Annotated in this window: 51 protein-coding genes and 1 riboswitch (1 of these 52 only partly in view); of the genes, 23 read left to right on the top strand and 28 right to left on the bottom strand. The window is 37.9% G+C overall.

Annotated elements, in window-relative coordinates:
* Window positions 1–336 precede the first annotated feature (336 nt).
* The gene (locus BM141_RS01280) at window positions 337–3318 is read left to right on the top strand and encodes a SusC/RagA family TonB-linked outer membrane protein (protein ID WP_091538676.1); all 2982 of its coding nucleotides are present in this window, start codon (window positions 337–339) and stop codon (window positions 3316–3318) included.
* A gap of 45 nt (window positions 3319–3363) precedes the next feature.
* Window positions 3364–4749 (top strand): RagB/SusD family nutrient uptake outer membrane protein, encoded by a 1386-nt coding sequence (locus BM141_RS01285; protein ID WP_091538680.1) that lies wholly within the window; start codon window positions 3364–3366, stop codon window positions 4747–4749.
* 114 nt (window positions 4750–4863) lie between these two features.
* On the opposite strand, the gene BM141_RS01290 is transcribed toward BM141_RS01285, so the two are convergent.
* Window positions 4864–6297 (bottom strand): aldehyde dehydrogenase family protein, encoded by a 1434-nt coding sequence (locus BM141_RS01290; RefSeq protein ID WP_091538683.1) that lies wholly within the window; start codon window positions 6295–6297, stop codon window positions 4864–4866.
* Between the two features lie 160 nt (window positions 6298–6457).
* On the opposite strand from BM141_RS01290, the gene recQ reads away from it, so the two are divergent.
* Both recQ and BM141_RS01300 read left to right on the top strand, forming a co-directional pair.
* Window positions 6458–8605, top strand: a complete 2148-nt coding sequence (recQ, locus tag BM141_RS01295; protein ID WP_091538687.1) for a DNA helicase RecQ — start codon at window positions 6458–6460, stop codon at window positions 8603–8605.
* Between the two features lie 41 nt (window positions 8606–8646).
* The gene (locus BM141_RS01300; RefSeq protein ID WP_091538690.1) at window positions 8647–9297 is read left to right on the top strand and encodes an acetoacetate decarboxylase family protein; all 651 of its coding nucleotides are present in this window, start codon (window positions 8647–8649) and stop codon (window positions 9295–9297) included.
* On the opposite strand, the gene BM141_RS01305 is transcribed toward BM141_RS01300, so the two are convergent.
* From BM141_RS01305 to BM141_RS01315, 3 genes are all read right to left on the bottom strand, one after another.
* Complete coding sequence (locus BM141_RS01305) at window positions 9282–9743, bottom strand: type I restriction enzyme HsdR N-terminal domain-containing protein (protein ID WP_091538694.1); 462 nt, start codon at window positions 9741–9743, stop codon at window positions 9282–9284. The genes BM141_RS01300 and BM141_RS01305 overlap by 16 nt on opposite strands.
* Window positions 9744–9777: 34 nt before the next feature.
* Window positions 9778–10944 (bottom strand): hypothetical protein, encoded by a 1167-nt coding sequence (locus BM141_RS01310; RefSeq protein WP_091538698.1) that lies wholly within the window; start codon window positions 10942–10944, stop codon window positions 9778–9780.
* 82 nt (window positions 10945–11026) lie between these two features.
* Window positions 11027–14812 carry a two-component regulator propeller domain-containing protein gene (locus BM141_RS01315; protein ID WP_221407612.1) on the bottom strand — a complete coding sequence of 1262 codons (3786 nt, stop codon included), beginning with the start codon at window positions 14810–14812 and terminating at the stop codon, window positions 11027–11029.
* Window positions 14813–15214: 402 nt separating this feature from the next.
* A riboswitch (TPP riboswitch) is annotated at window positions 15215–15314 on the top strand.
* Between the two features lie 137 nt (window positions 15315–15451).
* Between BM141_RS01315 and BM141_RS01320 the strand changes: the two genes are divergently transcribed.
* Both BM141_RS01320 and BM141_RS01325 read left to right on the top strand, forming a co-directional pair.
* A complete protein-coding gene (locus BM141_RS01320; RefSeq protein ID WP_245763956.1) occupies window positions 15452–18094 on the top strand; it encodes a TonB-dependent receptor in 2643 nt (880 codons plus the stop codon).
* Window positions 18095–18233: 139 nt separating this feature from the next.
* Complete coding sequence (locus BM141_RS01325; RefSeq protein WP_091538704.1) at window positions 18234–19139, top strand: DUF58 domain-containing protein; 906 nt, start codon at window positions 18234–18236, stop codon at window positions 19137–19139.
* Between the two features lie 23 nt (window positions 19140–19162).
* Here the strand turns inward: BM141_RS01325 and fahA are convergent, their stop codons facing one another.
* On the bottom strand, window positions 19163–20449 hold the full coding sequence (fahA, locus tag BM141_RS01330; RefSeq protein WP_091538708.1) for a fumarylacetoacetase: 1287 nt from the start codon (window positions 20447–20449) through the stop codon (window positions 19163–19165).
* Between the two features lie 346 nt (window positions 20450–20795).
* On the opposite strand from fahA, the gene BM141_RS22740 reads away from it, so the two are divergent.
* Together BM141_RS22740 and map are read left to right on the top strand one after the other, a co-directional pair.
* Entirely contained in the window at window positions 20796–20963 is a 168-nt protein-coding gene (locus BM141_RS22740; protein WP_177217226.1) for a hypothetical protein, read from the top strand.
* Between the two features lie 113 nt (window positions 20964–21076).
* Window positions 21077–21910, top strand: a complete 834-nt coding sequence (gene map, locus BM141_RS01335) for a type I methionyl aminopeptidase (RefSeq protein ID WP_091538711.1) — start codon at window positions 21077–21079, stop codon at window positions 21908–21910.
* Between the two features lie 27 nt (window positions 21911–21937).
* Here map and BM141_RS01340 read toward each other — a convergent pair whose 3' ends face one another.
* On the bottom strand, window positions 21938–22852 hold the full coding sequence (locus BM141_RS01340) for a helix-turn-helix domain-containing protein (protein WP_091538715.1): 915 nt from the start codon (window positions 22850–22852) through the stop codon (window positions 21938–21940).
* Between the two features lie 208 nt (window positions 22853–23060).
* Window positions 23061–23609: a hypothetical protein gene (locus BM141_RS01345; protein WP_143090744.1), complete on the bottom strand. Its 549-nt coding sequence runs from the start codon at window positions 23607–23609 to the stop codon at window positions 23061–23063.
* Window positions 23610–23701: 92 nt separating this feature from the next.
* Here BM141_RS01345 and BM141_RS01350 point away from each other — a divergent pair, with 92 nt between their 5' ends.
* The 4 genes from BM141_RS01350 to BM141_RS01370 all read left to right on the top strand — a co-directional run bounded on the left by BM141_RS01350 (window position 23702) and on the right by BM141_RS01370 (window position 27777).
* Entirely contained in the window at window positions 23702–24736 is a 1035-nt protein-coding gene (locus tag BM141_RS01350) for a LuxE/PaaK family acyltransferase (protein WP_245763957.1), read from the top strand.
* A 351-nt stretch (window positions 24737–25087) separates the two neighbouring features.
* The gene (locus BM141_RS01355) at window positions 25088–25807 is read left to right on the top strand and encodes a DUF3667 domain-containing protein (RefSeq protein WP_221407613.1); all 720 of its coding nucleotides are present in this window, start codon (window positions 25088–25090) and stop codon (window positions 25805–25807) included.
* Window positions 25808–26184: 377 nt separating this feature from the next.
* A complete protein-coding gene (locus tag BM141_RS01365) occupies window positions 26185–27108 on the top strand; it encodes a ribose-phosphate pyrophosphokinase (RefSeq protein ID WP_091538726.1) in 924 nt (307 codons plus the stop codon).
* A 99-nt stretch (window positions 27109–27207) separates the two neighbouring features.
* Window positions 27208–27777: a 50S ribosomal protein L25/general stress protein Ctc gene (locus BM141_RS01370; RefSeq protein WP_091538730.1), complete on the top strand. Its 570-nt coding sequence runs from the start codon at window positions 27208–27210 to the stop codon at window positions 27775–27777.
* 120 nt (window positions 27778–27897) lie between these two features.
* Here BM141_RS01370 and trpD read toward each other — a convergent pair whose 3' ends face one another.
* From trpD to BM141_RS01385, 3 genes are all read right to left on the bottom strand, one after another.
* Window positions 27898–28887 (bottom strand): anthranilate phosphoribosyltransferase, encoded by a 990-nt coding sequence (gene trpD / locus BM141_RS01375; protein WP_091538734.1) that lies wholly within the window; start codon window positions 28885–28887, stop codon window positions 27898–27900.
* 4 nt (window positions 28888–28891) lie between these two features.
* A complete protein-coding gene (locus BM141_RS01380) occupies window positions 28892–29458 on the bottom strand; it encodes an anthranilate synthase component II (protein ID WP_091538737.1) in 567 nt (188 codons plus the stop codon).
* 235 nt (window positions 29459–29693) lie between these two features.
* On the bottom strand, window positions 29694–31088 hold the full coding sequence (locus BM141_RS01385) for a TolC family protein (RefSeq protein WP_091538740.1): 1395 nt from the start codon (window positions 31086–31088) through the stop codon (window positions 29694–29696).
* Between the two features lie 378 nt (window positions 31089–31466).
* Here BM141_RS01385 and BM141_RS01390 point away from each other — a divergent pair, with 378 nt between their 5' ends.
* From BM141_RS01390 to BM141_RS01405, 4 genes are read left to right on the top strand one after another with little or no spacing between them, the layout of a single operon-like run.
* The gene (locus BM141_RS01390) at window positions 31467–32024 is read left to right on the top strand and encodes a hypothetical protein (RefSeq protein ID WP_143090745.1); all 558 of its coding nucleotides are present in this window, start codon (window positions 31467–31469) and stop codon (window positions 32022–32024) included.
* 23 nt (window positions 32025–32047) lie between these two features.
* Window positions 32048–32860 carry a hypothetical protein gene (locus BM141_RS01395; RefSeq protein WP_091538745.1) on the top strand — a complete coding sequence of 271 codons (813 nt, stop codon included), beginning with the start codon at window positions 32048–32050 and terminating at the stop codon, window positions 32858–32860.
* Complete coding sequence (locus BM141_RS23385; RefSeq protein ID WP_091538748.1) at window positions 32844–33458, top strand: trypsin-like serine peptidase; 615 nt, start codon at window positions 32844–32846, stop codon at window positions 33456–33458. The genes BM141_RS01395 and BM141_RS23385 overlap by 17 nt, the downstream gene beginning before the upstream one ends.
* Window positions 33434–33799, top strand: coding sequence for a T9SS type A sorting domain-containing protein (locus BM141_RS01405; protein WP_091538751.1), 366 nt, complete (start codon window positions 33434–33436; stop codon window positions 33797–33799). The genes BM141_RS23385 and BM141_RS01405 overlap by 25 nt, the downstream gene beginning before the upstream one ends.
* A gap of 172 nt (window positions 33800–33971) precedes the next feature.
* Here BM141_RS01405 and BM141_RS22495 read toward each other — a convergent pair whose 3' ends face one another.
* A complete protein-coding gene (locus BM141_RS22495) occupies window positions 33972–34124 on the bottom strand; it encodes a hypothetical protein (protein WP_143090747.1) in 153 nt (50 codons plus the stop codon).
* Between the two features lie 163 nt (window positions 34125–34287).
* Here BM141_RS22495 and BM141_RS01410 point away from each other — a divergent pair, with 163 nt between their 5' ends.
* The 4 genes from BM141_RS01410 to BM141_RS01425 all read left to right on the top strand — a co-directional run bounded on the left by BM141_RS01410 (window position 34288) and on the right by BM141_RS01425 (window position 39107).
* Window positions 34288–35409, top strand: coding sequence for a TolB family protein (locus BM141_RS01410; RefSeq protein ID WP_245763958.1), 1122 nt, complete (start codon window positions 34288–34290; stop codon window positions 35407–35409).
* A gap of 318 nt (window positions 35410–35727) precedes the next feature.
* A complete protein-coding gene (locus BM141_RS01415) occupies window positions 35728–36627 on the top strand; it encodes a glycerophosphodiester phosphodiesterase (RefSeq protein WP_091538755.1) in 900 nt (299 codons plus the stop codon).
* A gap of 186 nt (window positions 36628–36813) precedes the next feature.
* Window positions 36814–37944 (top strand): lipase family protein, encoded by a 1131-nt coding sequence (locus tag BM141_RS01420; protein ID WP_221407614.1) that lies wholly within the window; start codon window positions 36814–36816, stop codon window positions 37942–37944.
* A gap of 5 nt (window positions 37945–37949) precedes the next feature.
* A complete protein-coding gene (locus BM141_RS01425; RefSeq protein WP_091538763.1) occupies window positions 37950–39107 on the top strand; it encodes an App1 family protein in 1158 nt (385 codons plus the stop codon).
* Here the strand turns inward: BM141_RS01425 and BM141_RS01430 are convergent.
* Entirely contained in the window at window positions 39102–39374 is a 273-nt protein-coding gene (locus tag BM141_RS01430) for a hypothetical protein (protein ID WP_091538766.1), read from the bottom strand. The genes BM141_RS01425 and BM141_RS01430 overlap by 6 nt on opposite strands.
* Before the next feature lie 300 nt (window positions 39375–39674).
* Here BM141_RS01430 and BM141_RS01435 point away from each other — a divergent pair, with 300 nt between their 5' ends.
* Entirely contained in the window at window positions 39675–41543 is a 1869-nt protein-coding gene (locus BM141_RS01435; protein WP_091538769.1) for a T9SS type B sorting domain-containing protein, read from the top strand.
* Between the two features lie 20 nt (window positions 41544–41563).
* On the opposite strand, the gene BM141_RS01440 is transcribed toward BM141_RS01435, so the two are convergent.
* The 3 genes from BM141_RS01440 to BM141_RS01450 are packed head-to-tail and all read right to left on the bottom strand — an operon-like array spanning window position 41564 to window position 45912.
* Window positions 41564–42076: a hypothetical protein gene (locus tag BM141_RS01440; RefSeq protein WP_143090748.1), complete on the bottom strand. Its 513-nt coding sequence runs from the start codon at window positions 42074–42076 to the stop codon at window positions 41564–41566.
* Between the two features lie 40 nt (window positions 42077–42116).
* Window positions 42117–43571: a phospholipase D-like domain-containing protein gene (locus BM141_RS01445; RefSeq protein WP_177217227.1), complete on the bottom strand. Its 1455-nt coding sequence runs from the start codon at window positions 43569–43571 to the stop codon at window positions 42117–42119.
* Between the two features lie 10 nt (window positions 43572–43581).
* The gene (locus BM141_RS01450) at window positions 43582–45912 is read right to left on the bottom strand and encodes a TonB-dependent receptor plug domain-containing protein (RefSeq protein WP_091538780.1); all 2331 of its coding nucleotides are present in this window, start codon (window positions 45910–45912) and stop codon (window positions 43582–43584) included.
* Window positions 45913–46044: 132 nt separating this feature from the next.
* Between BM141_RS01450 and BM141_RS22745 the strand changes: the two genes are divergently transcribed.
* Window positions 46045–46188 (top strand): hypothetical protein, encoded by a 144-nt coding sequence (locus BM141_RS22745; protein ID WP_177217228.1) that lies wholly within the window; start codon window positions 46045–46047, stop codon window positions 46186–46188.
* 91 nt (window positions 46189–46279) lie between these two features.
* A complete protein-coding gene (gene pssA / locus BM141_RS01455; RefSeq protein ID WP_091538783.1) occupies window positions 46280–46960 on the top strand; it encodes a CDP-diacylglycerol--serine O-phosphatidyltransferase in 681 nt (226 codons plus the stop codon).
* Between the two features lie 58 nt (window positions 46961–47018).
* On the opposite strand, the gene BM141_RS22750 is transcribed toward pssA, so the two are convergent.
* The 13 genes from BM141_RS22750 to BM141_RS01520 all read right to left on the bottom strand — a co-directional run.
* A complete protein-coding gene (locus tag BM141_RS22750) occupies window positions 47019–47267 on the bottom strand; it encodes a hypothetical protein (protein ID WP_177217229.1) in 249 nt (82 codons plus the stop codon).
* Window positions 47260–47883 (bottom strand): HoxN/HupN/NixA family nickel/cobalt transporter, encoded by a 624-nt coding sequence (locus BM141_RS01465; RefSeq protein WP_091538789.1) that lies wholly within the window; start codon window positions 47881–47883, stop codon window positions 47260–47262. Before BM141_RS01465 ends, BM141_RS22750 begins: the two co-directional genes overlap by 8 nt.
* 53 nt (window positions 47884–47936) lie before the next feature.
* Window positions 47937–49013, bottom strand: coding sequence for an NHL repeat-containing protein (locus tag BM141_RS01470; protein WP_091538792.1), 1077 nt, complete (start codon window positions 49011–49013; stop codon window positions 47937–47939).
* A gap of 77 nt (window positions 49014–49090) precedes the next feature.
* Window positions 49091–49783 carry a DUF2911 domain-containing protein gene (locus BM141_RS01475; protein ID WP_091538794.1) on the bottom strand — a complete coding sequence of 231 codons (693 nt, stop codon included), beginning with the start codon at window positions 49781–49783 and terminating at the stop codon, window positions 49091–49093.
* 46 nt (window positions 49784–49829) lie between these two features.
* Window positions 49830–50297, bottom strand: a complete 468-nt coding sequence (locus BM141_RS01480) for a nuclear transport factor 2 family protein (protein WP_091538797.1) — start codon at window positions 50295–50297, stop codon at window positions 49830–49832.
* A 2-nt stretch (window positions 50298–50299) separates the two neighbouring features.
* Complete coding sequence (gene hypE / locus BM141_RS01485; RefSeq protein WP_091539157.1) at window positions 50300–51319, bottom strand: hydrogenase expression/formation protein HypE; 1020 nt, start codon at window positions 51317–51319, stop codon at window positions 50300–50302.
* A gap of 35 nt (window positions 51320–51354) precedes the next feature.
* Window positions 51355–52449, bottom strand: coding sequence for a hydrogenase formation protein HypD (gene hypD, locus BM141_RS01490; protein WP_091538800.1), 1095 nt, complete (start codon window positions 52447–52449; stop codon window positions 51355–51357).
* 103 nt (window positions 52450–52552) lie between these two features.
* Window positions 52553–52810, bottom strand: a complete 258-nt coding sequence (locus BM141_RS01495) for a HypC/HybG/HupF family hydrogenase formation chaperone (protein WP_091538802.1) — start codon at window positions 52808–52810, stop codon at window positions 52553–52555.
* 12 nt (window positions 52811–52822) lie between these two features.
* On the bottom strand, window positions 52823–55084 hold the full coding sequence (gene hypF / locus BM141_RS01500) for a carbamoyltransferase HypF (protein WP_091538805.1): 2262 nt from the start codon (window positions 55082–55084) through the stop codon (window positions 52823–52825).
* A 2-nt stretch (window positions 55085–55086) separates the two neighbouring features.
* Window positions 55087–55815 carry a hydrogenase nickel incorporation protein HypB gene (gene hypB, locus BM141_RS01505; RefSeq protein ID WP_091538808.1) on the bottom strand — a complete coding sequence of 243 codons (729 nt, stop codon included), beginning with the start codon at window positions 55813–55815 and terminating at the stop codon, window positions 55087–55089.
* 16 nt (window positions 55816–55831) lie between these two features.
* Complete coding sequence (locus BM141_RS01510) at window positions 55832–56677, bottom strand: hypothetical protein (RefSeq protein WP_143090749.1); 846 nt, start codon at window positions 56675–56677, stop codon at window positions 55832–55834.
* Between the two features lie 5 nt (window positions 56678–56682).
* Window positions 56683–57027 (bottom strand): hydrogenase maturation nickel metallochaperone HypA/HybF, encoded by a 345-nt coding sequence (locus BM141_RS01515; protein WP_091538814.1) that lies wholly within the window; start codon window positions 57025–57027, stop codon window positions 56683–56685.
* Between the two features lie 13 nt (window positions 57028–57040).
* A protein-coding gene (locus BM141_RS01520) for a hypothetical protein (RefSeq protein WP_143090750.1) crosses the window boundary here: on the bottom strand, window positions 57041–57671 show its 3' portion. It continues 902 nt past the right edge of the window; only the last 631 of its 1533 coding nucleotides appear in the window; the start codon falls outside the window, past its right edge; its stop codon occupies window positions 57041–57043.

The following is a 57671-nucleotide window of genomic DNA, read 5'->3' on the forward strand; positions in this document are numbered from 1 at the left end:
CGTTTTAAAAGACCTCGATTTGAAAGGTAATCACAGCAAAATAAATTCAAACACTTTCCTATTTGAAATTTTACTTGTGATACTATCTATCTTTTAAAAAACCAGTCGTATTAAAACATCGTTACGTAACCATACTATCCTACCTATGAGCATCACCCTATTGTATCCCTAATATTACAGAAAAATAAGGCTTTGCAGAAGCATTTTCTATTTTAAAAAGCTCTCTCCTATTAAAATTTATCACATTTAGATTAAAAAAGTGTTAAATTATTTTACAACTTTCTTTAATTAAATTAGTTTTCCCTTTTAAATCACTCTTACAAAAATTACTAATTTATGAAAAACAATTACTCAAATTACTTCAAAGTCTTGGGTGCATTGTGCTTACTGCTCCTCATTTCTGGAGTGTCTTGGGCGCAGTACACCGTCAAGGGTACGGTGAGAGATGAGGCATCGAAAACTGCTCTTCCCGGCGTAAACATCATCGTGAAAGGCACCAATACTGGAGCTATTACCGATGCACTTGGTAACTTCCAAATAGCTATCAATAACAATGATAAGGCTACTTTGGTATTTACTTTTATTGGCTATCTTTCTCAAAATGTGGAAGTTTCTCCCTCTAAAACCAATGTAGAAATTATATTGGTAGAAGATGTTACGAAGCTCGAGGAGGTGGTTGTAACCGGTTTGGCATCAGACATTAAGCGTAGTAATCTTGCCAATGCGGTTTCTACTGTTTCAGCCAAAGAACTCATCGGGACTACTCAAATCCAAACCGTAGATAATGCTCTTTACGGCAAACTCACAGGGGTAAACATCAATACCAATGGTGGTGCGCCTGGTGGCGGGGTTTCCGTGCAGTTAAGAGGGATTGCTTCTCTGGTAGGTGCTTCCCAACCGCTTTACATAGTAGATGGGGTATATATCAACAACGCAACTAATCGAAGCGGTAGAGCTACAGTAACCCAAGCGGGTGCTTCTAACCAAGATGATGCCCCTAACCGCTTGGCAGATATTAACCCTAATGATATAGAATCCATAGAAGTATTGAAAGGACCTTCTGCGGCGGCTATCTACGGTACGCGTGCCAATGCAGGGGTAATCATCATTACTACTAAAAGAGGAAAAGCAGGTAAGTCTAAAATATCATTTGAGCAGGACTTGGGCTTTGCCAGACCTCAAAGATTATTGGGAGTAGATAATTGGAGCGAAGAGAAGATTAGAACCTTCTTCCCTGCTGCTCGTCAAGCCATAGAAATAGAACGCTTCCGCCAATCCGCAGGCAGGACTTATGACTACGAAAAATATTTCTACGACAACACAGCACTCTTGAGCAATACACGCTTGAACATCTCTGGCGGAAATGATAAGACTACTTTCTTTATCTCAGGTGCTTTGACAGACGAAGACGGCATTATTCGTCGTACAGGCTTCAAACGCCGTTCTCTACGTGCCAATATAGACCACAAACTTACTGAGGGTATCAAATTGAATGTAAGTTCAAATTACATCAACTCAGAAACAGACAGAGGCTTTACTGGTAATCAAAACAATACAGGCGCAAGTATTGGTTATAACATCGCTTACGTTCCTAACTACTTCAATCTTTTCCCTAATGAAGCAGGCGTATATCCTATTAATCCTTATTTCTCAGAAAACCCTGTTGCAGTAACGGACAAAGGTATTAACAATTCTAAGGTACATCGCTTCATACAATCATTCAACCTCACTGCTAACTTATTAAAAACAGATAATTCACTATTGAGATTTATCGCCCAAGGGGGATTAGACTTTACACAAAACTCTACTTTGGTCTATCTTCCCGAAGATTTGCAGTTCCAAGTAGGACAAGCTAATCCCGGCGATGCACTTGTAGGTAAAACCGAAAACTTAAATACCAACCTCCAACTGGCACTTACCTACAACTTTAATGTAGGGCAAGTAAACTTCAACTCCCAAGTAGGTACAGTGCGACTAAACTTCCGAGAAAATAGCTTGCTCAACCGTTCTCGCGGTTTGGCACCTGGACAGAAAAATTTACGTCAAGGGACAGTACAGGAAATTATACAGGACTTCGGCGTTTTTGCTAAAGACGTAGGCGTTTTTGCACAACAAGAAGCCAACTGGAACGACAAAGTAATTGCTACAGTAGGGGTGCGATGGGACAAATCTACCTTGAATGGAAATGCGGATAAGTTCTATGCTTTCCCTAAGGCTTCCTTAGCTGTCAATGTAGCCAACTTTGATTTTTGGAAATTTAAGAGCGTAGTCAATCAAGTAAAACCAAGAGTAGCGTATGGAGAAACCGCAGGTCTGCCTGATTTTGGTAGAACCTTCACTGCCTTGAATGCGGCAAACATTGGTGGCTTGCTTGGCTCTACCGTTTCTACAATAGCAGGGAATACTAATATCTTACCTGAAAGAGCTACAGAACTGGAGTTTGGCTTAGACTTAGGTTTATTTGACAATAGAGTAGTCATAGAAGCAACTTATTATGATAAGAAAACTAAGAATAATATTCAAAACTTGACGCTTTCGCCTTCTGTAGGTATCTCCAGCACTCCAAGTAATTTGGCTGAGCTTTCTAACAAAGGCTGGGAAGTGTCTTTAGGTGGTACACCCGTGCAAAAGGACAATATTCGTTGGTTTACTCGCTTGATGTATTGGAATAATAGATTGCTTACAAGTAGGCTGGGTATCCCTACTTATACCACAGGTGCTTTTGGTACAGCCTTAGGTACTTTCCTTATCCAAGAAGGAGTTTCCCCTAATACAATCGTTGGTACACCGCAAATTTCTCCTGGGGTATTTACTGTTTGGGGAAATAGTCAACCAGACTTCCAAATGTCTTGGTTCAACGAGGTCAATTTCTTAAAGAACTTCCAGTTTACTATGCTCTGGCACTTAAAGCAAGGTGGGGACAATATCAACTTAACTGCCTTTTTGACTGACTCTGGAGGTACTACCCCAGGTTGGTTTGGTGATGACAATGGAGACGGTATTCCCAACGGTCGTCAGCGTCCACCTGCTCCTTACAACAATGCTGGTCGTTGGGTACAAGATGCTTCTTACCTGCGTCTGCGTGAGATAGCGTTGTACTATACACTTCCTAAGAATGTTTTGTCTAACCTATTTAAAGATAAAGTAGATAGAATAAGAATAGGCGTATCAGGAAACAACATTTTTACAAGCACGAAGTACTTTGGCTATGACCCAGAAACCTCTACTTTCGGGGCGCAGTCTATCGCTTCTGGAGTAGATATTGCTCCCTATCCAACTCAGCGTCGTATTTTTGGACATTTAGTCATTGATTTCTAAACCTAAGATAGTTTTTCTTGAAAAGTTAAAATCACATATAACTATATGAAAAAGATATTTTTTAAATTATTTATGCTTCCTGCTCTTATCTATGTGATGAGCAGTTGTAGCTTTTTTAAATTGGAAAACGCCGTCGACCCTAACAACCCATCTTTGGGTAGCGTTTCCCAAAACGCAACACGCAATCAAATACAGTCTTTAGTTACAGGATTGGAGGCTCGTCATCGCGATTATCTATTCACTATCACTGCCGCTTTTGGAGCTTTTGGTCGTGAAATTTGGTATTTGAATGCCTCTGACCCTCGCTGGCAGACTGATTGGCTTGGGCAAGGTGGTAGAAAACCTGATGCCGCCTTCTTTGGCTTTGGGGCAACAGGTGGAGCGGCTTATGCTACCCCATATCAAACTATTAAGCAAGCGGAAGTACTAATTGCTTCTGCACAAAATACCTCAAGCATTAGCGAGCAGGAAAAAAATGCTATTATAGGCTTTGCAAAGACCATACAAGGCTATCAGTTTATGATTGCGGCGAATGGTCAGTACCAAAATGGTATTCGTATAGACATAAAAGACGAGCAGAATCCCGGTCCTTTTGTGTCTTATACAGAAGCACTTGCCCACATTCAAAGAGTATTGGACGAGGGTAATCAAGCCTTAGCTAATGCAGGCACAGGTAACTTCCCCTTCCGCTTAACCGCAGGTTTTACGGGTACAGGCTTTGGCACGATTGCCTCTTTGCGTCAGCTAAACCGTGCTATTGCAGCACGTTTGGCTGTCTATCGCCAAGATTGGGCAGGAGCATTGAACGCATTAAGAGAATCTTTCTTTACATTGACGGGAGATTTGGACTTGGGACCTGCACATACTTACGGTGCGCCCCCTGATGTATTCAATCCCTTGTTTTTTGTGTTAAATGCTGCCACTACTACTATGATTGTGGTGCATCCTTCTCTCATCACAGATGCGCTCCCGGGCGATTTACGCGTACAAAATAAATTTTTCCGACGTAACGTCCCTGTGGTAGTAACTACCGACGGTATTCCTTTATCTGGGGAATTCCAAGATAGAAGATTCCCTTCTAACACAAGTCCAGTAAAATTTATTAGAAATGAGGAATTGGTACTGATTTATGCAGAAGCAAGTGCGCAATCAGGAAATACTACAGAGGCTGTGAATGCTATCAATCGTATTCGCACCGCAGCGGGTTTGCCTGCTTATGCTGGAGCTACTACTCGCGATGCCCTGATTAATGAAATCCTTTTCCAACGTCGCTACTCTCTATGGTGCGAGCCTTGGGGACACCGTTGGATAGATGCAAGACGCTACAACCGCTTAAATGAAATTCCTACTGCTTTGGATAGAGGTTCTGTATTTACTCAGTTGGAGCGACCCCAAGCAGAAGTGAATTGGGATTTGTTCAAAGGAAAATAAAAATTGCTTGTGTTTAAAAAACTTATGAGGTGCTTATCCATTATACCTCATAAGTTTTTTATTGTAAAAGTAGCATTGCAATAAATGAGATTTCGCCTCAAAGGGCTATTTTATTTATAAAAACTTTTTAAATCTATCCACTAAATTTTTTACCTTGTCAGTGTACGGAGGGTAAAACAATTTGAAACCTGTAAATCCTACTCTTTGCTTCAGTACAGCCCTTGCATTAGAAAACTCCAAGAACCCGAAATGTCCATGCGATTTACCAATACCACTGTTATTTACTCCACCAAATGGCAAGTCGGGGTGTCCGATATGCAATAAACATTCATTGACGCAACCACCACCAGCCGTAGTTTGGCTCATAACCTGCTCTATCATATTTTTATTTTTGCTAAACACATACAAAGCCAAAGGTTTTTCCCCTCGGTTGACTAAATCAATAGCTTGCTCTACTTTTTGGTAAGTAAGCACAGGCAGTAAAGGACCGAAAATTTCTTCTTGCATGATTGCCATATCGGTTTTTACCTCAGTAAGCAAAGTAGGAGCTATAAATCGGTCTTCTGCATTGACTTTTCCGCCTACAGCAATGGTTGCCCCTTTGAGCAACGCATCTTCCATGAGTTTTTGCAAGCGGGTAAAGTGTCGCTGATTAACTACCCTACAGTAAGAATCTGATTTTTCAATACCTCTTTTATCTGCATTATATACCTTTTCTATTTGTTTTTCTATATGTTCTATGAGTGGTTGTTGTACTGATTCTTTGACAAGCAAATAGTCCGGAGCGATGCAAGTCTGTCCGTTATTGACAAATTTTCCCCAGACCAACTTCTCCGCAGTATCCTGTAAGTCAGCAGTTTCATCTATGAAAGCAGGCGATTTGCCTCCTAACTCCAAGGTAACAGAGGTCAGATGATTAGCGGCGGCACGCATGACTATTTTCCCAATAGCTGGGCTGCCTGTAAAGAAAATATGGTTAAAAGGCAAATCCAACAGTGCCATAGAAACGTTCACATCTCCCTCAAAGAGAGCCACTTCACTTTCATCAAAAGTTTCTTTTACCATTTTCCCCAAAGCCGCTGAGGTATGAGGCGTAAGCTCAGAGGGCTTTAAAATAGCCGTACAGCCCGCCGCAATAGCAGAAACTAAGGGGCTTAAGGTCAAAGAAACAGGGTAGTTCCAAGGCGAGATAATCAGAGAAACGCCTTTGGGTTCGTACTGTACGTAGGCTCTTGTGCCTAAGTAATGAATAGGATTACTAACGCTTTGAGGACGCATCCACCTTTTTATTTGGCTAATAGCGTGCTTAATTTCTGACTGCAAAGGGACTATTTCTGTAAGTGTAGTTTCCGTCCTATTTTTTTTAAAGTCTTGGTAAAGTGCTTCTTGGAACTCGGCTTCGTACTTTTGAATAGCACTTAAAAGCAATTTTAGCTTGCTGATTCTTTCTGAAGCAGTGCTTGTACGGAGGCGAATAGCAGTTTGTTGTTGTGCTTGAAAAACGGCTTTTATCTTATCTACGTTATTTTCGGTTACGGTTGTTGTCATGACTTTATTAGTTTATTTATGCTTCTATACAAAAACTGAGAACAGTGGCTAAGTTAAGCAAGAGCAAGGAAAACCGCAAACTAAGTGTAAAGAAAATACATGTACAACTGTAAATTCGTTGCTCAACTTTGTGTATTTTTGTATAGCTAAAAAATTAATCATGCAAGCAGCATTACTTTCCCAAGCCAAAGAAGCACTTAAAAAGTATTTTGGATACGATACTTTCCGTCCTATGCAAGCAGAAATCGTACAAAGTGTTCTCTATCAAAGAGATACCTTAGTGCTTATGCCCACAGGTGGGGGAAAGTCTGTGTGTTTTCAGATTCCTGCGATGGTGATGGAAGGGCTTTGTGTAGTGATTTCCCCTTTGATTGCCTTGATGAAAGACCAAGTAGAGGGGCTAAAAGCCAATGGTATTCCTGCTTCTTTCCTAAATAGTACCCAAAATACACAGGAGCTGGCTATCACAGAAAATTTGGCGTACAGAGGAGAAATCAAACTGCTCTATGTTTCTCCTGAAAAACTCATGACTCCTGGTTTTATCAACTTTTTGAAAAAGCTAAAGATTAGCTTGTTTGCCATAGATGAGGCACATTGTGTTTCTACTTGGGGACATGACTTTCGTCCAGAGTACACGCAATTAGGGGCATTGAGGGAGTATTTTCCGCATATTCCTATCATCGCATTAACAGCTACTGCGGACAAGCTTACCCGCAAGGATATTGTGCAGCTATTGAAACTCAATGAACCAGAGATTTTTATAGCCTCTTTTGACCGTCCTAATTTGAGTTTGACTGTGATGCCTGCTCAAAATCGCTTTGGACTAATTCAGCGTTTTTTGCGAAACCACCCACGCCAATCAGGGATTATTTACTGCCTTAGCCGCAAAGGAACTGAAGACTTAGCAGAAAAGCTACAAAATGAAGGCTTTAATGCTGCTTTTTATCACGCAGGCATGACGGCAGAGGAGCGCAACCTCACCCAAGAGGCTTTCATTAACGACCAAACGCAGATTATCTGTGCTACGATAGCTTTTGGTATGGGCATAGACAAGTCTAATGTCAGGTGGGTAATTCACTACAACTTGCCCAAAAACTTAGAAAGTTATTACCAAGAAATAGGTAGGGCAGGACGAGATGGCTTGAAAAGCGATACCTTGCTGTTTTATAGCTATAGAGATGTGCTTACCTTGAGGGAGATGATTACCTCCAATCAAAATCCTAATACAGAAGTACAGTTGATGAAATTGGAGCGTATGCAACAGTTTGCAGAGGCTCAGATTTGCCGAAGAAAGATTTTATTGAGTTACTTTAATGAAGATTTACTGCACAACTGTAATAACTGCGATGTCTGCCGCAACCCTCCTGCTTGGTTTGACGGAACGGTAGTGGCGCAAAAGGCTCTTTCTGCTGTAGCTCGTACCAATGAAAAAGTAGGTATGAGTATGCTCATAGACATTTTGAGAGGCTCGGCAAGGAAAGAAATCATAGAAAAAAACTACGACCAAATCAAAACGTACGGAGCAGGCAAGGACATCAGCATAGCAGATTGGCAACAATACCTTTTGCAACTCTTGCAGTTAGGCTTGATAGAGGTAGCTTATGACGAGGGAAATACACTAAAACTTACCGAAGCAAGCAAGCAAGTGCTGTTTGGAAATAGGAAGGTAAACTTAGTACAAATGTCTGTTATTTTGCAGAAAAACCAAGAAAAGAAAGAAGAAGTCAAAGAAAAACCTGCTTCTCAAGTGCTAAAAGAGGAATTATTTGACCAACTTGTAGCACTTCGCAAGGAGATAGCTCTTGCAGAAGGCATACCGCCTTACTTGGTTTTTACAGATGCTACATTGACAGAGATAGCAGAGAAAAAACCTCTGATAGAGGCAGATATGAAAAATATCAGTGGGGTAGGGGAAAGGAAGTACAAACAATATGGCAGGAAGTTTTTAAAAGTAGTCTATGATTTTGCCTTAGAAAAAATAAAACAAGGGGAAAAGGTTACAGGAGGAACATATCTGCTTAGCTTTGATATGTGGCGGCAAGGAAAAAAGTTAGAAGAAATAGCTCAGGAAAGAAAACTATCTCCGATGACTATAGTTTCCCACCTGACTTACCTGTACGAAAATGGGTATAAAATAGATATTTCTCAGTTTGTAAACTTAGAAGAAATCAGCAAAGTAAAAGAAGCCAATCTTGCTCTTGGGCAGGGCGAAAAGGTAAAAGAAATTTTTGAGTTTTTGAAAGAAGAAATCTCCATGAACAAAATTCGCTTTGCTTTGTCTTATTTGAAAAGGAATGAGAACAAATAAAAGCATAAATTGCCTAATTATGAACAACTTAAATATTTTTTATGGAATATTTGCGATTAAGTCCTGCTCCTTGGCAATTACAGGGAAATGGTTATATCTTCCTTTACCGATTCACTAAAAATTTTGTAAAAAGTAATGCCTTTCTTTCTGAGGATTATTTCAAGAAATATTGGGGTTTAGTGGGAAGTGTCATGCTGGTAGATTACCACAGGTCTAATGTAGGAGCATACCAAGAATTACTTTTTATTCCCTCTATGTTTGACTTTTCTGGGAAAAAAGCCTTCCATATTTCTAAGATTTACGTTTCTACGACGCAGAGCGTTTACAATGGCATAGAAAATTGGGGCATACCCAAAGAATTGGCTGATTTTGAAATAAATACATTAGATAAACACACAAAAAATGTAAAAGCCTCTTTGCAAGGTAATACATTTTTTCAGATACAAGTCAAAAGTTTTGGATTTGCCTTTCCGATAACTACTTCTCTTTTCCCTTTTACTTTTTACCAAGATTTAAGAGGTAAAACCCTCATCACCAAGCCCAGAGGAAATGGCTGGGGAAGACTGTGCCGCATAGAGCAAATCAAAGTAGATAGCCTCTTTTTTCCAGACATTGCTCTTTTTAATCCTCTTTTAGTCATAGAAGTCAGGGACTTCCAGTTAGAATTCCCTGTTGCTCAAGTGTTGTCATAAGTCATCTCAAAAGGAGGAAGTTCTTTCAAAAGTTCACTCCCCCCTTTTTCGTAGTCGATTTTGTAGTAGAGATGATGAAGTCCATTGGTAATGGCTAAGTACTTGGATTTGAGGACATAGTTATACATAAGAGCCTGATTGACTGCTTGCTGAGTAAGCATAACAGAACTTGCTTTACATTCTATCAGCAAAAAAGGACTTCCCTGCCTGTCATATACGATGACATCGCTTCTTTTTTGCAAGTTGTTGTAATGCAGCCCGCTCTCGACATTGATGAGGGATTTAGGATACTCGTTAGCAATAAGATAATGCACAAAATGTTGCCTTACCCACTCCTCTGGAGTAAGCATGATATATTTTTTTCTGATGACATCAAAGATAAAAGTCTTACTATCTTTGACTTGCGTCTGAAACTTTACTTCGGGTAAGGATAACTTTGTTAGCATAAGTATCTACTTTTCCATGCTTTTTTATTCCTGCTTAGTCTATAATAGGAGAACGCTTAAAAGGTCTGCTTTCATCAAATAGTTTTCTGTAAGTAATATGCTTGCGATGTATCTTGCCCCCTACATGTTCTGCCACCCGCATCATTTTAGGGTTAAAGTCCCCTATCCACTTCATATCCATAATTTTATACTTGTAATTAGGAACGTGAGCTACCTTTGCATAGCTTTTTACTATCGCCATTTCTACTCCCTTGCCTTGATGCTCAGGTACTACACCAAAAGCCACCCCAATAATTCTGGTAAAACCTTTGACGTAACGCACCCACAAATATTTGAGTTTGCCAAGCAAATCTGTTTTTCCATTCATGTATCGCAAAGCTTGGTTCATATCCAAAATTTGGACGTAGAAAGCAACAGGTTCACCTTTATAATAAGCAAAATACACTATGGTTTCGTCTAAAACGGGCTTCATTTGCTTAATGATATTGGTTGCTTGCTCCTTAGACATCTCTTTTACTCCTGCATGCTTTACCCACGCTTTGTTGTAAATTGTCCTAAAATCTTCTGCATATTTAGCTAAATATTTCATTTGCAGATGTTCGAAAGTATAATTTTTATCTGCAAAAATTTTATTTGCTCTATGTTCTACCAAAGGAATAACAGGTTCGTGGATAATGCGGCGATAAGTATATTGGTTAAAATAAGGTTGAAAGCCGTATGCCTCGAAAAAGTCTTTGTAATAGGGAAAATGGTAATTCATGCCATAATTAGGTTCATCAAATCCTTCCACTAATAAGCCCCACCAGTTGTCCCTTTCTCCAAAGTTAATCGGACCGTCCATGGCTTCCATGCCTTGAGCTTGTAACCACTGCTTGCATGTATCAAAAAGCAGAAAAGCGGCGGATTGGTCTTGAATACACTCAAAAAAGCCCATGCCGCCTGTTGGCTGTTCATTATCTTTCATCACCGTTTTTTCATTGACAAATGCCGCTACCCTCCCAATGGTATCTCCTTGAGAATTTTGCAAAATCCACCTGATAGCTTTGCCGTGTTGGAAGTATTTATTTTTTTTAGGGTCAAAAACTTTTTCTATATCGCTATCCAAAGGGCGAATCCAATGAGGGTCATTTTTGTATAGGCGTACAGGAAGTAATAAAAATTCTTGTTGATGTGCCTTATTGCTAACTTCTATGATATTCATGGGAAAATTTAGAAAGTCTATGTTAAAGACTCCAAAGGTAAGCGATTTTGTAGAAAATCACAAAATAGCAATAGAAGTATATCTAAAGCCTTACACCTAAGAGCGTAACATCATCTCTCTGAATAACTCCTTGTCCTTGCAAGTATCGGTCAAACTCTTCTCCAAATATTTTTTTCTGCTGGCTCATGTGCAGGTGATGGTATTTTTGGATTAATTCTTTTACCTTTTGGCTACCAAAGCGATTGCCTTCTGCATCGTTTTGGTCTATAAGACCGTCAGTAAAAATATAGACGCTGTCGCCCATAGATAGCTTTACTTTGAACTCTGCAAACTCACGATATTCTTCTTTTTGCCTTCCCCCTACAGATTTTAATGTTCCTCTAATTTCGTTGAACTCTCCATTTTTAACATAGTAAACAGGCAGTTTTGCGCCTGCAAAGGTCATCAATGCCTCTCCTTCTTTCAGATTGTTGTTGGCAGTAGAGGTAAACTCAAACATACAAAGTGCGATGTCCATACCGTCTGTATTTTTTGCATCTGCTTGGTTAAGGGCAATACGAATATTTTTATGAAGATGCTCTAAAATTTTTGCTGGCGAGTAAATTTTTTGCACACTTACTATCTCATTGAGAAAAGTAATACCAAGCATACTCATAAACGCACCAGGCACCCCGTGTCCTGTGCAATCCACTACTGCCCAATAAATGCGCTCACGGTCATCAGATTGTTTGTACCAATAGAAATCTCCTGAAACAATATCTCTTGGCTTAAAGAAAGCAAAATATTCGTGCCAAGCCTCGTTAATTGACTCATTGGAAGGCAGGGCGGCTTGCTGAATAGTTAGTCCGTAGCGGATACTGTCTGTGATATTTTCATTTTTCTCCTGTATGATTTTGTAGGCATTCGTATTTTCCAACGCAATAGAAATATAAGAAGCTAAAGTTTGCAAAAGGGTTACATGGTGGTCATCGTACGCATTTTTCTCAAAACTTTGTACAGTGATAACCCCTAACGGTTTATTTTCAAAAAGCAAGGGTAGATAAATGACCGATTGAGGGTATTTTTCTCCACGAATCTTAGGCTCAGTAATATAGTTTTGATATTGCTTGAATAAATCATTGATAATAATAGGTTCTCGTCTTTCCAAGCACTGCACAGATAAAAAGTCTTTTTCTGACATTTCAAAAAAATGCTCTGAACTCTTATTATTTTCTATATAATTTTTAAACTCAATGCGTTGCATACGTGGATTATAGACACCTATTCCAAATCCTTCTGCTTTCATCATTTCATTAATACTTACGTAAAGCGTACTTACTAATTCATTAAGGTTAAGGAGAGCCGTTACTTTCTGACCAATTTTACTGACTATCTTAATGTCATCGTAGGACTCTTGCAGTTTTTGTTTCTGCTCCTCAATATGTCTATTCTGGGCTTCCATTTCCTCTTTTTGCGCACTTATTTCTATGGTTCTTTGTGTAACCATGTCTTCCAGTTCTCTGCTTCGTGCCTTTACCGCATTGAGCCTCCAAGCGTACAAGCCAACCGTTGCTAAAATAATAAATAGACTTGCGACAAAATAAAAGCTATTAGTCTGATAAAATTGAGGCTTAACCGTTATGTTCACTATATCCCCTGTTTTATTCCAAACGCCATCTGCATTTGCCGCTATCACCTCAAATTGATACTTGCCCGGCGGAAGGCTTGTATAAACGGCTTGTCGTATATTTCCTGCCTCAATCCAGTCATTGTCATAGTTTTTTAGGCGATAACGAAATTTTATTTTTTCAGGAGAAGAAAAACTCAAGGCTGTATATTCAAAAGTAATACGTTGTTGATTGGGCATGATGACTACGGGGAAGCGGGGAGAAACTTCATTGTTATCAATAGTTACTTTAAATATATCTATAGGAGGGGGCAGTGCATTCATTTTTATTTTCAAAGGGTCAAGCACCGCTAAACCACCTAAAGTCGGAAACCACAAACGACCGTCGGAGGACTTCAAAGACTTCGCTGTACCCGTACATTCTTGATTATTCATGCCGTCATACTTGCCATAATATTCATAATCAGTAATTTTAGATTTGGTAGTAGCAAAGTCTAACAGGTGTTGTTTCTTAATTTTCAAAATTCCACGATAAGTAGGAATCCAAAAAGTGCCTATATCATCTTCCAAAATATCAATCGGGGAGTCCTCTGGGAATCCGTCTTTAGTAGTAAAAGAAATAATTTTATCTTTGATAATTAGGCTTAATCCGCCGCCGGTAGTTACCCAATAGCGATTTTCTCCATCTATATAGACATTAAAAATAGTATTACTTGATAAACCGTTTTTGGTAGTGATAAGAGTTGCTTTTTCGTCCGGGGAAATAACCATCAAACCTGATTCATTCGTACCAATGACCATATTGCCCTCTTGGTCTTCGGTGATGGACATAATGAAATTAGACCGAAGAATATTTAACTTATTGTAGATTTTGCTTTCCCCAGTCGGCGATAGTTTAAGCAAACCTCCTACTTTCATTCCTATCCATACATTACCTTTCTTATCTTCGTAAACTACTCTTACCTGCTTGTCAGGAAGGAGATTTGCCTCTGTATGTAATGTTTCTTGTCCACTTTGGGCATCAATTTTAAGTAAACCTATATACGTACTTACCCAAATATTTCCCTGCTTATCTTTATACAAGTGCCTGATTCTCTCAGACTTTAAGCTATTTTTAGTCGGGAAATTTAAGACTTTGTTCTCTGCAATCAAATGAATTACGCCCACATCTGTCCCCACTAAATACTGTCCTTCTTTGTATTCGCAAACGCTACTAATCGGCTGGGAACTCAAACCGTCTCTGACTGTGTAATTGGTGAACTTGCCGTCTTGTAAGCGGCAAAGCCCTCCACGATATGTCGCAATCCACAAATTACCCTCTTTATCAAAAATCAAATCTGTGATTTCTTTGTAAGGCAAGCCATTATCCTCTGAAAGCACTTGTATCTCCCAAGTATTATCTTCCTTAGGCTTCAGACGATAAAGCCCTCTGGTTGTTCCCAGCCAAAGGCAATCATATTTATCTATCAGAATTTTATTGATAGTCAGGTCTTTCAATGATGCAAGGCTATAAAACTGTTTGCCATCGTGCCAGCTCAGACCTTTGGCAGTACCTATCCAAAGCCTATTTTTGCGGTCTATAGTCAGGTGATTAATTTCATTGTCTGCTAAGCCATTTTTAGTAGTAAAATTGTCAAAAGTTTCATCAGCAAAACGCACTAAACCCTTGCCCTCTGTACCAAACCAAATAGTTCCTTGACTATCCTGAACAATAGTTTTTACGGAAACATCTCTAAGTGGCTCAATAGCATTATAGGTTTTGAAGTCCCCACCCTCAAAGGAAAATACTCCCTCACTTCGCGTGCCGACCCAAAGCCTATTGGTATTGTCTTTGAAAATTTTTTCTATTGGGTAATTAAAGATAGTTTTAGTTTGCAAGATTCGGAAGCTATCTTTTTCATGAAGTACCAAACCACCTCCCGATGTTCCTATCCATAGTTTGCCGTCAGCAGTTTCATAAAAATCTGAAATAGAATTGGTTAGTAAAGCAGCTGTATTACGTCTATTAAAAACAGTGAAATACGTACCATCAAACCGCACTAAACCGTTATACCCTGCCGCCCAAATATAGCCGTCTTGAGTTTGAATAAGTTTATTGAGCGTATTGGAGGGCAAGCCATTTTCGGTAGTCCAATTATGGAGAAGGTATTGAGTAAGGGACTTTTGTGGCTCTAAGGATTGAGCCAAAATAGTGGACTGTTGTACTAAAATACTAAATCCAAAAAAACAAGCAAGGCAAACAAAGTAACGCCCCAACCGCAAAATAAACCCTTGCTTTGAAAGTAGTGAATGTATAAAAAAACCAATCAGAACAATGTAAAGACTGGTAAGCATCATTTTGTCAATGTAAAAACTTTTCAAAATATTGAAATAAGGAATAAAAACCTTACATAAGTAAATGGTGGTAAATTTGAGGGTAATTCTTAATTTGAATTACAAGTTTACGATTTTTCTACTAAGACTTTGCCTATTTCCTCTACAAATATTACTTAAAATGTAAAAGTTGTTAAAAAAAAGCAAAAATTTCTTTTTATAGTCCAATAAAGGTACGTATTTATCTAATGAAAAACAAATTTGCTACGGGGAATAGCAGGGAAATTTGTTTTTTAATTTGATGTTATCTAATTTTGTACCAAGTTTTACGTAAAACCAATCCATTGCCTATTGGCAAAACTGGGGTGCTACCCATAATGGGAGGCTGAGATTATACCCATAGAACCTGATGCGGATAATGCCGCCGTAGGAACATCATAATTATAAATGATGAATTAGCAAATTATGAATTTAATACATTCATAATTTATAATTCTTAATTCGTAATTAATTCTCTCGCCCTTCCATCATTGTAAATAGCCCAATAGTTTATTTATCAATTATTTAACTATTCACATTATTATTACAATGATGACAAAATCTTTTAATCACAATTCTAAAAAGGAATACGAGTTGCTAACTCGTATAACCACTGACTTAGAAAGTTGGAATCCAAATAATAGTTTCTCCATGAGAAATGACAGCTTTGTAGGAAAAGAAAGCGATGTATTAGCTTTGCGAGTGAAAACACACGCAAAGGCGAAGAAAACGCATAGAAACAGGAAGAATAAAAGTGTATTAAGTTCCGTTAGGAACGACCGCTTTGTAGAAAAAAAAGGGATTACAAAGATTTCATGCCTAATGGCATTATTTTTTCTTTTCTTTACCTTCTCTGCCTATGCACAATTTAGTATTTCGGGAAAAGTAATTTCAGAGGAAGATAAACAAAGTATGCCCGCTGTAAATATCCTCATCAAAGGAACAAGTAAAGGCACGGTAACAGATGCAGAAGGAAAGTACAAGTTAGAAGTTGCCAAAGGAGAATATACCTTAGTATTTTCTCATGTAGGTTTCAAGCATCAAGAAAAGATAGTAAAAGTCATAGAGAAGGATATTTTTTTAGAGGTAAAAATGCAAGTAGATACACACATAGACCAGTTTGGCTCTGCGTATGTCTATGGCACGCGCTATTACCCAATTACTAATCAAGTCATAGAAAAACAAGAACTGCAAAAACAAAATTTGGGTCAAGACCTGCCTATTTTGCTCAATTTTACGCCATCCATAGTTACAACGTCTGATGCAGGGGCAGGCGTGGGCTATACAGGCATGAGAATCAGAGGAAGCGACCCTACGCGCATCAATGTTACTATCAACGGAATTCCACTCAACGATTCGGAATCTCAAGGTGTTTTTTGGGTGAATATGCCCGATTTTGCCAGCAGTGTCAGCAGTTTGCAGATTCAGCGAGGCGTAGGGACTTCTACCAATGGAGGCAGTGCTTTCGGGGCAAGCGTAAATATTTCTACCGATGCACCCTCTACGGAAGCGAGTGCAGAGATGAATAATGCTTATGGTTCTTTCAATACTTGGAAGCACAACGGCATTTTTAATACAGGCAAAATTGGAAACTTCCGAATGATGGGACGTTTGTCCAAAATCACCTCTGATGGATTCATTGACAGGGCTTTTTCTGATTTGAAATCTTTTTATCTTTCAGGGGTTTACGATTTGAATAAGGGGAGTATTACTGCCAATGTATTCTCTGGGCAGGAACGTACCTACCAAGCATGGAACGGTGTGCCAGAGGAAATTTTGCGACAAGGCAATCGCACTTACAACGAACTTACCTACGAGAACGAAATAGACAACTATCAGCAAGACCACTACCAACTTATTTATAATCAGGATATTGGTAGCCGTTGGAAACTCAATACCGCTTTGCACTACACCAAAGGCAGAGGCTACTTTGAGCAGTACAGAGAAGATGAAAAACTAAACAGATATGGTTTAGATGAGGTGAAAATTGGTTCTGAAACTATTAAAAATACAGATTTGATTCGCCGCCGTTGGTTAGATAACGATTTTTACGGTTGGACATATTTCTTGAACTATAAGAGCGAAAAATCCTTATTGGGAAGTCCTGTATTAGATTTCCAAGCTGGTGGAGCATGGAACAAGTACGAAGGCAAGCATTTTGGCGAGGTAATTTGGGCAAGATTTGCTAGCAATGGAAACATCAGGCATCGCTACTATGACAACGATGCTACCAAAACCGATTTCAACACCTTTGCCAAAGCTAATTATCAATTTGTGGAAAACTTATTTGGCTTTGTAGATTTGCAAGTAAGGACGATTAGTTATTCTTTCTTAGGCTTTGATAATGAGCAAAGGAATGTTACTCAGACGGCTAATTTTACTTTCTTTAATCCTAAGTTTGGTGCGAGATACCTACTTGATAATCACGAATTTTACGCTTCTTACTCTGTGGGGAATAGAGAACCCAATCGCGATGACTTTACCCAATCTACCCCACAAAGCCGTCCTAAGCACGAAACCTTACAAAACTTAGAAGTGGGATACAGTGCCGCTTTCTCAAAGTTCTCATTTACAGCTAACTATTATTACATGAACTACAAAAATCAGCTGGTGCTGACGGGGCAAATCAATGACGTAGGGGCGTATATTCGCAGTAACATAGATAAAAGTTACCGCATGGGCATAGAATTGGTAGGGGGCTGGCAGATAGCAGACAAAGTAAAATGGGAAGCGAATATGACTTTGAGCCGTAATAAAATCCAAAACTTCAATGAGTTTTTGGATAATTACGATACAGGCGAGCAGGAAAAAATTGCTTACTCAAATACAGACATTGCCTTTTCTCCTTCGGTGATTGCTGGTTCAAGTCTGAATATCAACCTGTTCAGAGATTTTAATGTGGCAATTTTGAGCAAGTATGTAGGCAGACAATATTTGGACAATACGCAGAATGAAAGCAGGAAGCTAAATCCTTATTTTACTAACGATATTCGCTTGTCTTACAATTTTGATATGCCAAAATTTGCTAAAAATGTAGGGATAGCTGTCTTACTGAATAATATTTTTAATACTTTGTATGAGTCCAATGGCTATACCTTTGGCTACATCTATGAGAATCAAACTATTCGCCAGAATTATTATTATCCCCAAGCAGGGTTTAACTTCTTGATGCAGTTGAGTTTGAGATTCTGATAAGTTACAGTAATAGGGTATCAGACTTTTATCAGTTTAGATACCCTATTCTCCAGCCTCATACGTTAAAGATTCATAAAAGCATTTTTTATTCAAATATTCCTGTAAATTTGTTTTTCACACTATTATTTTAAGTCCGATGCCCATTGATTTAAGCAAAGTCAAAGAATACAGCAATATAGAAATGCTTGCTAAGCAAATGGTGGAAGGTTTCATCACGGGTTTGCATAAGTCCCCTTATCATGGCTTTTCTGTGGAGTTTGCGGAACATCGCCTCTACAATACAGGCGAAAGCACTCGTCATATAGATTGGAAAGTGTATGCCAAAACTGACCGCCTCTATACCAAACGCTACGAGGAGGAAACCAACCTAAGATGTCAGATTCTTATAGACAACTCATCTTCTATGTATTATCCTGAAAAAACGTATGGCAAAATTCGCTTCAGTATCATGGCGGCAGCTTGCCTTGCTTATATGCTTCAAAAACAAAGAGATGCAGTAGGAATCTCGACTTTTTCCGAAGAGATAGAATGGCAGTCGCCTGTCAAATCTACTCCTTCGCATATCCATAATCTCTTTGTCAAACTCCAACAACTGTTTGAGCAAGTACCTCAATACAAAAAAACCTCTGCCGCTCAGGTAATTCATCAAATTGCTGATAAAATTCATAAGCGTTCTTTGGTAATTATTTTTAGTGATATGCTGGAGAATACTTCACAACAAGAAGAATTATTTTCTGCTTTGCAGCACCTCAAACACAATCAGCACGAAGTACTGCTTTTCCATGTCGTAGATGAAAAAACAGAACTCAACTTTGAGTTTGCTGAGCGACCTTACGAATTTATAGACTTAGAAACCAATGAAAAGGTAAAAATCCACCCTAACCAAATCAAAGAATATTACAAAGAAAACATTGTCAATAAATTCCAACGCCTTAAACTCAGGTGTGGTCAGTACAAAATAGACTTCATAGAGGCAGACATCGGTAAAAGTATAGACCAAATTCTTTTGCCTTACTTAATCAAAAGACAAAAAATGAAGTAAGATTAATGCATCATTTTTTATACTTATTTTGGCAATCCAACATATTCAGTAGCAGGAAGTACCTGCCCACTTACCTCCCCAAAACCTACTCTGATATGGTCTTTTTGGGCATAGCCACGCATAATGACCGTATCGTAATCATGGAGAAATTTGCGTTCTGTTCCGTCAGGCATAGGAATAGGGTTTGCGCCTCGCCAAGTAAGCTCGAGCATAGAACCGAAACTTTCTTTTTCCTTACCACTAATCGTCCCAGAAGCACATATATCCCCAACGTTTACATTGCAACCATTGACGGTATGGTGGGCTAACTGTTGGCACATATTCCAATACAAGTATCTAAAATTGGACTGACAGACTATTTTTTCTTGGCTATTTTGAGCTTGGATAGCTACTTCTAAGTGAATATCATAGTTTTTTTGTCCTTCAAACTTCAAATACGGCAGTACCTCGGGGCTTTGCTTGGGAGATTCAATCCTAAACGGCTCTAATGTCTCTAAGGGAACAATCCAAGGGGAGATAGAAGAAGCAAAGTTTTTACCCAAAAAAGGACCCAGAGGTACGTATTCCCAAGATTGAATATCGCGAGCAGACCAATCGTTAAAAAGTACCAAACCAAAAATATAATCCTCTGCTTCTGAGGTGCTTATTCTTTGCCCTAATGGAGTAGATTTTCCGATAATAAAAGCCATTTCCAACTCAAAATCAAGCATTTGAGAGGGTTTAAACAAAGGCATATTTTGGTCAGCAGGTTTTATCTGCCCCCAAGGGCGATGAAAAGCCGTACCAGAAACTACAATCGAGGATGCTCTTCCATGATAACCTACGGGCAGATGTTTCCAGTTAGGCAAAAGGGCATTAGCAGGGTCGCGAAACATTTTTCCTACATTGGTAGCGTGTTCTTCACTGGAGTAAAAATCTGTGTAATCTCCTATTCGCACAGGCAAGTGCATAGTAGCCTCTTTTGTAGGTATTAGTATTTTATCTGCTTGATTTTTAAGTTCTTCATTACCCAATAGCAATAATTCTGTAATCCTTGCCCTAAGTTGTTGGTGGATATGTTTCCCTAAACTGATATAATCATTAAGTGCCTCTTTTTCAAAAACTTGTATATCAAAAGCAAGGGTATCAAGCAAACCTGCATAAGCCAATGCGCTCAAATCAATGACGTAATCTCCTATTCTTATGCCAGCCCTTTTTTGAGGGTTGTCAGAAGAACCAAAAATGCCATAAGGCAGGTTATATATACTAAAATCAGTATCATTAGGAATTTCTAACCAAGTTTTAAGCGGTTTTTCTTGTAAATTTGGCATACAAAACGAAGTTTATTGGTTTATATTCACCTCTGACAAGTTTCGTAAATCTGTCAGAAGTAAAAAATTGATAATAATACTTTTTCACTCAAATAAATTCACAAACTAATTTTGTTTGGGTATAAATAAATACACCTGCAAAAATGCTATTTTTTTGGGAAAAACTAATGTTAAAGCAATCGCGATAGAGAAAGTAAACTTGTCGGTTTGCAAAAAATGACCGAGCAAGCCTTCTATATTTAAAACCTGTAGTATATTTTTGTGAGAATGTGTATTTTTACAAAATTACTCCATACAATTTCATACCTAACTTTACAACTAATTAAACTTAAATCAAAATTAGCTTATGGAAAAACAAATGAATAACTCAGAGGAAAAGCAAAATCCTCTGCTCTTTCTCACAGAGGATAATAGCAATAGTGAGATACAAGATGCCAAAATGAACTCGATAGAAGATGAGGAAGGAGATATTTATGACAACTATGATGCGTATGATGCTGAGGAAGAGAAGTAAAATGATAAAGTAAGCTAATTGAGTTAAATAAAGTTTAGCAAAAAAAATTTTTTGTTTAACTTTGCAGTTTAAATTATTTTTAAGCAGAAGACTCAGCGAGTCAAATAAAATATATGAGATTTGACAAAAAATTACCTATCATCTACAAGACAGCAAAAGAGATAGAAGCAATCAGGGAAAGTGCATTGTTGGTTTCCAAAACCTTAGGCTTGATAGCAAGTGAGATAAGACCGGGAATTACTACGGAGTACTTAGATAAGTTAGCAGAAGAATTTATCAGAGATAATCACGGCATACCCGCCTTCAAAGGACATCCGAGTGGGTCTGATGCACCTCCTTTCCCCGGAACCCTCTGCCTGTCAGTGAATAGTGAGATAGTACACGGGATTCCAAGCAAGAGAGAACTCAGAGATGGTGATGTGCTTTCAGTAGATTGCGGAGTTATTAAAAATGATTTTTATGGTGACCATGCTTATACTTTTCCTGTTGGGGAGGTGAAACCTGAGGTGATGAAACTACTCAAAGTTACCAAAGAATGTTTGTACTTAGGTATAGAGCAAATGCAAGTAGGAAAAAGAGTGGGTGATATTAGCTATGCTATCCAACAACACGCTGAGAAAAATGGCTTTACCATCGTAAGAGAGTTAGTAGGGCATGGGGTAGGGAAGATGCTTCACGAAGGTCCTGAGGTACCTAATTTTGGGAAGCGAGGAACGGGTCCCGTCTTACAGAATGGAGTAGTGTTAGCAATAGAGCCTATGATAAACTTAGGGAAGAAAGATGTCAAGCAACTGGCTGACGGCTGGACAATAGTAGCGGCTGACGGTAAGCCATCAGCTCATTTTGAGCATGACATCGCTATCATCAACGGGAAGGCACAGATACTTTCTACCTTTGATTATATAGATGCCGCTTTAGAGAAAAATAGGAATGCTGTGGCGATTTAAAAGCAGATAAACGATACGCAGAACTTTTTACATACTCATAGTAGATTCTCTACGGCGCATTTTACCTGCGGGGATACCAAACATCATCTTGAAACGGCGACAAAAATAAGCAGTATCTTTATAACCTACTTCATTGCCTATTGCTCTGATGCTTTTCTTGGTGGTGCGCAGAAGATTTACTGCTGCTTCCATGCGTTGATATTCTATGTAGTCTTGGGGATTGATGCCTGTCATCATCTTAAAGTATTGACCTACATAGTCTTCTGATACGTTGGCAACATTTGCCAATACTTTATTAGATAGGTCATCACTAAGATTTTCTTTGATAAAAGAGAAAATATCTATTAGGCGTGGGTCTTTGAAATAGGTGCTATTGGTCGCCAATTTCTCAACAAACAACTGATTTTTGAGAATATACCTAATGATTTCTATAACGATTTGGTCGGTATAAATCGCCACTACGCGATTCTTGCCCGCATATTCATGATGAGTTTCTTCTACAATGTCTTTGACTAAATTGGCTAATTTATGGTATCTAATAATGAATGGAGGTACGTCCAAAGAGGTAAAAAGACTAACAGAATCAAAAACTTTTGCATCAAAAGTGATATAAGAAAAATAATCTGCACTGTTATTTTCTGCTTTTTTCCTAAGATATTTTTCTCTACTTGTGATAAAGTCCTCATTGCTAATAGTATGCACCGTAGGGCTATTGCTTCCATAGGTAACAGACACCATCTTCCCTGCGGGAAGAAATAAAAGCTCTCCCTCATTGACTTTTTCATTCTCAGCCCCAAATGCCATTGTCCCTTTGTTGAGTAAGATTAAGGTATTTTCTACATCATAAGCATTAGCCACTTTTACTGGGTGTACAATTTCTAATTCCTTTGCTTTGATGAACCTAACACTAAGAGATTCAATAACCCTGTTGTAGTCCTCCATGATTTTTAAGCATTATTTTAAGAATTAATAGATTTGGTATGTAAGGGTATTTATTATTTTTCTAAGTTTTTGTATAACAAATCTAATAGAATAATACTTAATATTCAAAAATTAAATCTAAAAATTATTCAAAAATTTTTTGCAATTGAAAATAGCACATTTCAAAGATTATAAAACCAGCTTAGAGGACATAAAGAAAAGTAAATGATTACCTTCCAATAATAATCTCTTGTGTTTCAACAATATTACTTTTATTCAAAGCCCTATCTACTACCTGCACGTCAAACTTAACAGTATCATTTCGAGAAATGCTGGGCGTGTAAGCATTGCTAAAAACATAAAAAAATACAAAGCTATACTTTAAAGTCCCCTCAATGGCAGATTTTCTTGAACCATTTAATCTTGGATAGCGACCATTTAGAGTAAATGATGGCTCAACAAACCTCACAGGTACATAGCTTCCTCTTACTTTTTTATAAATATTCAGGAAATAATTATTATAAAACTGATTGGGTTGCCCACTTACGAGGCGTTGGAAAGGAGGCATCGTATCAGTAGAGGAAAGCCCCATGTCCCCGTCCCCGTCTTGGTAGGCAATCGTAATAATGACCGAGTCAGAGCCATTATTGATAGGCACATTTCTAATAGACTCAAATGCAATCGCTGGTGTATCAGCATAATTAGGCTCTTTGAAACAAGCTGTCGCCAAAAGGCTTAGAAAACAAAGTAAAATAATTATTTTTGTGGTATTCATCATTACTGAAAGTTAAATTTATTTAAGCTATTGCCCAAGGCAATCCCTATTTAATTTTACTGAATGTATATTCAAAAAAAGAAATAATAGTCAAAGTGAAACTTGGAACAGAAATAAATACAACGCAATTTACGAAAAATTTTAAAAATGCACTCTTCAGAATTACACCTTCCAATTTTGAACAGTATGCACTCCAAGCATTTTATTTCCAAGCTACCTATAATTCCGTCTATCGTGCTTACCTCGCCGCTTTATCTATTGACAAAAATCAGGTAAAAAAGTTATCAGAAATTCCTTTTTTACCGATAGATTTTTTCAAAACGCACCAAGTCCTCAGTCATCATGCTCCCGTAGAAACTATTTTTGAGAGCAGTGGTATTACTGGAATGCAAAATAGTAAGCATTACCTCTTAGACGGCAATTTTTACCAAAACGTTGCGAGAACTATTTTTGAAGCTAATTATGGAAAATTAGCTGATTATCAGTTTTTTGCTTTATTACCCTCTTATATAGAGCGGGCTAATTCTTCTTTGGTTTACATGGTAAAAAGTTTTATAGAAAGCAGTAAAAAAGCAAATGAGCAAGGAGAAAACTTCTCTGGTTTTTATTTAAAACATACACAAGAAATGATAGACTGTCTAAGAAAATTACAAGAAAAAAAACAAAAAGCTATCTTGATTGGTGTAACTTTTGCGTTATTAGATTTTGCAGAGCATTATTCTATGGACTTATCTCATGTAGTTATCATGGAAACAGGAGGAATGAAGGGAAGAAGAAAAGAAATGATTAGGGAGGAGGTGCATCAGATACTCAAAGAGGCATTCAATGTTAAACAAATTCATTCAGAGTATGGCATGACGGAGTTACTTTCGCAGGCTTATGCTATAAAGGATGGGATTTTCCGATGTCCTCCTTTTATGAAAGTACTTTTGCGTGATGTGAATGACCCTTTTGAGGTAGGAGGACATGTGAAAAATGGGGGAATCAATGTGATAGACTTAGCAAATATAGATTCTTGTGCTTTTATAGAAACAAAAGATTTGGGAACTTTGATAGACCATGAACATTTTAAAGTGTTAGGGCGTTATGACAATGCAGACGTAAGAGGGTGCAATTTGATGATAGTTTGAAAAGCTCGTCGTTTTTAGTTTCTGGTCTTTACAATAACAATCCAAACATTTAATATCTAACATCTAAATATCATTACATAACTCATAACTCATTATTTCTCATGAAAAATAGAATTTTAGTAGCTATTGCTGCACTTTGTTTATTAGGAGCAACTTCTTGTGCCTATAAAACTTGCCCAACTTACTCAAAGGTTTCAAAACCCACAACAAGCAAGATAGTAAAGGTATAATTTTCACAAAGCCCACTCAAAAGATTGTAGTGGGCTTTTCTATCTAAAGATTCCTGCCCTGTTCCAATTTGTAAAACCAAGCAAGAAAAATCAAACCAACTACCTATATTTGACTAATGTAATGATGAACTGTAAAAATTGTAATAGCGAGGTAGCCCAGAACTTTTGCCCTAATTGTGGGCAAGCGGCAAATCCTGCGAGAATCGATGGACTCTACATCTTGAGTGAAATCGGGAAAGTATTTCAGTTGGAAAAAGGTATTTTTTACACCATTCGCGAACTTATTATGCGTCCTGGTCGCAGTATTAGGGATTTTCTTGCAGGAAACAGAGATAAACTCATCAAGCCACTCACTTTTGTTATTGTTACATCTGTTATTTATTCATTATTCAATCGTCTCACCCACTTTGAGGATAAGTATATAGCAGATATGGGATTAGAACAGACGGAAGCGGTATCGGTTATGAGATTTATACAAGGAAACTATGAATATGCAAATATATTAGCAGGCTTTTTTATAGCATTCTGGAACAAGCTGTTGTTCAGAAAGTATCAGTTCAATTTTTTTGAAATTTTGATACTCTGTTGTTATGTAGTCGGTATGTTTATGTTGATTTATTTTGTTTTTGCTGTCCTTCAAGTATTAATGAAGTTTAATTTTATAGAAGTTGCAACGGTAATAGGTGCATTTTATAGCACTTGGGCTATGGGACAGTTTTTCGATGGCAAAAGGATAGTAAATTATGTAAAAGCATTTTTTGCCTATATTTTGGGCTTTATTGCTTTCATAGTAGCAGCATCAATCGTTGGAGTAATTATTTTTATCCTTTTCAAACCTTAAAGCAAGGGAAAAATAAATCACTATCTTCTTGCTTTGTTGGCGTTAAAGGCAATGAGCAACACTAATTAGAATGTTATGCAAGCAAAATACTGACGTCAGGAAGGTGATTTGACAGGAAAGATGAAGCACTAATTTGATAAGTACAGGAGATGAAGTTTTTATTGACGGCAACAAAAAAATTAAAAAATGTTTTGGAAATAAAAATCAGTATCGTATCTTTGCACCGCAATTCAATGAAATAAAAACTGTTCCATGGTGTAATTGGCAACACGTCTGATTTTGGTTCAGAAGAGTTCTGGTTCGACCCCAGATGGAACAACTAAAAGCATCAATCCTGAACGTAGTTTCAGGATTCTTTATTTATAAACCATAGCATCATGTCATCAGTAAGGTTGTATGCAGGCTCGGCAACTGCAGAACTTGGGGAAAAAATAGCTCATTCTTACGGAAAGCCATTAGGTTCAGTCGAATTGAATAGGTTTAGCGATGGAGAAATTTCTGTTGCTTTTACCGAATCTATTAGAGGGGAACACGTTTTTCTGATTCAATCTACCTGTCCTCCCGCTGACAATCTTATGGAACTGATGTTGATGATAGATGCAGCAAAAAGGGCTTCTGCCGAATACGTGAATGTAGTGATTCCTTATTTTGGTTATGCACGCCAAGACCGCAAAGACCGTCCAAGAGTGAGTATTGCCGCTAAGTTGGTAGCAAATATTATCTCTGCGGCGGGAGCAAGCAGGGTAATTACTTGCGACTTGCACGCAGGACAAATTCAAGGCTTTTTTGATATTCCTGTCGACCACTTGAATGGCATTACTATTTTTGCTCCATACATCAAGCAACTCAAAATTACACCTACTTTTGCCGCCCCTGATGTAGGTGGGGTAAGCAGGGCAAGAATGTATGCGAGCTATTTTAATGCGGATTTGGTAATATGCGACAAGCACAGGAAAAGAGCTAATGAGGTGGCTTCTATGCAGGTAATTGGAGATGTAGAAGGAGCAGATGTCATCTTAGTAGATGATATGATAGATACTGCAGGAACGATTTGCAGGGCAGCTGACATCTTGAAAGAAAAAGGTGCAAAAAGCGTAAGGGCAATTTGCACTCATGCGATTCTCTCTGGTAATGCGATAAACAATATTGCTAATTCTGCATTAGAAGAAGTAGCTGTTACGGATACTATTCCCCCCAAAGGCGATTTTGAGAAAATCAAAGTACTTTCAGTAGCAGATATGTTCGCAAGGGCTATCAGGAAAATCAATGACCAAGAATCTATTAGCACTTTGTTTATATAAGGCTAAATAAAGATAATTGATGACTGAGGAGTTGTTTTTAAATAATTTTGAGGCATCAAGTTTTCAATTTTCTTTTTTACAATTAATATTTTTATTCAAATGGAAAAATTAGAGATTATAGGGTATAAAAGAGCAAATCTCGGAAAAGCAAACGCAAGAGAATTGCGTAAGGAGGCGATGGTGCCTGCGGTAGTTTATGGTGGCAAACAACACATACACTGTGTTATCCCCATGATTATGTTTAAAAAATTGGTTTATACGCCAGAAGTATATGAGGTAGAGCTGAACATTGAGGGAGATATTTATAGATGTATCTTGCAAGACATCCAGTTCCACCCAGTCAATGAGATTATATTACACGCTGACTTTTTGGAATTAGATGAGAATAAGCCTGTAAAGTTGGAAGTGCCTTTGCGTTTGGTAGGTTCTGCTCCCGGCGTGCAAAAAGGGGGTAAACTTTTCCAAAAAATAGAAAGAGTAAAAGTAAAAGCCTTGCCAAAGAACTTACCTTCTCAAGTAACGGTAGATGTTTCTGGCTTAGACTTAGGCAAATCTGTAAGAATTTCTGATGCTAAGGCAGAGGGTTTTGAAATATTGACTAACCCTGCGGTAACAGTCGCTACGGTAACTGTTCCAAGAGAACTCAAAGGAAAAACTAACGAGGCATAGTTTGTCCGTTAGATATTTCCAAAGTGCTAAACTTGAAAGTCCTAAACTTGGAAAAAGTTTAGGACTTTTTTGATAAAATAGTGCCTGACTTAGAAAGTCAGACCTACATCTAATGCAGTTTCAGTTCTCTATCAACTTCAAAAACACTTTCTTTGCCTCTCCTCCAAACAAAGCCTCCTCCGCTTTTTCTTTTGCTTCTTCCATAGTTAGTTTGGGTTGTGCAGTTTTCAAAGCAATAGTTGCATTGGCAATTACTACCTCGTTTTGTGCGTTTGACCCCTCGCCGCTTAAGACTTTTTCCACAATTTTTGCTGCTTCCTCTACGGTTTCTCCTCCATACAAGTCCTTAGGGGTATATTGGTGCATCGCCAAATCTCTGGGGTGTAAAATTCTTTCTCCCTCATTCCCAATTACTTTAAAATTCCCTGTCAGCGAAATCTCATCATAGCCATCTAAGGAGTGAACAATCGCATAGTTTTTATTCAATCCCTGATACAAATAACCGTACAAACGAGCCAATTCTAAGCTAAAAACGCCCACAAACTGATTATTGGGATTGGCAGGATTGACCATAGGTCCCAGCATATTGAAAAAGGTTTTTACACCTAATTCCTTGCGAACAGGGGCTACGTTCTTCATAGCAGGGTGGAACAGAGGAGCGTGGAGAAAGCAAATATTACAAGTTTCTAACTTTCTGATTAGAAAATCTTTATCATTGGTAAAATTGTATCCAAAATACTGTAAGACATTAGAAGAACCTGAAACTGAGGATACACCATAGTTTCCATGCTTGACGACCATCTGCCCTGCCCCTGCGACTACAAAACTTGTTATCGTACTGATATTGAAGGAATCTTTGGCATCGCCGCCTGTCCCGCAAACATCAATCGTATTATAAGCACTCACATCGAGGGGAATACACAACTCCATCATCGCCTCGCGGAAGCCACTGAGTTCCTCCACCGTTACGCTACGCATCAGGAAAACAGTGATAAAAGAGGCTACTTGACTGTTGTTGTACTTTCCCTGAGCCAAGTTCATCAGCACTTCTTTGGAAATCTCCTTACTCAGCGTCTTGTATTCAAAAAGGTGATTTAAAATTTCTTTCATGTTGTTAGTTGTTTAACCAGTTGTAAATCATTTGTTTGCCATATTCTGTAATATAAGATTCTGGGTGAAACTGTACCCCTCTGACATCGTATTCTCTATGCCTTAGTGCCATGATGTTGCCATACTCATCTACTGCTGTAATTTGCAGACAATCAGGCAAATCATACGTATTGACTATCCAAGAGTGATAGCGGCAAGTAGCAATTTTTTCAGGAATATTTTGGAATAACTTTTCTTCTTTGTCCAAAATGCTGGTTTTGGTAGCTACTCCATGAAATACATCGCTGAGGTTGGTCAGGCTTCCCCCAAAAGCCTCTCCAATCGCTTGGTGTCCTAAACAAACTCCTAAAATACTTTTGCTTGGGCTGTATTTTTTTAATAAATCAGGCATAATACCTGCTTCCTCTGGTACGCCCGGACCGGGAGAAAGCAGGATTTTGTCATAGCCACCTACTTCCTCAAGACTAATCTTATCATTTCTGACTACCTCAGGCGAATGTCCTAACTCTTTGAGCAAGTGTACCAAATTATAAGTAAAAGAATCGTAATTGTCTAATACTAAGATTTTCATATAGTTATATAATTTATTTTAAAACAAAAAACGGCTTGCTGTTTCGCATGAACAGCAAGCCGTTTTAAAAGTATCTATTCTGATAACCTTATCCAATGGCTAACCACTCATGCAAGCGATGCTCACACCAAAAGTTGTTTCGCCAAGTAGATAAGATTTGATGGGTCATTTCTCTTAATTTTTTTCCCCAAAAAAAGCAAGTTTTTATGATTAGAACAAATTTTAAGAGAAAAATTTATTCTATGCCTCTTCCCGCTGCCCAGAGCAACTCAGCCTTTGCTTTGGCATATTTAAACTGTAACTCTATGAATTTGAGTTCTGCACTTAGAAAAGCGGTTTCCCGCGTATTGACTAAGAACAAAGAACTTTCCCCCAAAGTAAACCTTTCCTGTTCACCTGTGAGCAAAATTCGGTTGTTATTAACCATGCTTTCTTGGATTTTAAGCAAGTTTTCAAGATTTTTTAGCTCATTGTAAATCGCATTAATTTCGTTAAAAATTTCCCTATTGACCTGATTCCGTTCAAATTGGGTCTGTTGCAATTTAATGTTGGTCTGTTGTAATTTGGCTCTTTCTTTTCTCAACAACAAGGGAAAGTAAAAGTCAATGCCGTACTTATAATTGTTTCGGAAAAAAGCCCCTTGATTACTTTCATCAAACCATGGACTCTGCCCTAAAAAATTGTAATTCAGGTTTACCACAGGCTTAAGCATTTCTATTGCTAACCTTCGCCCTACAGCTAACTGCTTGATTTTGAAGTTAAGTTTTACTATTTCAGGGTGATTTTGGCGGGCAAAAGCCAAGAGTTCTTCTAAGCTCATTTTTATATCTACCTCGTTGAGGTTAGTGGTAGGCACGACATCGGGCTGCAATTCTATAGGGTTGCTCTGAGCGTCCCAAAGGTGATTGGACAAAATAAGGCGAGCATTAGTCAGTATTACTTCTGATTCCCTAAGAGCTACCTCCCTTTGTTGCACAATAATTTTTGCCTCTACAGAGTCTATGCCAGCCAAATCTCCCTGAATAATTCTGTCCACTACCGCCTCATAGCGTACTCTTGCCAATTCATACCCATTTTGATTGATTCGTAATTGGTGATAAGCCAAAAACCAAAACCAATAATCTTTGGTAGCTTGCAGAATCACCTTGTTGATGGTTTTGATTCTATCTGCTTCGGCAATTTCTTTGAAATACTGGGCTTCGCGGAGTGCAGCTCGTCTTTGGTCAAAGAGCATTCCTTGCAAAATAGGTATGCTGATGCCTGCATACGCCAAACCAGAGGAAGGTACGGTACTTGAAGGATTAAGATAAACACCGCTATTTCGCTCAAAACCAGCCTTAAAGTCCACTCCTAACCACGTAGGAATTTTTACTTCGGACTGCCAAGTGTTGAAGTATTGGGTATTTTTAAATTCTTTTGCTTCGAGAGTAGAATATAATTTGGGGTCAAAGTTTCCACGTGCCAAACGGATTTCTTGGCGACCAAACTCTGAAAGTAGATTTGCCTGCCTTACAATAGGATGCCCTATCAGCAGTTGGTCATAAAAGGCACTAATGGTAAATATTTTATCTTGACTATAAACGGGATAATAGGTAATACAAAAAAATATGAATACTATTAACTTCTTCATTTACAGATTTTTTATATAAAAAAAAATAGTTTTAAGTGGATTTTGCTTTGCAACAGCGTTTATTTGCTTACAAAATTATAAAACCATAAAGATAAAATATTGTTTAAACGCAAAGATTACTTCTTAGGTAGATGGGACACTGCCAATATCATACAAAAAATGTTCTTACTTTTTTCTTCATTTCCCTCCACCTTTCTTAACTTTATTACGTCAATGATACTAAAAAGTTCTTTGGAAATACGGCTATACATGAAAAGAATCCCCTGAATCTATCGCTTGCGCCTCGCAACCGCCTCACAGATTATGAGCAAAAAAATTCTCCCTTCATCATAGCCTAACTCACTCATTATTAACTCACAATTCATAACTAAAAAACGGATGAAAAAATTAAAAATGTACGCTACCTCAGTACGGGTACTGACAGCGATTTGCCTGTTGCTTCTTTCTGGCTTCGGCTGTGAGAAGGACTCCGAACCCTTCCCTGTGGACTTTGAGTATAGGCTACTTAACTCTAAAGGGGAAGTAACGACTACCTTCAAACAAGGGGAAGATATTACCTTTAGCTTTGTGATTATCAATAGAGACCCTACACTTAATGCACTTTACAATTTCAAGCCAGAAATTCTGCATAATGGCTTTTGCAAAGTTTATAAAATAGTAGAAGGAAAAGAATCATATATTGGTATGGCAGCTTGTTTAGAAGAGGCTTCTGTTACACTGGAGGGCGGATATCCCATAGGCGCAGTTAGATACCCTTATGAAATAAAGTATAATTGGCTTTATGCAGGTGATTATTGTGAGAATCCTAACAAAAGTCTTCCCAAGGGGCAATACAGAACAGGCTTTACTCAAACCTTCTATGAATCGAGAGGTAAACGCATGGTAGATTCCAAACACACAACTAAGACTTTTGAAATTTACTTTGAAGTAAAATAGTTAAAATCAATCATCTAAATTTTATGAAAAAGCTATTTATTTTCTCATTTATCTTACTTCTTGCTCACGGGCTATGTGCGCAAATAACAACAAAAAGGATTAAAAATCAGCAATTAAGTCAAAGAAAAATAACTGATAATCAGTTATTTACCCCCCCCACACAAATTGATTTAAAAAAAGAAATCAATCTCAATAAACTGCTCCAAGAAGACAAAGCAGATGGAGAGAAAGGCAGCCCCCCACGCTTTGGGGTCGCTTTTGAAACAGACTTAGGTCTTTCCAATGGCAGATGGACAGAAACCCTTAATGGCAGAGTTTGGCAATTACAAATCACTTCTAAAAAAGCCTATTCTCTCAACCTCCAGTTTGACCAATTCAAATTAGCAGAAGGTGCAGAGCTATTTATCTACAATGCAGAGAAAAGTATGGAAATAGGTCCTATTACTGCTCGTGAAAATAACAAAGCAGGTGTATTTGCTACGGATTTGATTCAAGGAGAAAGTATCATCTTAGAACTCTACGAACCCTTAGAAATCAAAGAAGCAAGCATATTACATATTAATAAGGTGATTCACGCTTACAAAGATATGTTTCAAGCCATGAGCGGGGGGTTTGGTCAGTCCAGTTCTTGTAATGTCAATATTAATTGCCCCGCGGGTAATAATTGGCAACAAGAATCGAATGCAGTAGCTATGCTTTTATTAGCTAATGGCGATAGATTCTGCTCAGGTGCATTAGTAAATAATGCAACTAATAACTGCCAAAACTTTGTTCCTAACCTATTAACTGCATTTCATTGTTTAGATAATAATGTCGATAATGTTTTGCAACAATGAGCAAGACCAAACCTTAAATTTTGTTTTCCGATTTAGATATAGAAGTCCCTCGTGCAATGGTGGAGATGGGACAAATTTTGTTTCTTTCACAGGGGCTAATTTTATAGCAGCTTCTAATCCTACAGATTTTGCGCTCTTACAACTTACTCAATCCCCCGAAGGCAGTACAGGCATTACCTACGCAGGTTGGTCGCGTAACAATCAGCCTACACCTAACTCGGCAGGTATTCACCACCCAAGAGGAGATGTCATGAAAATTTCTATTGATAATAATCCTGCCCAGATAGTTAATTGGCTTAATTCTATTAATACACATTGGAGAGTACAATTTGACCAAGGTACTGTAGAACCAAGTTCCTCTGGTTCTCCATTATTTGATAACAATAGAAGAATTGTTGGGCAATTACATGGAGACCAAAATAATCGAGGAGATTGTGGAACTTCACCCCTTCCTATGGCAGTATGCAGCTTATCCAACCTACCGCCACAGGACTTTCCTGCGGGACTTCTCAGAACATCATCTGTCGCAATACCACCCAGATTCGCTCCACAGGCGACGCAGGAGGTACCGTCTTGGTCAGAGTCCGCAACTGCTTAGGCTGGAGTGGGTGGAAACAGATACCAGTCTCTGCCGTCAATTGTTACGACATCTTTCCCTGTGGGCGAGTTGGGCAGTTCAGTATAGTAGCTAAGAAAAAAGACGACCAAACCAACTTGCTAACAGAGGCACTGGGGGAAAGGCTTGACTTTGAAGCAAAACTCTACGACCTCAATGGCAATGTAGTCAAAGAAGGCAAAAGCAAAGGCAAGCACCGTATAGACTGGGATACTTCAGACCTCAAAGAGGGACAGTATATTCTTCGCACTGAATTTAATGGCAAGGTCAGTAGCCAACACGTACTGGTAAACTCAGTTTGCTGTGGTGGAGGGGGATGCTAAGGTATTTATCTAAATTATTACCGTATTTATGGAACACGGATTTTTGTATAGTTCATCAGCGAACATCTATCTAATCTGTAAAATCCGTGTTCCATAATTATCGCCTAAGGAAGTAATCTATTTGCCCTATTGGTTATAAATAAGTAAGGTCTTTATTGTTTAAACGCAAAGATTACTTCTTAGGTAGGTTTTTTTCTATTTCATCTACCATATCTTTAGCTTCTTTTAGCCCGTATTTTCTTGTGTCGCAAAGCAATTTTACTGCGGCAATTTTTTGATTTTTAGATAGTAAACTTACTACCTTGTCATAGATTTCCTTATCCATAAAAGTTTGATTAAAATGAATGACTAAATAATGCAAATCGTTACATCTACAAACTTTATGCTCAGGTTTGCAAATGCCTCGATAAGTCCTTACCTTTGAAACAAAATTAGAAAATATTAATCATTTGCATTGACCTTATTTGATAAATAAAAATCAATATCACATGAAAAAATACATTACTATTTTGGTAATCAATATGATTATCTTAGGCTTTGTTATTTTATCTTCCTCTACCAGTAGAAACACTTTGACTCAGAAATCAGCAAATCATCAACAAAGCGATACAGACTCCTTACGATACAAAGAAGAAAAACACCTGAGAAATCTACGACAACTCACTTTTGGTGGAGATAATGCAGAAGCCTATTTTAGTTTTGACAATCAAAAAATAGTATTCCAGTCTAATTACAAAATGTGGGGCTTGGAGTGCGACCAGATTTTTTATTTTGACCTAAAAGATGGGGACATGAGAAATAAGAAACCACAAATGATTAGTACCTCTAAGGGGCGTACTACTTGTTCTTATTTTCTTCCTGACAATCAGTCTATTATTTATGCTTCTACCCATAAAGGAGGAGATGCCTGCCCCCCTGTACCTAATAGAAATACAGGCAAATACCTTTGGGCTATTCATGATGATTACGATATTTTTGTGGCAGATTTGAATGGCAAAATTAAGAAGCAACTCACTAAAACTAAGGGCTATGATGCAGAAGCTACCGTTTCTCCCAAAGGAGATAAAATTGTGTTTACTTCCACGCGTTCAGGGGATTTGGAACTTTGGGTAATGAATATAGATGGCTCTAAACCTAAGCAAATTACCAAAGATTTAGGCTATGACGGAGGTGCGTTCTTCTCACCTGATGGTTCTAAGATAGTATTTCGTGCCTCTCGCCCCAAAACGCCAGAAGAAATCAAAGAATACAAAGACTTGCTCAAAGATGGTTTAGTCCAACCGACCAACATGGAAATTTTTGTTTGTAATGCTGATGGCTCTGATTTGAGGCAGGTTACTAACTTAGGCAAAGCTAATTGGGCACCCTTCTTTACTCCTGATGGCAAAAAAATTCTTTTTAGTTCCAATCATGCCTCTAAGCGCGGCTTCCAGTTTAATATTTACATGATTAACTTGGACGGTACAGGTTTAGAACAGATAACTTATGACGGTGTTTTTGATTCTTTCCCTATGTTTTCCTATGATGGCAAAAAACTGATTTTCAGTTCTAATAGAAATAATAATGGCACAAGGGACACGAATTTGTTTATTGCGGACTGGGTGGATTAAGAAGTACTTGTAAAACAACTCATTCTCACAAGTAATTCAACTTTTTGTGCATTCTTTTAATTCTGTAGGAATGACCGCTTTGTAGTAAATCATAAGAAATAATCATCAAAGTCCTGTTAGGTACGTAACTAATTGATTATTAATTTTATGTATCGTCCCTAACGGGACTTGGACAAACCTATTTGACTGCTATTCACTACAAAGCTGTCGTGCCTACGGCACTGAATCAAAAAACGTTTTAATTAGTTGAATTACTTATGTAGTTTCGTGAAAATCATAAAAGCAACAAATTTTCAAATCTCAAAAACAAACTTCAAAATGAAAAAACTTTTATTTTTACTGCTCATCAGTCTGAGTACGGCTTGCCAAAACAATCCAAAAACTATGGAAGTACCTAACGAAAGTTTTGATATACAAGGACATAGAGGGTGTAGGGGACTGCTACCCGAGAATACTATTCCTGCTTTCCTCAAAGCTATAGACATAGGCGTAAATACCTTAGAATTAGACGTAGTGGTGAGCAAAGACAAGCAGTTAGTAGTTTCGCATGAGCCTTATCTTTCGCCGACTATCTGCAAAGGATTGGAAGGCGAGGACTTTGACAACGAGAAAAAGTACAACCTCTATCAGATGACTTATGAAGAAATCAGCCGTTGCGATTGTGGAAGCAAGGGAAATCCACGCTTTCCCGAACAAGAAAAGATGAAAGTAAGTAAGCCTTTGCTGGCTGAGGTCATAGATACAGTAGAAAAATATTTGAAAGACAAGAACCTATCTCCTGTAAAGTACAACATAGAAACCAAATCTCAACCTGAAACAGACAACATCGCTCACCCTGCCCCCGCTGAGTTTGCCAATTTACTCTATGAATTGGTAAAGCAGAAAGGAATGTTAGAAAGAACTACTATCCAATCTTTTGATATACGCACTTTGCAAGAAGTCAAGAAAGTTGATGAAAAAATCTCCCTGGCTTTATTGGTAGCAGAGAAGCCTTATTTTGAGCAAAATATCAAAGAGTTAGGTTTTAAACCTGCAATTTATAGCCCTTATTACATTTTGGTAACGGATACTTTGGTGGATTACTGTCGCAAGGAGCAGATTAAACTTATTCCTTGGACGATTAATGACTACGAAACCATGCTCAAACTCAAAAAACAAGGCGTAGATGGCATCATTACCGATTATCCTGACAGAGCAATGAAGTTATTGGAAAAGTAGAAGTTTGAAAAGTTAAAAATTCTTGCTCAGCCCGCTGATTTTATATTACTTTCTAAAAATTAGCTAATTTTGTTTACTCACACGGCATAGAGTTCGATATTGTGAGTAAACATTATACTTTTATCCATTATGCTCAAACCATATTCTTGCGTCCGTTTGTTAAAATATGTACTATCTTTCCTTGCAGTGATAGTACTATTTGCCTCTTGTTCTAAAAATAACGAAGAGTTACCTGCTCCTCAATATTTTATCAGTGCTACTCCTCTTGGAGAAGTAAGTAAAGCCAATGTAGATAGACGTTTAGGCAGTAATCCATTAGTTAGTTCGCTTACTAAATATTCTTTTAAGGCTTATAGAATTATTTATAAAACTAAAGACTTGGATAACAAGGAAATACAAGCCTCTGGAGCAGTGCTAATCCCTGTTACTTCTGATAAGTTAGCGATTGCCAGCTATCAGCACGGAACGATTAGGAGCGATAGCGAAGCTCCCTCTAACTTTGCAGAAAATAGCGAAGCAGGTCTATTGGGTTCACTCATCGCTTCCATTGGCTATGTAGTTTCTATGCCTGATTACTTAGGCTATGGAGTTTCTAAGCAAATCCCGCACCCCTACGAGCATAGAAAATCTTTGGCTACGGCCTCGATAGATATGCTCAGAGCCGTCAAAGAGTTTTGTAGGATTGAAAGAGTAAACCTCAATGATAGACTTTTCTTGACAGGCTACTCCGAAGGGGGCTTCGCTACGATGTCTATGCAAAAAATGATGGAAGAGGAGTTTCCTACGGAGTTCAAAATTACAGCAAGTGTTATGGGAGCGGGGGCTTACAACAAAACTGCTTTTTCCAGATATGTGGCAGCACAAAACTCCAACCTCACTTTCATCAACTATTACGTTTGGGTTTTGCAGACTTACAACAACATTTACAAGCTCAATCGCCCTTTAAGTGCTTTTTTTACCGAGCCTAATGCAACCAATATCCAACAAAAAGGCGTATTTACAGACATAGACTTAAACCCGCAACGCTTATTTACTTCAAACTTTCGCAATGGTATCATCAATAGCACAGATGCAGAGTTTCTCAATGTACTCAAAGACAATGATGTATTTGATTGGAAACCGCAAACCCCTATGCTATTGGTGCATGGGAGAGATGATGATTTTGTGATTCCGCTTAACTCTCAAACGGCTTACGATGCAATGCGAGCAAGAGGTGCAAGCAATGTAGAGTTGGCATTGGTGGACGGCGACCACTACTCGGCAGTCCCTAACTATGCTTTGCAAGTATATAGTTTCTTTTTTAGATTCAATAATTAAATGCAATGGATTGGAAATCAGTATTTAAAAAAATAGCCGTCAATGCAGAGGAACATTTTGATAAGTTGAAAACTGAACTCCGAGAACGCTTAGGCGGCTATGATGAGATTATGATTTTGCCCTATTACGGTTGTAGCAATGGGAAAGCTATTTACCTGAAAGGCAGAGTATTAGAAGATAGAAATATCAAAGAGGCACAGGGTAATGATTCTATTTGGGATAATTTAGTAGCTTCTTATAAGCGAATGAATAGCAATGAGTTGCCTAATGTAAAGATAAAAGCAGTTTTCAAAGATACTGAAATAGAACTGATTACTGATGAGGAAGGATACTTTACCTTAGACATGGAATTGGAAAAGCCTTTTACTCCTAATCAAATTTGGGAGGAGATTCATTTGGAACTTGTAGAGGTAAGAGGGAAGAAACAAGATAAAGTAGAAGTAGTAGGCAAAATATTAGTACCGCCTGCTACTGCCCAATTTGGCATTATTTCCGACATAGACGATACCATTTTACAAACCAAAGCTACAGAACTTACTAAGGTTATCCAACTAACTTTCATGCGAAATGCTCAAACGCGCTTGCCTTTCAAAGGAGTGTCCGCTTTTTACAAAGCCTTGCAAAAAGGTAAAGAGGAACGTAGTTATAATCCTATTTTTTACGTATCGAGTAGCCCTTGGAACTTATTTGATTTCTTAAAAGATTTTTGCGAGGTAAGGCATATTCCCAAAGGAGTATTTTTCTTACGAGATTTAGGGCTTTCCAAAGACCAATTTTTGCAGTCCTCGCATGGCGACCATAAATTGGCACAAATCCAACGAATCATGGCTCTTTTCCCCAATTTGAAGTTTATCCTCATCGGCGACAGCGGACAGCACGACCCCGAAATTTACTTAGAAGCAATCCAAACTTATCCTGAGCGGGTTTTATCAGTTTATATAAGAGATGTTTCCGCAGAGAAAAGAGATGCAGAAATAGCCCAAATTGCAGAAAAAGCACAGGCTTTGGGAGTAGAAATGATATTTGCACAAGACACCTTAGCCGCAGGAAATCATGCAGTCCAAAAGGGATTCATCAATGAAAAAGCCCTTGATGCTATTCAGCAAGACCATGATTATCAGGAATATTCCGAGTTTGATTTTCCTATTTTTGATAAGCTATAAGTTACGATACTTTTTTAGATTTTTAATCATTTTGCTATATATCCTAATTTGCTTCTCACTGCTTCTCATTTCTTTGTTTTGGCGAAAAAGAATGAAAGAGGCAAAGATAACAGCTAAAACGATGACCATAGACCAGTAGAAAATAGCAAATTCAAAAGACAAGGAAAAGTCTAATACAAGCGGTAGAAGTGCTATGACTATCACAACAGAAAGACCACTAAGCAAATAGATTTCATGTATAGATAAAAAGTTAAACTTTGATTTCATAATGATAAAAAATTAATTTGACGATGAATAAAAAAGCAGTTTAAGTTTCAAGCAAAAGTATTCAATCTATATGCCAAAATATTAAGTACTTAGTTATCAATATATTGACAATCATTATGTTTCAATTATAGCTAATCTATGTTCGCATTTTAACATATTACTGTGCATTATCGGACAGATGTAATAAAAAAGAATTTTTTTAAAGTTAATTGAAAATAATACGTAAATCTTAATAAAGAACAGATAACAACTGTTAGGCATTAAAATTGACCTAAAACCTAAAAATCATATACAGAACTTATGAAACGCTTTATAATATTTACCATTGCATTTTTATTATTGTTTATCAATCAGTTATTTTCACAAGGTAACTTTACCCCTTGCTTCAAAACAGATATTACCAAAGGGTGCGCCCCGCTGAGAATCAGACCTAACGACTGCTCTGGAGCGGCTGCTTCTTTGATTTTTTATGACTACGGCGATGGCAGAGGACCTGTCCCTGACAAAGAGGTTACTTATAGCAGAGCTGGCAGGTATGCAATTACTCAATACATCAACACAGGCGGTAGTGGGGGTATGAAAACTGACGGTCAGTATTTTATAGAAGTAACTAACCCTGCTAATCCTGCTTTTGACATACAATTTTGCTCTAATTTTGTAGTCAATGTTACTGTAAGCAGTAAAGACTTCGAGGATTATTTTATTGATTTTGGCAATGGGCAAAATAAAACAGTAAAAGGTGGGGAAACCGCCTCTGTCAAATACAGTAGTAGCTCTCCTGTCAGAATAACTGTCTATGGCAACGCTACTACAGCAAATGCAAGTTGTGGTAGCACCCAAAAAATGATTACACCTTTGGAAAGACAGCCCAAAGGCATTCTTAGGCAAGTGAGAGTGCTAAGCGATGACAGAGTAGAAGTAAGTTTTACTCTCAATAGTCTTACCACCAATTATCGTCTGTTGCAAAACTCGTTGGTAAGTGGCGACAATAAAAGAATTGATTTGAGAAGCGGAAGTAGCTCTATCGTGAGTCCAGATAGAGTTTCTAATTTTGATTTTTATAGATATAGAATCTTAGCCCTCGACCAGTGCGGGGGAGAGGAGGAGTTTGCTTCTGAAGCAGTGAGTACGTTACTGCTGAGTGTGAATACTTCTATAGGCAGAAACTCTTTGGCTTGGAACAGGTTAAATGATTTTGGCTTTGTCAATTACATCGTTTACAGAGATGATAAACCGATTAGAACTATTACCAATCCTAATACCACTACTTTTATCGACACTGATGTCAAGTGTGGGCAGGAATACTGCTATAGGATAGAGTGTACGGCTAATGGAGGTACGACCAAATCTATCTCAGCAACCAAGTGTATAGTTGCCTCGAGGGAATCCAACCCCCGAGCCGTAGCCCAATTTGTAGCAAATGTTGTCAATGAAAATATTGAAATTCGCTGGCAAGTGCCTACAGACAGTAAGCCACAATCTACTTTTTTATTGAGAACAGACGAGCAGGGGAACTCTACGAGGATACAAGTGCCTAATACGCCTCCTTTTGTAGATGTTTCCGCAGATTTGCTCAACAAGGATTATTGCTATAAACTTTTTTATGTAGATGAGTGTGGCAATACTTCCCCAGAAAGTAGCATCGCCTGCCCTATTCGCTTGGTACTGACTGAGGAGGATAACGAGGTAGTGCTGAACTGGGTAGCTACAGGAGTGAGTAGCTTAGCAGTAGAAAAGTTAGACCTCAACAACAATCCTTATCGGGTTATTCCTAATAATAGCGGTACTTTGATAGAAGCAAAGATAAACTTGGACAGGCAATTTACTCGCTATAGGATTCGTGGAGTAGTGAATGGCATATTGGTTTATTCTAACATAGTTTCTATCAGAGTAAAAGCCCAACTTATTTATCCTAATGCTTTTAGCCCCAATAATGACGGTTTGAATGATACTTTTAGCGTAAAAGGCAACTTTATTAATGAGTTTCGCTTGCAAATATTCAATCGTTGGGGAACTTTGGTCTATGAAAGCACAGACCTCAATGCAAGTTGGGACGGCAGGTTCAATGGTGAACTTGTCCCTGAAGGTGCGTACATTTTGACTATAGAAGGCAAGGACGATATAGGGAAAAAGATAAGCGAAAGGACGATTTTGACGATAGTGAAGTAAAAAATGGTATGTACTTTTGCTCAATCATTCACTTTTACATACTCGCTTTCTTCTGCATAAAAAAAGCTCAAATGCTGATATTTTTTGATGAAGGCTTGTAAATCGGTAGGACTACTAAACTGTTCTCTGATGTATTGTGAAAGAGGCAAAAGTTTAAGTTTATCTTTTTGAATATCAACTTTATATAGAAAATAATTATCTGAAACAGTCAGATTAAAGCTGTCTTTTACCATTTTGATATTGAGAAAAACGGAATTTTCTACCATAGAAATATGCCCCTTAAACTTTTTTTGCTCTAAGGCGCGGTCTTGCTTGCGATAGGTATTTTCTGTAATCAGGTAAGTGAAATCATCAAATTTCCTGATGTCATAGTTATTGGGTTCTTCTGTATGACCTGCTTCTTTCCATACCCCTATTAGATTTTTGTTTATAGGCACTTTGGGACTATCGATGGGGATAGCAGACTCATAAGGGCAAGCCACACATAAAAAACTGATAATGAATAAACATGAATAAATAACTCTTTTTTTCATCTCAAACGATAAACTAAAAGCCAGAAACACTCAACTATACCTACGTTCCCATTTCTTTCATTGCGGCGGCAAGAGTTTGCTGGGCATTTTGATTACTTGGCTGATTCATAATGACTTGATTGCAAAGTTTAACAACCTTGCCCATGTCTATCAGTGCCTCTTGTCGTTTTCCTATCGCCTTCAGTGCCAAGCCTCTATTCCAAAGATAAGAATAATTATCAGGGCTGATTTCCAATGCTTTGCTATAATTTTCTATGGCTTCGGCATGATTGCCCAATCTATCTTGTGCTAAGCCAAGCGTATTGTAGGCTTTGGCATTACTTGTATCATATCGCAAACTTTGTGCAGCAAATTGGGCTTGCTCGTGGAATTTTCCTTGCCTCCACTTCACAATCGCTATGTTTAGATATGCTTTTGCATTATCGGGTTGTATTTGAATGGCTTGTAAGAAAAATTGCACTGCCTCCTCTAATCTACCTTGTTGGTATGCAAACTCGCCTTGCTGAATGATGCTTTCTGCCTCAGGATTGAATGTAGTCGTTGTTGTTTCTGCTACAGAGGAAGTATCCTTTGTATTAGTATCTTTTTGACTTTCTGTAAAATCTGAATTTTCTACGTATTCATTCCTCTCTGCTTGCTGATATTCCACTTCTTGAACGCTTGCGCTATCCTTCTGATTTTCTGTCATATCATTTGAAGTCTCTGCTCCCTGCTCCTCATTTTCCTCATCATTAGCTTCTTGGTAGCTCTCCTCCACGTGGGTAGGCTCGTAAGTTGTAACCATGCCCAATCCCCTACTTGTATAAACAGGTTTTTCCGCTTGGCTTTCCTCTTCCTCTATTTCCTCTACTTTAGTTTTTTCTTTGATAAACTCCTGCTGTACTTCTGCCTTGTATTCATCTATTTGTGCAGAGTGGTGCATGAGAGCCAAGGCATTCATGTCATCGCCATCTTCGCCTGCTTTGAGTGCTTGCAAATACACATCTTCGGAAAGATAATGCTTTAATCCAAAATTGTCATTAATCAAACCCTCAGCCATTGTATAGGGAATTACCTCAGTTACCAGCGTAAGCACGGAAGTCATCAAGCTAAATTCTTGCTCAAATGCTTTTATAATTTCTTGATTGTCTTTGATTACCAAAATATTTTCTAAGGCTTTGCTTTCAGAAAAATACGTCCAATCGTAAGAACCATTGAGCAAGACAGCATGGTCAATGATACAAAACTTATGATGTATAGGAGCGGTTTTATCGGAAAAGTACAATTTTGCTCCTATACTAATCAGTTCATTCAAAGGCAGTCCCTCGATTCTTTTGTTCAGGTAATCATCTAATAAAATCAACTGAACATCAAGCCCCTGTTTAGTTTTTTCTAATAATTTATCAAAAATCTGCCTATTACTAAACCAACAAACTGCTATTTGAATACTTTTTTGAGCATTTTGCAGTTCTCTGACGATGACATCTTGTATATTTTTAAAAAATACCTGTTCCATACATTTTATTTTACTCCAATGCCCAATTAATGCCAATATTGATTCTTCTTGGGTCCTGCGGAGTAGCTGGGAAGCCATCTTCTGCACCCAAGAATACGTGATAATATTTGAGATTGAGCAAGTTATTAATTTTAGTATAAATATAAAATTTACCTATATTTCTTTTTTCATATAGCTTCAAACGGGCAAATAAATTCACCACAGTAAAAGGCTGATTGGTAAAAAAGTTATCGCTGTTATTAGGATTTATTAGACGCGAATTGGAGGCGGTACGGAAAATAAGACGTGGAGAAATAGAAAAGCGTGGATTAGAAATATCTAAACTTGCTTTGGCAGTATGCTTAGCAGTGTAAAGAAGTGGCTGATTATCTATATTGCCGTCTATGTATGAATAAGCTAATAAAGCATTGATGGTCAAGAAGTCAAATTTTTGTAAGTAGTTGATTTTAAAAGTTCCTCCATAGATTTCTGATTGCCCTCTGTTTACATTAGTTTCCAATCTACTTACAGGTACAGGGGCTGGGGTAGTTTGCGGATTTGCTTCTGCCAAGCCTATCAAATTTTCTACCCTTGTATAAAATCCATTTGCTCCCAAAGCCAACTGAGGGGTGAGCAAATAACTCAAACTACTCTCAAGAGTGCGTAGTTTCTCTGGTTTCAAATCTGGATTGGCTGTACGGAAATAGCTGGCAATGCGTTCTCCTTCTGTATCGTTAAGAAAGCGGACTGCAAAAGAAGCAGACTGAGCGAAAGTTTTTTCAGGAGAGGGTGCTAAGAAGGCTTCGCCGTATAGTAGCTTATAAACCAATTTTTTATTAGTAGAAGACATCACTAAGCCCAATCTTGGGTTGATGCTCCCGCCGAATCTTGTATTGTAGTCGTAGCGAGAGCCAAGCGTGAGTTCTATCCACTTAGCAGGGGAAAGTTGCATCTGTAAGTATCCCCCGTAGTTTCTGTACTCTACATTAAAAACTCTCTGCTCTACAAAAGCATTGCGAATTAGCGAGTCTTCTGCTGTTCCCTTGCCCGTAGCCGCTACGTAGTAAAGCTGTTGGAGAGAAGCAGGCAGTCTGGTGTCAAAAGGCTTATATACAGGTGCTATTTTAGGGATAGCAGATAAGTTTTCTGCGGTAAATCCTGTAATTAAAGAAACTTTTTTGGAGAAATCATAACTAAACTGCTCCTCGATTTTGGAACTCGAAGCCAAAGAGTAAATATAGCCTCGCTGCCAAGTAGTCGCCGAGCCTGCAAAGTGGCTTTGGTTGCCAATTTCAAAGGCACTTTTCGAGATAGTACTTTGCACGTTCCACTTGCGATTGATAGACGTGTAGTTGTGCTTGGCATAAAAAACCTCTTGGCTCATTTCTATCAGTGCTTGGGGGTCGCGCACCGCAAATTCTGGTCGCAAGCCATGCGCCGCGCTATGGCTCTCCCAATGCCTGACATAGCTTACTGTAAAATCCGCATAGTTCAAAGTTCCATTAACAAAATAAGATTTGGTCGGCATATCAAAGCCGTTGGAGAGCGGGCTGCCAAAAAAGTACGGTTCTGCCAAAGACTGAAAGTTATCTAATGTGTTGATTAATTTAATAAAGGGAGAATTAATCACTTGATTGGAGGTGCGAAGGTTATTATTATACCATGCAAATTCGTCTTTATAGATGTTTTGATAATCAGGTTCTGCAGATTGATGAAAATTCCCTGAAAACATCACATTTAATTTATCAAACTTTTTCCCTAATTGTAGCGAAGTATCTAAAGTACGAAATTGCCCATAGTTTACGTTTGCATTTACGCCACGCAAGGGATTACCTTCCTGACCATGTGTAGTAATAATGTTGATGATGCCACTGAAGGCATCGACTCCGTAAAGGGCAGAAGCAGGACCCAAAATTACCTCTACCCGTAAGGCGTTAGTCAGGGCAAAATTAGCCCCAAGCGTATAGGCATCGCCCGTAGCAGGAGTAATTCTGATTCCATTCAATAAAATCAAAAACTTTTCGTTACCTGTAATACCTCTGATAGTGGCAAAGTTTCTGTCCTCCGGGTTAGAATTTCTTTGAATTTCTATTTCAGGCACATCCTCGAGTAACTCTACTAAATTGCTATATCCTCTGGCTAAAATTTGCTCTTTGGTGAAAACATACGCCATAGCAGGAGCGTCAGAAACGCTTTGTTTCTTTTTAGAAGCGGAAACAATGCCTACGTTCAGTAAATCTTCCAAAGAAATATTGAACAGTTCCTTTGCGCCTATGTCAGGTTTTCTTTGAGCAAAGAGTATTTGAGAAGTGCATAATAACCCGATGGCAAAAAATAGGATATTTTTTTTGGACAAAAACATGATTTTATAAGAGTATTAAAAGAATTTTCTGCTTATGCAAAAGTAATAAATATTTTTTTGTAACATTAAGGTAACAATTTACGTAAAAACCCTTAAATTTAGTTATTCATTTCATATAATCTGCAAATTCCCATGAAAGACAACAAAAAGAAAAAATCCTTAGACGATTTGAAAGAAAAAGACATCAAAAAACTAACTCCAGAGGAACAGAAGAAATTAAAAGGAGGTGAAGATGAAGAAGGCTCTAACGGTGGAATGCCTATTAGATTCCCATAGTTTTGATGTTTGCCTAAATTCAAAGAAAGACATATCAGTTTTTATAACTTGTATGTCTTTTTTTTATATTTGGGCTTTATGATGAAGTCCTATGAGAAAACACATTCCTAATCTGCTTACTTGTGGCAATCTTCTTTGTGGGTTTTTAGGCATCACTTTTTGTTTTGAGTGGTCTTTAGCTTGGGCAGCGAATTGCATACTTATTGCCGTAGTTTTTGATTTTTTTGATGGCTTTGCGGCACGCTCCTTAAAAGTTTCCAGCCCGATTGGGAAGGAGTTGGATTCTTTGGCTGATGTGGTCAGTTTTGGCGTACTTCCCGCCCTAATTCTCTATAAATTAGTTCAAAATCAAGGGAGTGCATTTTTTTATTTTGCTGTTTTTATAGCTATATTTTCTGCTTTACGTTTAGCTAAGTTTAATGTTGATACTCGCCAAAGCGATGCTTTCATAGGGGTTCCAACCCCCGCTAATGCGCTTTTAATTGCTTCCTTTCCACTGATTTATACTTACCACCCCCAATTCAAAGATGTTGTTACTAATCTTTATTTACTATATGCTATCATGCTTATTATGCCCTTGCTTTTGGTGGCAGAGTTGCCTCTGATAGCCCTCAAGTTTAAAACCTATGATTTTGCCAAGAATAAAATAAAGTATATTTTAGTAATTTCATCTGTTATTCTATTGATTTTCTTACAGTTTGCGGCAATTCCTTTAATTATTGTTTTGTATGTGCTGCTATCTATACTTAATAATTTGATTAGCAAGGGTTAAAAGATATACTTCATTATTGCTACAAATTTTCATAGAGTATCCTTACTACCACCCATACTCACTCCCTGTTCAGCTCCATGCTAATATTAGCACAAAGCTTGTCCAAATCGTCAAATGGAGCTACTACCATATTTTTCCAAAGCAATTTATAGCGTAAAATGCCTTCAATCTCTACCGTAAAATCTCCTTCAACATCTATTTTATTTCCATACTCCCGCAAAACTTCTATTTGATAATATTTCAGAACAAACAAAAGTAGCTCTTTGGGGTCGTATTGCTTCAATTTTTCTTTTGCATCTTTATCCATAAATATTTTCATAAATAACAAAGCCACCTAAGACAATACACAAGGTTGCAGAAATAAAAATTAGGACTGTTTGAATTAACTCACTGTTTGTAAATCGTTTAGAAAAAGGAAAGCTAAAAAAGCCAGCTGCGACTAACATTCCAACTATAGAGCCAATGCCAAAAATTAGTAGATACAAAATACTACTAAACGTATCTTTAATTTCAGTCATTACTAATAAAACCATAGCACCACTACCTGCTAAACCGTGTATGATACCAATACTGTATGCTAAATGATGGTTTTTATCTTCGCTTGTTAAGTGAACATGGTTATTTCTATACTTGAAAAATTTGAAAAGCCTGTAAATACCCAAGATAACCAGCATTAATCCTACGCCAGCTTCTAAATACGAAAATACTTGCTGAGGTACTACTATTTTACCAACCAAAATAAGCAAGCCAATCAATAGGATAGTAGAAGTATGCCCTAAACCCCAGAAAATACCGTCTTTGACTGCCAGTAAAGTATTGCGCCGCTTTGAAACAATGCTACTAACGGCTACTAAGTGGTCTGCTTCAAAAGCGTGTTGAAAGCCAACTACTACAGCGAAAAGTAAAGGAATAGATGTTTCCATTTTCTTGTGAATTTATAAATACTGAATATGAAAAGTAAGATATAAAGAAAATATTAAAGTAAGTCCATAAGCATAATTCTGTGATTTCCTGTGTCTGCAATAGCCAACAAATTGTTTTCCACAGAAATAGAAAAAGCCCAGTAAAGCGTATTTTCAGTAGTTAAAATAGTTTCTAAATTTTCACTTCCTGTTTCAAAACCCTTTTGCCCTATAAGCCTGTCCGCTGTGGCATTATTTTCTTTGGGTAAATTCTCAAACCACAATACACGACTATTTCCTGTATCTGCTACAAAAATTCCATTTTTATAAAAACAAGTATCATAGCACCAATTCAAGGTATTAGCCTTAGGAAAGAAACCAAATTGATTTTGTCCATTCTGAGAAAAATCCGATTGCCCAATAATTGTATTAGCAGGTTTGCAGAAAGCCTCCTGCCAACTGTCCCACAGTAAGACTCGATAGGATTGTGTATCTGTAATTGCTAATTGCCCGCTCTGGCTGACTTTGACCGAATACGCCCAAGCTGCATTTTGAGGGTCGTAATCTCGCTCTGTAAAACTCCGTTGTCCGATAACCTTGTCCGCAGGAGCAAAAGATTGAGTAGGAATCTCATTGAAATACAATACTCTACGATTACCTGTGTCAGCTATCCAAAGTGATTTGCCATCAGAGCAAACACCATAACACCAATACAAACTTTGAGCAGTTGGAGGTGTATTGATACCTTTGACATTAGGTTGGTTACTCTCAAAATTGGGTTGCCCTAAGACTACGTCTGCGGATTGCCCATTTTTCATAGGTAACTCATTCCAAATCAATACTCTATGATTCCATGCGTCGGCTACTATCAATCTCTGCCCATCTGACCAAATTGCTGAGGGATACTGCAAAGTGCTTGCAGAAACTTCTCCGTTTGCATTGCGTCCAGTATCTGTTTGTGCTGCTTGCCCTAAAACTACATCAGGAGCTTGGAATACAGAAGTTGGCAATTTTTTCCAAATAAACACTCGGTTTTGCCCTGTATCTGCCACAAAAAGCATCTTATTTTTTATAAAAACGCCTCTTGGTGCAAGAAAAGTATTATTTTCTGCTCCCTTGAATAGTCTTTGCTGAGAAAAGGGCATTTGCATAACTCAAAGCTAAAAAGATAGTCAAGAAAAAGCATAGATGATATATACTCCACCTATGCTTTGATATTTTCACATAATTACATGATAACTTTAAAAGGCATACTCACTTTGATTTTCTCCCAACTCATGCTGATAGCTCCTTCAGTGTCAGATTTTTTGTCTATGGTGTAAGTAAGTCTTTGTACTTCTTTTTTTAATGTTTCAGGTTTTACTTTTATTCTCATTACATCTTCCTTTTCGCTGTAATCATCTGCTAAGTGCTGATTAGGTCTTGTATTGAGAATTAGTGTCCATTCTGTTGCACTGGGAATGGTAAAAAAACCATAAGTACCTGCATTAATTTTCTGTTCATTAATCATGACATCTTTATCAAACGTAACAGCGGTAGCTGTATGCGCTCCTGTAACCCATACTTGGTCATACCCTACTAAACCATTCCAAATAGCACGACCTTTTACTCCCGGCGAGCCATAGTTAATCACTACATTCAGGCTACCTACTGTACCTTTTGCCTCGCGTCTTGCACTTGTTTTGAGCGTATCTTTGGGAATAAGTCCTTGGTTTACGCTATCAGCATAAGCACTGTATTTTAACTCACGTTGATTTTTTTCATCATTTTCAGTTTTGACTTGATGCTGAGCATGTGGGTCAGCTACTACTGAATCTTTTTTTACTTCGCTTTCAGTATTTGTGGTTTGATTGCTGTTACAAGAAGAAACTATCAATACAACAGCAAAAGTGAAAATAGTTACTAAAATGTTGTTTTTCATGATATTAAAATTGATTGATTGTAAGAGTATTTATAAATTATTATAGTTATAAACGAGTGGTTTGCCAAGAAACTACCTGCCAATTACCTTTTCTTTTGTGATATACACAAGTAAACAAAGTTCTGACTTTGGTAATTGTATCATCAGTGGCAATAGACTCAAACTCCAAAACACCATTGGTAATGGCTATTTCTCCGTAGATACGTGCCTCAGACTGCTCTACAGACATGGTTTTATATCTTGTTTTTCCTTCTGCAATAGCTTGGATATAAGTAGTTTTACTATCTCGTTTCCCGCTTGAGTGTATCCAAACGACTTCCTCTGCAAGCATCTGCTCGAGTTTTTTTGTGTCTGCGGTAAGAGTAGCTTTGACTCTTGCTTTTTCAAAAACTAATACTTCTTCTTTTATCTTGTCTTGAGCAAAAGTTTGATTGAAAGAAAACAAAATAGTAAAAAAATTAATCAGTATGAATAGGCTTAGCTTTTCCATAGAAAAATAGATTAAGTTGTTCATTTTTAACAAATTCGCGGTAACTGCTCTCCAACAGGCATATTTACGACCCTTTTGCCTCCAATACTACTTTGTAGAATTACCTGCTTAGGATGCGCATCAACTATTTTGCCTATAATTTGAGCATTTTTTCCCTCCGGCAAAGTTCGCAATAGCTGAACGTAATCTTCCGCAATTTCACTATTGACAATACTCAAAAATATACCTTCATTGGCTACATAAAGTGGGTCAAGCCCTAAAATTTCACAAGCACCCTCGACTTGTTCGTCAATAGGAATATTTTTTTGAAAGAGGTCTATGCCTAAGTGAGTATCTCGGGCAATTTCGTTCAATACCGCTGCCACACCCCCACGAGTAGGGTCTTTGAGTAGGTGAACATCGTTTCCAAATTTTTCTATCAGAGTCAAAACTGCACTATTCAATGCCTGTGTATCACTTTGAATATCAGTATCAAATTGCAAACCTTCCCTAACGGACATAATAGCGATGCCATGAGTAGCTACATTGCCGCTAATCACAAGGCTATCTTCCGCATTTACATTTTTAAGGCTAATATTTGCCTGAGGGTGAACTGTACCTATGCCTGACGTATTGATAAAAATTTTGTCCCCTTTGCCTTTTTCTACTACCTTAGTATCCCCTGTAACTACGCATACGCCTGCTTTTTCACAGGCAAATTTGATAGAAACCAAGACTTCCCAAAACTCTTGCATGCTTAGACCTTCTTCTAAAATAAAGCTCAGGGAGAGATAACGGGGAATCGCTCCACACATTGCCAAATCGTTTACTGTTCCGTTCACAGCCAATTCACCAATATTGCTATTAGGGAAAAAAATAGGGGAAATTACAAAACTGTCTGTACTAAAAGCCGTTTTACCCTGCAAGTTGATAAATGCACCGTCATGACGCTCATCAAGCAGGTCATTTTTGAGTAAATCAAATACGCCACTTGCTAACAGTTTATTAGTAAGCAAGCCACCGCTTCCATGCCCGAGCGTAATCATCTCAAAATCTACTTTTGGCATTGGGCATTGAAGTTGCATTTGTAGTTTATTATTCATTAGTTGTTTGCTATTTGCGAAAAATGATAATAAGCCGCACAAGCCCCCTCCGAAGACACCATAGGCGCGCCCAAAGGTGAAGTAGGGGTACATTTCTTTCCAAATTGAGAACATTCATAAGGCTTCTTTATACCTTTCAGCACTAAACCTGCGATGCACTCTTTACTTTCCTCTACTTTATCTATTTTTACATCAAACTTGATATTTGCATCAAAATCGGCAAACTCAGGTCGCAACTCATAACCACTATTGGGAATAACTCCAATACCTCTCCATTCTCTATCACATATCTTGAAAACAGTTTCTATTACTTTGCGAGCCTCAGGATTGCCTTCTGGCTTTACTACTCGTCCGTATTGATTTTCTACCTCTGCTTTACCTTCTTCTAATTGCCTGATAGTCATGTAAATCCCTTGTACTAAGTCTACAGGTTCAAATCCTGTAACTATCATTGGGATATGGTATTTTTTGGAAATAGGGTAATAGTCATCTATGCCCATAATCGTGCAGACATGCCCTGCTGCCAAAAAGCCTTGAATCGCAGTAGCATCATCATTCATTACAGCCTCAATCGCAGGAGGAACCAATACGTGTGAGGTGAGAATGGAGTAGTTTTTCAGTCCTTCTCTTTGGGCATGAATAACAGAAAGAGCATTGGCAGGGGCGGTCGTTTCAAAACCTACAGCAAAAAAAACGATTTCTTTTTGAGGATTTTCCTTTGCTAATTTGACCGCCTCCAAAGGAGAATATAGAATACGAACATCTGCTCCACTTGCCTTCGCTTCTAAAAGGCTTTTCTTAGAACCCGGTACGCGTAACATATCTCCAAAAGAGCAAAGAATCACTCCTTTTTCTTCTGCGAGATACACTGCCTTGTCTATTAAGTGTAAAGGGGTAACGCATACAGGACAGCCAGGGCCGTGAACCATTTGCACGTTTTCAGGCAGCAAATTGAGTAAACCGTTTTTAACTAAACTATGCGTCTGCCCACCGCAAACTTCCATGATAGTCCATTTTTGAGTAGCAATTTTTGCAATTTTGTCTAAGTACTGCACTACTACTTCAGGATTTCTGTATTCTGAAAGATATTTCATCTCATATCGTTTTAGATATCTGTTTTATATTGTTTGACATTCAAAATTCGCCACCTGACCTCGAGGTTTTGGGGTTACTGTTCAAATGTTCGCTACTCATTATTTAACCTTTTGAAGGCATGAGTTCCTCTAATTCTCCGATTCCTTCCAAATACTCGAAGGTCTTTTTGGCTTCCTGCTCATCTACTATGCTAATAGCAACTCCTACATGAACAAGTACATAATCACCTACTTGTGCCTTTGGCACCATTTCAAGGCTTGCCTCTTTGGTAATACCACCAAAAAGTACCTTTGCCATACGAACTATGCCATTATATTGGCTTTCTATGGAGATTATTTTTCCAGGGATAGCTAAACACATGTTTTTATCAATTTAAATGAATGAACTTAGTATAATCTGTCCAAAAGCAATATTCTCATCATTAGGCGAAAGTTGCTTGTGAAAATACAAATCAAAATCTTGTAAATACTTTTTAATGAGCATAACTAACAAGGCATTTTGGAAAACACCACCGCTAAAAGCTATTTTTTTGATATTTAGTTGTTGGCTTATTTTTTTTATTTGATGAACAAGCAAGTAGTGAAATTTCAAGGCAATAAACCCAATATCTTTTTTTGCCTGCCAATCTTGTACTATTTCCTGCAAAATAGCCTCAAGGGGCAGATTTAAACTTTCTAATATGCTTAGTTCAAAGATACTGATTTTTTTGTAATAACGAAAGGCAACATTTTCTATAAGCATTGCTGCTTCACCTTCGTAGCTTGCTTTGTCTAAAATACCTAATAGAGAAGCAGTTGCATCAAATAACCTCCCTATACTTGAGGTTTGAACTTTAGGCTTACTTATCAAGTTTTGATATACTTGCCATTCTGTTTTTGTAAATTTTGTTTCTAAGACTTGTTTAATGTTTTCTATATTTCCAAAACTGCAAAGAGCTGATATTCTCGGCTCTTTTGGCATTTTATCCCTTGCAATCATTGGGAAATAAGGAAAATGACTAACACGGTGAAAACATTGATTGTCAAATACGAAAAATTCTCCGCCCCATATATTTCCATCTTCGCCTAATCCTGTACCGTCCCAAATGATACCTAAAATAGCCTCATTTTCAGGTGAGGCAATGAGGTTGTTTTCTGCTAAAACTGCTGCAAAATGAGCAAGGTGATGTTGAACTTCCTTAATTTCAATACCTTCATTCTCCGCTAATTCTTTCCCAAATTGAGTAGAAAAATAATCAGGGTGCTTGTCAATGATAATTTTTTCTGGCTTTGTTTTAAAAAGTTTCAAAAAATGGGTCAAAACTAATTTGTAATTCTCTTGTGTTTCGTAGCTTTCCAAATCGCCCAAGTATTGGCTTATATACACATTTTTTTGGTGGGCAAGTGCAAAACTGCTTTTCATCATTGCCCCCATAGCTAAGATAGTTTGCTCGCTCACTTTTAAGTCTTTTTGGATAAAAGTAGGGGCAAGCCCTCGCGCTCTCCTAAGTATAATTGGTTGATTATCAAAGTAGTTAAAAGAAGCTACACTGTCATCTTGTGGGACACAAATAGAGCGGTTGTGAGTAAGTATGTAGTCCGCTACTGTACTCAAATCTGTGATTGCCTTGTCATCTTCAAAAATGATAGGTGAGTTACTCAAATTTCCACTTGTGGCAATTATTGCCTGCTCAAAATCAGCTAATAGCAAAGAAAAAAGTGGACTATGAGGTAACATTACTCCTAAAAAACTTAGGTGCGGTGCAATCGCTTGTTTGGCAATACCTGATTCCATTTTATCTTTTGTTTCTAAAAGAACAATAGGAGATTCAGGACTTTGCAAAAATTTCAAACCCTCTGAGTGAAGAATTACATCTTTTTCTAAGATTTCCACGCTTGGATACATAAGTGCAAAAGGCTTGCATGGACGTTTTTTCCTTTTCCTTAGTTGGTTGATGGTGTCTGCATTAGTAGCATCACAAGTAAGTAAATACCCCCCGAGATTTTTAATAGCCACTATTTTGCCTTCCTTCCAAAATTCTACTACTTTTTGAAGAATATTTTCAAAAATATAAGTGTCGGAATGAGCTTCGTAGAGCTTCATATCTACTCCACATAAAGCACAGGAATTGGTCTGGGAGAAGTAGCGGCGGTCTAAAGGATTATTATATTCTAATTGACAATCAGTACATTGGATAAAATTTTTCATGCTTGTATTTTCTCTGTCATATGGCAAAGCCTCTATGATAGAATATCGTACCCCGCAATTCGTACATGTAGTAAACGGATAAGCATACCGTCTGTCTTTTTTATTGTGAATTTCACGCCTACACTCTGCACACATCGCCACATCAGGCGTAAGTAAAAGGTTGGGTTGGGTATTCTTATCGCTTTCCCTAATTTCAAAATTTTGGAAATTTTTTTCATGGACTTCCTTGTAAGAACTTCTCGTAATTTTTGCTAACACAGGTTTTTGCCAAAGGATATTGTGGTAAAAAGATTCAATTTCCTCTGGTGTACCGCTTACTTCTGCATGAACTCCGTCGTTCCCATTACTTACCCAACCCTTTAAATTCTTTTGTACGGCTAAACGGTAAATAAAAGGGCGAAATCCTACTCCTTGTACTTGCCCTGATATGTGAATATGCACTGTCATTTTTAGCTAACTACCAATTCTTTTTCTTGTGTTGTTTCCTTTTTCTCCTTTACCTTCTCTAAAAGCCAATTGCACCACTCGTCAAGTCCCTGCCCTGAGGTGCTGGAAACCGTCAGATATTCAATCGTAGGGTTTATCTCACGGGCATCTTTGACAACTGCTTCCACAGAGAACGGAAGATAAGGCAACAAATCAGCCTTAGAAACCAACATTAGTTCGCTGGTGAGGAACATTCTGGGATACTTTTTGGGTTTGTCATCTCCCTCAGTGGTGGCAATGAGTGTAACTCTATAATCTTCTCCCAAGTCAAAAGAAGCAGGGCAAACCAAATTTCCTACATTTTCAATAATGAGCATATCGGTATTGTCCAAATTTAGCTTTTGCATTGCTTGCCAAATCATCTGTGCCTCTAAATGACAAATTCCTCCTGTAACGATTTGTAGAGCATCAATTCCTGCTTGGCGGATGCGGGCAGCATCTCTTTCTGTTTCGAGGTCGCCTACCAATACTTTAATGTTTAATTTGTCTTTTAGCCTTTTGGCTGTTTCTTGCAAAAGCGTGGTTTTCCCACTTCCTGCTGAGGATACAATATTGATTAAGAGTATATTACGTTTTCTTACTTCTTGGCGAATAGCATCTGCTACGAAGTCATTGGCTTGCAATAGGTGCATGGTCGTATTGTCGCACTGGACAGAGCCACGCATATTTTTAGACGTTCTGACGATTTGCATAGTATTAAGATGAAATCTAATTTTTTTCTATTTGAATTTTATTGACAAAATAGTTATAACACAGTGTAACGCCAATCGCTACTAAGCAAGCTGTTATTCCAAGTAAAACATTAAAATAAACAGGCACTACCAAGGAAAGGCGAATAATAATAGTAATGAAAATAAATGCAGAGTAACGAAATATATCTTGAAAACGGGTAGTGTATCGCACCGCAATCAAAACTACTAAAATATCTGCATAAATCATAATTGTATAAAAAGTATTGAAAGACTGATTGAAAACGCCAAGCCTATACCAATGATAAAGGTCTAAAATGCCTATGATGATAAAAACCAAAAGCAATCCTAAGGCAATGATTTTGCGGTAGTTCACAAATCGCAATTGTTCTTCTTGACTTGCGGTAACAGGTTTGTGCCTTTGGATACTGTAATAATATGCCAAAAGAAGGAAAACAGCTAATGCGCCACACCCATCAGAAAGCATTTTTAGGATTTGCTCTATGCTTTTCTCCCAAACAAGTGGAACTTCTATCTCACCAAACTCTTTGAAAGAGGCTCTCAGTAAAATAAGACTTAAAATTTCTATTTGTTTTCCTAAGGCATTGGCAACAGATTGAGGCAGGATAAAGACCAAGCCCACTATCTCGAAAAGCAATAGAATGGAAAAAGGTACACTGATGATAGAGTGATAGTTAAAGTGTGTATGAATAAGACTGAATTTTTCTAAGACTACCAAAAAAATCATGCACAGAAAAGTAAGCACCAAACTGTTGCTAATCCACACCACTGTTCGCAAACTTTCCCAGCGATGTTCCAATAAGTCGAAGATATAAATCAATAGTTTAGTAAGACGCTTTAGCATGGGTATCAGTTGAAATGTACTCGCTCTATGAGCAGTTCTGTTCCTTGTACTACATTGTTATTCGGTTTTCCACAAACGGTACATACAAAATTGTATTCCTTGATTTCACTTGTTTGGTCGCAAGTAGTGCAATGAACCAAAATTGGTACTAACAAAATATTCAATTTTGTATTTTGGAACTTGCCTTCTGCACTTACTACTGCCTCAAAAGCAGACTGCATAAGCATAGGTTCTACATTGGAAAGTAGCCCTACTTTTAGGTCAATGGCATTGATTTTTTCCAACTCCTCAAAAGAGAAATTACTCTCTAAAGTGCGAAAAATATTACGAACCAAAGATATTTCGTGCATTTTTATTTGTATTTTATTTAAGTAAATGTAACACTACTTTTTTTTCTAATCTCTTTAAATCTTCTAAGTGCCTGTTTGCTTCTGCTATTAGTTTTTCATCACTAACTAAATTCTTGATTTCCATAGCCTTTTCAAGCATTTCCTCATAACGTTCTTGGTAGAAAGTATCGTTTTCGTTCCCCACTAGCCAGCTTGCTTCTAAGAAATTAATCAAAGTCAAAGCACGCTCAAAGGGAAAATCTTGAGCAGTGCGAATGTCTAATGCTTCTTTGTATAAGTCTAAGGCTTTCTGATAGTTATCACCTTTTTTCATTTGTGGATAGTGAGTTATTGCGTTGGCGTAGTTGTTGCAAATTGTTGCATACTGATAAGGGTATGCCTCTTTGGTATAAAAAGCCAAAGCCTCTTTAAAAGATGAGGAAGAAAGTGCCGCCCACACGCTTCTTTTTTTGTCTTCATCAGGCATTTCTGCGTACAAAATGCCTAATTGATGATGAATCTCCGCAAAAGTTTCAGGGGCTTGCTCTTTGGTAAAAGTTCGTAAAGCCTCCTGAAATGCCTCTAATGCTGGTCTGTAAAACTGAGGGTTGCCATTTTTTGACCACGAATAAAGTAAAGTTCCTTTTCGCATGTATGCTTCCCCT

The organism is Thermoflexibacter ruber (assembly GCF_900113045.1).
GTDB classification, from domain to species: domain Bacteria; phylum Bacteroidota; class Bacteroidia; order Cytophagales; family Thermoflexibacteraceae; genus Thermoflexibacter; species Thermoflexibacter ruber.

What these genes read in the sequence shown, in the direction of transcription:
- BM141_RS01280 (WP_091538676.1), top strand. Translation starts at nt 337, where the DNA reads ATGAAAAACAATTACTCAAATTACTTCAAAGTCTTGGGTGCATTGTGC.
- BM141_RS01285 (WP_091538680.1), top strand. Translation starts at nt 3,364, where the DNA reads ATGAAAAAGATATTTTTTAAATTATTTATGCTTCCTGCTCTTATCTAT.
- BM141_RS01290 (WP_091538683.1), bottom strand. Translation starts at nt 6,297, where the DNA reads ATGACAACAACCGTAACCGAAAATAACGTAGATAAGATAAAAGCCGTT.
- recQ (WP_091538687.1), top strand. Translation starts at nt 6,458, where the DNA reads ATGCAAGCAGCATTACTTTCCCAAGCCAAAGAAGCACTTAAAAAGTAT.
- BM141_RS01300 (WP_091538690.1), top strand. Translation starts at nt 8,647, where the DNA reads ATGGAATATTTGCGATTAAGTCCTGCTCCTTGGCAATTACAGGGAAAT.
- BM141_RS01305 (WP_091538694.1), bottom strand. Translation starts at nt 9,743, where the DNA reads ATGCTAACAAAGTTATCCTTACCCGAAGTAAAGTTTCAGACGCAAGTC.
- BM141_RS01310 (WP_091538698.1), bottom strand. Translation starts at nt 10,944, where the DNA reads ATGAATATCATAGAAGTTAGCAATAAGGCACATCAACAAGAATTTTTA.
- BM141_RS01320 (WP_245763956.1), top strand. Translation starts at nt 15,452, where the DNA reads ATGATGACAAAATCTTTTAATCACAATTCTAAAAAGGAATACGAGTTG.
- BM141_RS01325 (WP_091538704.1), top strand. Translation starts at nt 18,234, where the DNA reads ATGCCCATTGATTTAAGCAAAGTCAAAGAATACAGCAATATAGAAATG.
- fahA (WP_091538708.1), bottom strand. Translation starts at nt 20,449, where the DNA reads ATGCCAAATTTACAAGAAAAACCGCTTAAAACTTGGTTAGAAATTCCT.
- BM141_RS22740 (WP_177217226.1), top strand. Translation starts at nt 20,796, where the DNA reads ATGGAAAAACAAATGAATAACTCAGAGGAAAAGCAAAATCCTCTGCTC.
- map (WP_091538711.1), top strand. Translation starts at nt 21,077, where the DNA reads ATGAGATTTGACAAAAAATTACCTATCATCTACAAGACAGCAAAAGAG.
- BM141_RS01340 (WP_091538715.1), bottom strand. Translation starts at nt 22,852, where the DNA reads ATGGAGGACTACAACAGGGTTATTGAATCTCTTAGTGTTAGGTTCATC.
- BM141_RS01345 (WP_143090744.1), bottom strand. Translation starts at nt 23,609, where the DNA reads ATGATGAATACCACAAAAATAATTATTTTACTTTGTTTTCTAAGCCTT.
- BM141_RS01355 (WP_221407613.1), top strand. Translation starts at nt 25,088, where the DNA reads ATGATGAACTGTAAAAATTGTAATAGCGAGGTAGCCCAGAACTTTTGC.
- BM141_RS01365 (WP_091538726.1), top strand. Translation starts at nt 26,185, where the DNA reads ATGTCATCAGTAAGGTTGTATGCAGGCTCGGCAACTGCAGAACTTGGG.
- BM141_RS01370 (WP_091538730.1), top strand. Translation starts at nt 27,208, where the DNA reads ATGGAAAAATTAGAGATTATAGGGTATAAAAGAGCAAATCTCGGAAAA.
- trpD (WP_091538734.1), bottom strand. Translation starts at nt 28,887, where the DNA reads ATGAAAGAAATTTTAAATCACCTTTTTGAATACAAGACGCTGAGTAAG.
- BM141_RS01380 (WP_091538737.1), bottom strand. Translation starts at nt 29,458, where the DNA reads ATGAAAATCTTAGTATTAGACAATTACGATTCTTTTACTTATAATTTG.
- BM141_RS01385 (WP_091538740.1), bottom strand. Translation starts at nt 31,088, where the DNA reads ATGAAGAAGTTAATAGTATTCATATTTTTTTGTATTACCTATTATCCC.
- BM141_RS01390 (WP_143090745.1), top strand. Translation starts at nt 31,467, where the DNA reads ATGAAAAAATTAAAAATGTACGCTACCTCAGTACGGGTACTGACAGCG.
- BM141_RS01395 (WP_091538745.1), top strand. Translation starts at nt 32,048, where the DNA reads ATGAAAAAGCTATTTATTTTCTCATTTATCTTACTTCTTGCTCACGGG.
- BM141_RS23385 (WP_091538748.1), top strand. Translation starts at nt 32,844, where the DNA reads ATGTTTTGCAACAATGAGCAAGACCAAACCTTAAATTTTGTTTTCCGA.
- BM141_RS22495 (WP_143090747.1), bottom strand. Translation starts at nt 34,124, where the DNA reads ATGGATAAGGAAATCTATGACAAGGTAGTAAGTTTACTATCTAAAAAT.
- BM141_RS01410 (WP_245763958.1), top strand. Translation starts at nt 34,288, where the DNA reads ATGAAAAAATACATTACTATTTTGGTAATCAATATGATTATCTTAGGC.
- BM141_RS01415 (WP_091538755.1), top strand. Translation starts at nt 35,728, where the DNA reads ATGAAAAAACTTTTATTTTTACTGCTCATCAGTCTGAGTACGGCTTGC.
- BM141_RS01425 (WP_091538763.1), top strand. Translation starts at nt 37,950, where the DNA reads ATGGATTGGAAATCAGTATTTAAAAAAATAGCCGTCAATGCAGAGGAA.
- BM141_RS01430 (WP_091538766.1), bottom strand. Translation starts at nt 39,374, where the DNA reads ATGAAATCAAAGTTTAACTTTTTATCTATACATGAAATCTATTTGCTT.
- BM141_RS01435 (WP_091538769.1), top strand. Translation starts at nt 39,675, where the DNA reads ATGAAACGCTTTATAATATTTACCATTGCATTTTTATTATTGTTTATC.
- BM141_RS01440 (WP_143090748.1), bottom strand. Translation starts at nt 42,076, where the DNA reads ATGAAAAAAAGAGTTATTTATTCATGTTTATTCATTATCAGTTTTTTA.
- BM141_RS01445 (WP_177217227.1), bottom strand. Translation starts at nt 43,571, where the DNA reads ATGGAACAGGTATTTTTTAAAAATATACAAGATGTCATCGTCAGAGAA.
- BM141_RS01450 (WP_091538780.1), bottom strand. Translation starts at nt 45,912, where the DNA reads ATGTTTTTGTCCAAAAAAAATATCCTATTTTTTGCCATCGGGTTATTA.
- BM141_RS22745 (WP_177217228.1), top strand. Translation starts at nt 46,045, where the DNA reads ATGAAAGACAACAAAAAGAAAAAATCCTTAGACGATTTGAAAGAAAAA.
- pssA (WP_091538783.1), top strand. Translation starts at nt 46,280, where the DNA reads ATGAGAAAACACATTCCTAATCTGCTTACTTGTGGCAATCTTCTTTGT.
- BM141_RS22750 (WP_177217229.1), bottom strand. Translation starts at nt 47,267, where the DNA reads ATGGATAAAGATGCAAAAGAAAAATTGAAGCAATACGACCCCAAAGAG.
- BM141_RS01465 (WP_091538789.1), bottom strand. Translation starts at nt 47,883, where the DNA reads ATGGAAACATCTATTCCTTTACTTTTCGCTGTAGTAGTTGGCTTTCAA.
- BM141_RS01470 (WP_091538792.1), bottom strand. Translation starts at nt 49,013, where the DNA reads ATGCAAATGCCCTTTTCTCAGCAAAGACTATTCAAGGGAGCAGAAAAT.
- BM141_RS01475 (WP_091538794.1), bottom strand. Translation starts at nt 49,783, where the DNA reads ATGAAAAACAACATTTTAGTAACTATTTTCACTTTTGCTGTTGTATTG.
- BM141_RS01480 (WP_091538797.1), bottom strand. Translation starts at nt 50,297, where the DNA reads ATGAACAACTTAATCTATTTTTCTATGGAAAAGCTAAGCCTATTCATA.
- hypE (WP_091539157.1), bottom strand. Translation starts at nt 51,319, where the DNA reads ATGCCAAAAGTAGATTTTGAGATGATTACGCTCGGGCATGGAAGCGGT.
- hypD (WP_091538800.1), bottom strand. Translation starts at nt 52,449, where the DNA reads ATGAAATATCTTTCAGAATACAGAAATCCTGAAGTAGTAGTGCAGTAC.
- BM141_RS01495 (WP_091538802.1), bottom strand. Translation starts at nt 52,810, where the DNA reads ATGTGTTTAGCTATCCCTGGAAAAATAATCTCCATAGAAAGCCAATAT.
- hypF (WP_091538805.1), bottom strand. Translation starts at nt 55,084, where the DNA reads ATGACAGTGCATATTCACATATCAGGGCAAGTACAAGGAGTAGGATTT.
- hypB (WP_091538808.1), bottom strand. Translation starts at nt 55,815, where the DNA reads ATGCAAATCGTCAGAACGTCTAAAAATATGCGTGGCTCTGTCCAGTGC.
- BM141_RS01510 (WP_143090749.1), bottom strand. Translation starts at nt 56,677, where the DNA reads ATGCTAAAGCGTCTTACTAAACTATTGATTTATATCTTCGACTTATTG.
- BM141_RS01515 (WP_091538814.1), bottom strand. Translation starts at nt 57,027, where the DNA reads ATGCACGAAATATCTTTGGTTCGTAATATTTTTCGCACTTTAGAGAGT.